Origin of the sequence: Hymenobacter yonginensis (assembly GCF_027625995.1) — a bacterium.
Taxonomy (GTDB): domain Bacteria; phylum Bacteroidota; class Bacteroidia; order Cytophagales; family Hymenobacteraceae; genus Hymenobacter; species Hymenobacter yonginensis.
On sequence record NZ_CP115397.1, the window covers coordinates 55,665 to 113,335 of the forward strand.

The 57,671-nt window shown below is 57.0% G+C and carries 39 protein-coding genes and 2 pseudogenes (2 of these 41 cut by a window edge); 16 read left to right on the forward strand and 25 right to left on the reverse strand.

Features of this window, described 5'->3' with window-relative positions; genetic code table 11:
- From O9Z63_RS20310 to O9Z63_RS20325, 4 genes and pseudogenes are all read left to right on the forward strand, one after another.
- Positions 1-273 carry the 3' end of a TolC family protein gene (locus tag O9Z63_RS20310; RefSeq protein WP_270129522.1) on the forward strand. Its footprint begins 1,092 nt before the window's first position, so 273 of the gene's 1,365 nt are visible here — the last part of the coding sequence; the start codon falls outside the window, past its left edge; its stop codon occupies positions 271-273.
- A 21-nt stretch (positions 274-294) separates the two neighbouring features.
- Complete coding sequence (locus O9Z63_RS20315) at positions 295-1,539, forward strand: efflux RND transporter periplasmic adaptor subunit (protein WP_270129524.1); 1,245 nt, start codon at positions 295-297, stop codon at positions 1,537-1,539.
- 3 nt (positions 1,540-1,542) lie between these two features.
- Positions 1,543-4,632 carry an efflux RND transporter permease subunit gene (locus tag O9Z63_RS20320; protein ID WP_270129526.1) on the forward strand — a complete coding sequence of 1,030 codons (3,090 nt, stop codon included), beginning with the start codon at positions 1,543-1,545 and terminating at the stop codon, positions 4,630-4,632.
- 34 nt (positions 4,633-4,666) lie between these two features.
- Positions 4,667-7,686: pseudogene (locus O9Z63_RS20325) on the forward strand (Tn3 family transposase).
- A 121-nt stretch (positions 7,687-7,807) separates the two neighbouring features.
- Here O9Z63_RS20325 and O9Z63_RS20330 read toward each other — a convergent pair.
- The 3 genes from O9Z63_RS20330 to O9Z63_RS20340 all read right to left on the reverse strand — a co-directional run bounded on the left by O9Z63_RS20330 (position 7,808) and on the right by O9Z63_RS20340 (position 10,344).
- On the reverse strand, positions 7,808-8,890 hold the full coding sequence (locus tag O9Z63_RS20330) for a serine hydrolase domain-containing protein (protein ID WP_333490347.1): 1,083 nt from the start codon (positions 8,888-8,890) through the stop codon (positions 7,808-7,810).
- The gene (locus O9Z63_RS20335; RefSeq protein WP_270129530.1) at positions 8,880-9,383 is read right to left on the reverse strand and encodes a nuclear transport factor 2 family protein; all 504 of its coding nucleotides are present in this window, start codon (positions 9,381-9,383) and stop codon (positions 8,880-8,882) included. The genes O9Z63_RS20330 and O9Z63_RS20335 overlap by 11 nt, the downstream gene beginning before the upstream one ends.
- 130 nt (positions 9,384-9,513) lie before the next feature.
- Complete coding sequence (locus O9Z63_RS20340) at positions 9,514-10,344, reverse strand: helix-turn-helix domain-containing protein (RefSeq protein ID WP_270129532.1); 831 nt, start codon at positions 10,342-10,344, stop codon at positions 9,514-9,516.
- A gap of 456 nt (positions 10,345-10,800) precedes the next feature.
- On the opposite strand from O9Z63_RS20340, the gene O9Z63_RS20345 reads away from it, so the two are divergent.
- Positions 10,801-10,938: a hypothetical protein gene (locus tag O9Z63_RS20345; protein ID WP_156109429.1), complete on the forward strand. Its 138-nt coding sequence runs from the start codon at positions 10,801-10,803 to the stop codon at positions 10,936-10,938.
- 427 nt (positions 10,939-11,365) lie between these two features.
- On the opposite strand, the gene O9Z63_RS20350 is transcribed toward O9Z63_RS20345, so the two are convergent.
- The 3 genes and pseudogenes from O9Z63_RS20350 to O9Z63_RS20365 form a co-directional block, all read right to left on the reverse strand.
- The gene (locus tag O9Z63_RS20350) at positions 11,366-12,583 is read right to left on the reverse strand and encodes a replication initiation protein (RefSeq protein ID WP_270129534.1); all 1,218 of its coding nucleotides are present in this window, start codon (positions 12,581-12,583) and stop codon (positions 11,366-11,368) included.
- A gap of 502 nt (positions 12,584-13,085) precedes the next feature.
- Positions 13,086-14,085, reverse strand: a pseudogene (locus O9Z63_RS21250) (IS701 family transposase).
- A gap of 117 nt (positions 14,086-14,202) precedes the next feature.
- The gene (locus tag O9Z63_RS20365) at positions 14,203-14,373 is read right to left on the reverse strand and encodes a hypothetical protein (protein WP_270129539.1); all 171 of its coding nucleotides are present in this window, start codon (positions 14,371-14,373) and stop codon (positions 14,203-14,205) included.
- Between the two features lie 1,670 nt (positions 14,374-16,043).
- Here O9Z63_RS20365 and O9Z63_RS20370 point away from each other — a divergent pair.
- Positions 16,044-16,508: a hypothetical protein gene (locus tag O9Z63_RS20370; protein WP_270129540.1), complete on the forward strand. Its 465-nt coding sequence runs from the start codon at positions 16,044-16,046 to the stop codon at positions 16,506-16,508.
- Between the two features lie 11 nt (positions 16,509-16,519).
- A complete protein-coding gene (locus O9Z63_RS20375; RefSeq protein WP_270129541.1) occupies positions 16,520-18,625 on the forward strand; it encodes a relaxase/mobilization nuclease domain-containing protein in 2,106 nt (701 codons plus the stop codon).
- Positions 18,626-19,001: 376 nt separating this feature from the next.
- On the opposite strand, the gene O9Z63_RS20380 is transcribed toward O9Z63_RS20375, so the two are convergent.
- Complete coding sequence (locus O9Z63_RS20380) at positions 19,002-19,511, reverse strand: hypothetical protein (RefSeq protein ID WP_270129543.1); 510 nt, start codon at positions 19,509-19,511, stop codon at positions 19,002-19,004.
- 46 nt (positions 19,512-19,557) lie between these two features.
- Entirely contained in the window at positions 19,558-20,163 is a 606-nt protein-coding gene (locus O9Z63_RS20385) for a hypothetical protein (protein WP_270129544.1), read from the reverse strand.
- A 390-nt stretch (positions 20,164-20,553) separates the two neighbouring features.
- Here O9Z63_RS20385 and O9Z63_RS20390 point away from each other — a divergent pair, with 390 nt between their 5' ends.
- On the forward strand, positions 20,554-20,943 hold the full coding sequence (locus tag O9Z63_RS20390) for a helix-turn-helix domain-containing protein (protein WP_270129546.1): 390 nt from the start codon (positions 20,554-20,556) through the stop codon (positions 20,941-20,943).
- Between the two features lie 217 nt (positions 20,944-21,160).
- Here O9Z63_RS20390 and O9Z63_RS20395 read toward each other — a convergent pair whose 3' ends face one another.
- Positions 21,161-21,316, reverse strand: a complete 156-nt coding sequence (locus O9Z63_RS20395) for a hypothetical protein (protein WP_270129548.1) — start codon at positions 21,314-21,316, stop codon at positions 21,161-21,163.
- Positions 21,317-21,976: 660 nt separating this feature from the next.
- Between O9Z63_RS20395 and O9Z63_RS20400 the strand changes: the two genes are divergently transcribed.
- The 4 genes from O9Z63_RS20400 to O9Z63_RS20415 all read left to right on the forward strand — a co-directional run bounded on the left by O9Z63_RS20400 (position 21,977) and on the right by O9Z63_RS20415 (position 23,940).
- Complete coding sequence (locus O9Z63_RS20400) at positions 21,977-22,414, forward strand: hypothetical protein (protein WP_270129549.1); 438 nt, start codon at positions 21,977-21,979, stop codon at positions 22,412-22,414.
- 34 nt (positions 22,415-22,448) lie between these two features.
- Positions 22,449-22,826, forward strand: coding sequence for a hypothetical protein (locus O9Z63_RS20405; protein ID WP_270129550.1), 378 nt, complete (start codon positions 22,449-22,451; stop codon positions 22,824-22,826).
- Complete coding sequence (locus O9Z63_RS20410; protein ID WP_270129551.1) at positions 22,819-23,031, forward strand: hypothetical protein; 213 nt, start codon at positions 22,819-22,821, stop codon at positions 23,029-23,031. Before O9Z63_RS20405 ends, O9Z63_RS20410 begins: the two co-directional genes overlap by 8 nt.
- A gap of 123 nt (positions 23,032-23,154) precedes the next feature.
- Positions 23,155-23,940, forward strand: coding sequence for an HNH endonuclease (locus tag O9Z63_RS20415; RefSeq protein WP_270129552.1), 786 nt, complete (start codon positions 23,155-23,157; stop codon positions 23,938-23,940).
- Positions 23,941-24,239: 299 nt separating this feature from the next.
- Here O9Z63_RS20415 and O9Z63_RS20420 read toward each other — a convergent pair whose 3' ends face one another.
- The 9 genes from O9Z63_RS20420 to O9Z63_RS20460 form a co-directional block, all read right to left on the reverse strand.
- The gene (locus O9Z63_RS20420) at positions 24,240-27,134 is read right to left on the reverse strand and encodes a UvrD-helicase domain-containing protein (protein WP_270129553.1); all 2,895 of its coding nucleotides are present in this window, start codon (positions 27,132-27,134) and stop codon (positions 24,240-24,242) included.
- A 638-nt stretch (positions 27,135-27,772) separates the two neighbouring features.
- A complete protein-coding gene (locus O9Z63_RS20425) occupies positions 27,773-29,224 on the reverse strand; it encodes a hypothetical protein (protein ID WP_270129554.1) in 1,452 nt (483 codons plus the stop codon).
- A complete protein-coding gene (locus O9Z63_RS20430) occupies positions 29,221-29,739 on the reverse strand; it encodes a restriction endonuclease (RefSeq protein WP_270129556.1) in 519 nt (172 codons plus the stop codon). The genes O9Z63_RS20425 and O9Z63_RS20430 overlap by 4 nt, the downstream gene beginning before the upstream one ends.
- Before the next feature lie 129 nt (positions 29,740-29,868).
- Positions 29,869-35,184, reverse strand: coding sequence for an FtsK/SpoIIIE domain-containing protein (locus O9Z63_RS20435; RefSeq protein WP_270129557.1), 5,316 nt, complete (start codon positions 35,182-35,184; stop codon positions 29,869-29,871).
- A gap of 12 nt (positions 35,185-35,196) precedes the next feature.
- The gene (locus tag O9Z63_RS20440) at positions 35,197-36,765 is read right to left on the reverse strand and encodes a hypothetical protein (protein WP_270129558.1); all 1,569 of its coding nucleotides are present in this window, start codon (positions 36,763-36,765) and stop codon (positions 35,197-35,199) included.
- A gap of 62 nt (positions 36,766-36,827) precedes the next feature.
- Positions 36,828-38,744, reverse strand: a complete 1,917-nt coding sequence (locus O9Z63_RS20445; RefSeq protein WP_270129559.1) for a hypothetical protein — start codon at positions 38,742-38,744, stop codon at positions 36,828-36,830.
- Between the two features lie 24 nt (positions 38,745-38,768).
- Positions 38,769-39,587, reverse strand: coding sequence for a phosphoadenosine phosphosulfate reductase family protein (locus O9Z63_RS20450; protein ID WP_270129560.1), 819 nt, complete (start codon positions 39,585-39,587; stop codon positions 38,769-38,771).
- Positions 39,588-39,646: 59 nt separating this feature from the next.
- The gene (locus tag O9Z63_RS20455) at positions 39,647-43,123 is read right to left on the reverse strand and encodes a hypothetical protein (protein WP_270129561.1); all 3,477 of its coding nucleotides are present in this window, start codon (positions 43,121-43,123) and stop codon (positions 39,647-39,649) included.
- Positions 43,116-44,102 carry a DUF4007 family protein gene (locus tag O9Z63_RS20460; RefSeq protein WP_270129562.1) on the reverse strand — a complete coding sequence of 329 codons (987 nt, stop codon included), beginning with the start codon at positions 44,100-44,102 and terminating at the stop codon, positions 43,116-43,118. The genes O9Z63_RS20455 and O9Z63_RS20460 overlap by 8 nt, the downstream gene beginning before the upstream one ends.
- A 136-nt stretch (positions 44,103-44,238) precedes the next feature.
- On the opposite strand from O9Z63_RS20460, the gene O9Z63_RS20465 reads away from it, so the two are divergent.
- Positions 44,239-45,393: a cysteine desulfurase family protein gene (locus O9Z63_RS20465; RefSeq protein ID WP_270129563.1), complete on the forward strand. Its 1,155-nt coding sequence runs from the start codon at positions 44,239-44,241 to the stop codon at positions 45,391-45,393.
- 26 nt (positions 45,394-45,419) lie between these two features.
- Here O9Z63_RS20465 and O9Z63_RS20470 read toward each other — a convergent pair whose 3' ends face one another.
- The 7 genes from O9Z63_RS20470 to O9Z63_RS20495 form a co-directional block, all read right to left on the reverse strand.
- Entirely contained in the window at positions 45,420-46,520 is a 1,101-nt protein-coding gene (locus O9Z63_RS20470) for an HNH endonuclease domain-containing protein (RefSeq protein ID WP_270129565.1), read from the reverse strand.
- A gap of 163 nt (positions 46,521-46,683) precedes the next feature.
- The gene (locus tag O9Z63_RS20475) at positions 46,684-47,013 is read right to left on the reverse strand and encodes a hypothetical protein (protein ID WP_270129567.1); all 330 of its coding nucleotides are present in this window, start codon (positions 47,011-47,013) and stop codon (positions 46,684-46,686) included.
- A gap of 498 nt (positions 47,014-47,511) precedes the next feature.
- Positions 47,512-48,690, reverse strand: a complete 1,179-nt coding sequence (locus O9Z63_RS20480) for an RES domain-containing protein (protein WP_270129569.1) — start codon at positions 48,688-48,690, stop codon at positions 47,512-47,514.
- A gap of 327 nt (positions 48,691-49,017) precedes the next feature.
- Positions 49,018-49,329 carry a restriction endonuclease gene (locus tag O9Z63_RS21215; RefSeq protein WP_408614002.1) on the reverse strand — a complete coding sequence of 104 codons (312 nt, stop codon included), beginning with the start codon at positions 49,327-49,329 and terminating at the stop codon, positions 49,018-49,020.
- A 209-nt stretch (positions 49,330-49,538) separates the two neighbouring features.
- A complete protein-coding gene (locus tag O9Z63_RS20485) occupies positions 49,539-51,839 on the reverse strand; it encodes a hypothetical protein (protein ID WP_270129570.1) in 2,301 nt (766 codons plus the stop codon).
- Between the two features lie 126 nt (positions 51,840-51,965).
- Positions 51,966-52,184 (reverse strand): hypothetical protein, encoded by a 219-nt coding sequence (locus tag O9Z63_RS20490; protein ID WP_270129572.1) that lies wholly within the window; start codon positions 52,182-52,184, stop codon positions 51,966-51,968.
- A 692-nt stretch (positions 52,185-52,876) separates the two neighbouring features.
- Positions 52,877-53,839: a site-specific integrase gene (locus tag O9Z63_RS20495; protein WP_270129574.1), complete on the reverse strand. Its 963-nt coding sequence runs from the start codon at positions 53,837-53,839 to the stop codon at positions 52,877-52,879.
- Between the two features lie 585 nt (positions 53,840-54,424).
- On the opposite strand from O9Z63_RS20495, the gene O9Z63_RS20500 reads away from it, so the two are divergent.
- The 3 genes from O9Z63_RS20500 to O9Z63_RS20510 all read left to right on the forward strand — a co-directional run.
- The gene (locus tag O9Z63_RS20500; RefSeq protein ID WP_270129575.1) at positions 54,425-55,066 is read left to right on the forward strand and encodes a (2Fe-2S)-binding protein; all 642 of its coding nucleotides are present in this window, start codon (positions 54,425-54,427) and stop codon (positions 55,064-55,066) included.
- Positions 55,067-55,170: 104 nt separating this feature from the next.
- Positions 55,171-56,154, forward strand: coding sequence for an FAD binding domain-containing protein (locus O9Z63_RS20505; protein WP_270129576.1), 984 nt, complete (start codon positions 55,171-55,173; stop codon positions 56,152-56,154).
- Positions 56,155-56,239: 85 nt separating this feature from the next.
- Positions 56,240-57,671: the 5' portion of a xanthine dehydrogenase family protein molybdopterin-binding subunit gene (locus O9Z63_RS20510; protein WP_270129578.1), read on the forward strand. The gene runs 911 nt beyond the window's last position; the window shows 1,432 of its 2,343 coding nt (coding positions 1-1,432); it begins with the start codon at positions 56,240-56,242; the stop codon falls past the right edge of the window.

Here is a 57,671-nt window from a genome sequence, read left to right on the forward strand (position 1 = left end):
CGCCAGACCGTGAACCTGGACGTGCGCGAGGCCTACGCCCAGTACGAGCAGGCCACCCAGAGCATGGCCCTGTGGGAACGAAGCTACCTGCCCAGCCTCACTGACGCGCTACGCCGCTCCACCAACGCCTTCATCAACGGCGACTTTCCCTACGTGCAGGTGGCCGAAACCACCCGCCAGCTGCTTGACGCCCGTCAGCGCGCCGCCGACGCCCGCGCCGACCAGCGCCGCGCCCTGGCCCGGCTGCGCTACGCCGTGGGTGGCCGCTTCTAACTTCTCCGACATCTTCCTGCCATGTACTTCCCCCCGTTCACATCCTCTCTGCTGGTAGCCGCCCGCTGCCTGGCGCTGACCAGCCTGCTCGGCGGCGCGGTGGCCTGCGGCAACGCCGAAAAGCCCAAGGCCGTCAGCCCCGCCGAGGTCGAAAACCCGGTCAAGGAGTCGGACCTGACCACCGTAGTGATTACTGCCGATGCGGAAAAGCGGCTGGGCATCAAAACCGTGGCCATCAAAACCGATAACGTGCGGGCCACGCGGGAAGTGGGCGGCGAGATTCAGGCCGTTCCGGGCCAGGCCGTCACCATCGTGGCCCCCGTGCAGGGCACGCTACGCGGCGGGGCCAGCCTCACGGCCGGGCAGCGCGTGCGCCAGGGCCAGACGCTGTACAGCCTGGTGCCGCTGCCGCCGGAGCGCGACCTGCTCACCCTTGACCAGGGCACCACCCAGGCCCGCACCCAGCTGCAGGTGGCCCAGGCCCGCCTGAACCGCGCCGAGGAACTACTGGCCGACCGCGCCGGTAGCGTCCGGGCCCGCGATGACGCCCGCGCCGACGTGGCGTTGGCCCAGCGCGCCCTGGCCGACGCCCGCGCCCGGCAGGGGGCCCTGAACGGCAATACCGGCGGCGGGCAAAGCCTACCCATCAAAGCACCGCTGAGCGGGGTGGTGCAGCGCGTGAGCGTCGCGCCCGGCTCGGTGGTGACGGCCAACACGGTGCTGGTGGAGCTGGCTGCCCTCAACAAAGTATGGGTGCGCGTGCCATTGTTCGTGGGTGATTTGCGTCGTCTGGGCAAGGAACAGTTCGTGACCGTACGGCCCCTGAACGGGGGCGCGGCCCGGCAAGCCCGGGCGGTGGAAGCCCCCTTGCTCAGCGCCTCCGCCGGTACCGGCACGCCCGGGGCGGGTGCAGCCGGTACGGGCACCGCCGACGTGTTCTACGAGCTGGACAACACCGACGAGGCCTTCCGCCCCGGCGAGCGGGTGGCCGTGGACGTGACGCTGGGTAGCGGCAACTCAGCCACGGGCGGCACTGCCACAACTGCCGCCCTGACCATCCCGGCCGCTGCGCTGCTCTACGACGCGTCGGGCGGGCAGTGGGTATACGTGCGCACGAACCCCCTGCAGTACACCCGGCAGCGGGTGGAAGTGCAGCGGGCAGTGGGAAACCAGGTGGTTGTTTCCCGGGGCGTGCAGGCCGGCGCGGAAGTCGTGACCGACGGCGCGGCGGAATTATTCGGAACTGAATTTGGCGGCAGCCACTAAGCCATGAAGTGGATAATAGAATCGGCGTTGCGGCTGCGGCTGGTAGTGGTCACCCTATTTGGGGTGTTGCTGGTGGCGGGCCTGCAGGTGGTGCGCAACACGCCCTTGGACGTATTTCCTGAGTTTGCTCCGCCCTACGTGGAAGTGCAGACCGAAGCGCCCGGCCTGAGCACGGCCGAGGTGGAGGCCCTGGTGAGCGTGCCACTAGAAAACGCCCTGAACGGCACGCCCGACGTGAAGAAAATCCGCTCCAAGTCGGTGCTGGGCCTCTCGTCGGTGGTGCTGTACTTTCCGCAGGGAATTGATATCAACAACGCACGGCAGGCGGTGCAGGAGCGGTTGGCGCGGGTAGCGCCTACGCTGCCCGGCGTGGCCCGGCCCCCGGTGATGCTCTCCCCGCTGTCTTCGACCAGCCGGGTGCTGAAGATTGGGGTATCGTCGGATAGCCTCACGCAGGTGAAGATGACGACCCTGGCCCGCTGGAGCATCCGCCCGCGGCTGATGGCGGTGCCCGGGGTGGCCAACGTGGCTATCTGGGGCCAGCGCGACCGGCAATTGCAGGTACTGGTAAACCCCGAGCAGCTGCGCACCCTGGGCCTGACCCTGGCCGAAGTGGAAAAGGCCGCGGCCGACGCCACCACGCTGGCCGGCGGCGGCTTCATCGACTCCCCCAACCAGCGTTTGGCCGTCTCGCAAAGCTCGGCTATTCAGTCGGCCGCCGACCTGGCCCAGATGCCCGTCACCTTCCGCAACGGGGTGAGTCTGAAGCTGGGCGAGGTGGCGCAGGTGGTCGAGGGCTTCCCCGCCCCCATTGGCGACGCCGTGATTAACGACGGACCGGGTCTGCTGCTCATCGTGGAAAAGCAGCCCGGCGCCAATACCCTGGACGTGACCCGCCAGGTGGAAGCGGCCCTGAACGCCATGCGGCCGGGCCTGAAAGGGCTGGAAATCGACTCCACCATCTTCCGGCCGGCGACCTTTATCGAGATGTCGCTCAGCAACCTGAACAAGTCGCTGCTGATTGGCTGCGTGCTGGTGGTGCTGGTGTTGCTGTTCTTCCTCTACGAGTGGCGCACGGCCCTGATCAGCGCTTTGGCGCTGCCCACGTCGCTGATTGCGGCGGCACTGGCCCTGCGCTACTCTGGCAAAACCATCGACACCATGGTGCTGGCCGGCCTCATCATTGCCCTGGGCGAAGTAGTGGACGATGCCATCATCGACGTAGAGAATATTATGCGCCGGCTGCGGCTGAACCACGATGCCGGTTCGCCGAAAACCGCCTTTGCCGTGGTGTACGAAGCTTCAATGGAGGTGCGCTCGGCCGTGATCTACGGCTCCGTTATCGTGGCGCTGGTCTTGCTGCCCATCTTTTTGCTACCGGGCCTGTCGGGGGCGTTTTTCCAGCCGCTGGCCTTCGCCTACGTGCTGGCTATTCTGGCTTCGCTGTTCGTGGCGCTGACTTTGACGCCGGCTTTGGCCCTGATTCTGCTGCCTAAGGCAGCGGAGAAAAAGTCCAAGGACGCGCCGGTGGTGACCTGGCTCAAGCGGCACTACGCCCGCGTGCTGCCCGGTTTGCTGGCCCGCCCCAAGCGCGTAGCCTGGTCCCTGACCGGCGTGGCGGTAGTGTCGATGCTGCTGGTACCGTTTTTCGGCCAGGAGTTTTTGCCCAACTTCAAGGAGTACGACTTTCTGATGCACTGGGTGGAGAAGCCCGGCACCTCGCTGCAGGCCATGTCGCGCATCACGGTGCGGGCCAGCAAGGAGCTGCGCGCCATTCCGGGCGTGCGCAACTTCGGGGCCCACATCGGCCGCGCCGAGGTGGCCGATGAGGTGGTCGGACCCAACTTCACCGAGCTGTGGATTTCCGTCGACCCCAAGGTGGACTATGAGCAGACCGTGGCCAAAATCCAGACCGTGGTGGACGGCTACCCCGGTCTCTACCGCGACCTGCTGACGTATTTGCGCGAGCGAATCAAGGAGGTGCTCACCGGCACCTCGGCTACCATCGTGGTGCGCATCTTCGGCCCCGACCTCGACCAGCTCTACACCAAGGCCAAGGAAGTCGGCGGCAAACTCGAAGGCATCGACGGCGTGGTCGACCTGAAAGTGCAGCAGCAGACGCTGGTGCCCCAGATTCAGGTGAAAATCAAGCCCGAAGCCGCCGCCCGCTTCGGCCTGAGCCCCGGTACCGTGCTGCAGGCCATTAGCACGCTGGTAAAGGGCCGCAAGGTGGGCGAAATCTACCAGGAGCAGAAGATTTTCGACGTGGCCGTGTGGGGCCAGCCCGCCGTGCGCTCCGACTTTGGGGCCGTGCGCGACCTGCTCATTGGCCTGCCCGGCGGCGGGGCCGTGCCCCTGCGCGAGGTGGCCGACGTTCAAATCGTGCCCACGCCCAACGAAATCACCCGTGAAGCTTCCTCCCGCCGCATCGACGTGACGTTGAACGTGCGCGGCCGGGACCTGGGCTCCGTGGCCCGCGACGTGCAGGCGCAGGTGGATGGCGTGGCCTTCGAGGCCGGCTACCACCCCGAAATCCTGGGCGAGTACGCCGAGCGGCAGGCCTCCCAAAACCGCATGGCGCTGCTGGTGTGCCTCTCGCTCATCGGTATCTTCCTGGTGCTCTACACCGACTTCGGCACCATACGGCTGGCTACGCTAGGCATTCTGAGTTTGTTCTTCGCCGTGTCGGGCTGTCTGCTGGCGGCGTTCCTGACAGGCGGCGTGCTGTCATTGGGTTCCATCGTGGGCTTCATCACTGTGCTCGGGGTGGCGGCCCGCAACAGCATCATGCTCGTGAGCCACTACCAGCACCTGGAGCGGGAGGAAGGCATGCCCTTTAGCAAGGAGCTTATCATTCGCGGCTCGCTGGAACGGGTGTCTCCCATCATCATGACGGCCCTCACGTCGGTGCTGGCCCTGCTGCCCATCATTCTGGCCGGCAACGAGCCGGGCTCGGAAATCGAGCACCCCATGTCGGTAGTGATTCTGGGCGGCGTCATCACCTCCACCGTACTCAACCTGCTGGGCATGCCGGCGCTGTACTGGGCCTTCGGGCGGAAGGCAGGTAGCCCGTCCGACTCCGCGAACCAGTAGAAAAGCGTGGGCTGAGACCCTGGACGTTCCCCCGATGCCGGTAGAATTTCTTAGCAACGACCAAGCCGCCCGGTACGGGCGCTATCATGCCGACCCGAGCCCGGAGCAACTCAGCCGTTTCTTCTACTTGAGCGGCCCGGACCTGCAGTGGTTATCGGGGCGTCGGCGCCCTTACAACAAGCTGGGATGTGCCGTGCAGCTCTGCACGCTCCGTTTTCTGGGCACCTTTCTGCCTGACCCCACGCAGGTGCCGGCCAGTGTGGTCCACACGCTGGCTCAGCAACTCGGTTTGCCGGTGGAGTCGTTGGACGGCTACCATACCCGCCCTAATACGTGGTATGACCACCAAGCTAGCCTGGTGGCGTACTCAGGGTACATGTCCTTTGATGACCGGCAAGCGTTTCGACTCACGCGCTGGCTCTACGCGCAGGTAACCACTAGCACGGTGCGCCCGAGCATTCTGTTTGATTTGACCACGGCGCATCTGGTTAATCTGCGCGTGTTATTGCCAGGCGTTTCGCTCCTGACGCGCCTCATTGCGCGGGTGCGCGAACGGAGTGGCCAGCACATCTACCGCCACCTGCGGGCCCGCCTCAGTCCCGCGCAGCAACTTGCCTTGGAAGCGTTGCTGCTGGTGCCCGCGGGGGAGCGGCTAACGCCCTTGGAAGTGTTGCGCACACCGCCCACCCGCGTGTCGGCTCCTGCCCTGGTGGTCGCCCTGCGGCGGGTGGAGCAGATTCGGGCCGTCGGCGTGGGGGATGTGTCCGTGCAGAATGTAGCCGAAGCCCGGCTGGTCCGTATGGCCCGGCATGCCCAACTGGCGTGGGCTCAAACGCTGTTGCGCATGAGCGAGGAACGTCGCCTGGCCACGCTGCTGGTGTTCGTGCAGGCCTTGGAACGCACGGCCACCGACGACGTGCTGGATTTGTTCGATGGGCTGATGACGTCGCTGGCCCTGCGCGGAGAAACCAAGCGTCGTCGTGAGCGGCTTCGCTCGCTCAAAGACCTGGACCATGCCGCCCTGCTGCTCCAGCAAGCTGTCTGCATCCTGCTCGACGAGGCGGTACCCGCCGAAGCAATACGGCCCCGCGCCCTGGCCGTCCTGGGCGAGGCCCGATTACGGGCGGCGGCAGACGCCGTGCAGGCGCTGGCCAGCCCGCAGGAGGACCCTATGGCGCAAGCGCTGAGCGGCAGCTATGCCACGGTGCGCCGCTTCTTGCCCGCCTTGCTCGGCAGCGTCAAGTTCGAAGGTACTCCATCAGCCAAACCCCTACTGGACGCCTGGCACTTCCTGCAAGCGCAGGAAACGAGCGGCCGGGGCCGGCCCAAATGGACTGCCGCCCCCCGCGCGGTGGTGCCCAAGGGGTGGGCGGGGCGGGTATTTCCTGCCAAAGGCGAGGTAAACCCACCCGCGTATACCATATGCGTGCTCGACCGGCTGCATCAAGCTTTGCGCCGCCGGGAGGTATTTGTAGTACGTAGTGAACGGTACGGCGACCCACGGGCCGAACTGCTACGGGGCGAACAGTGGGAGGTAGCGCGCGATTCCGTGGCGCGGGCCCTAGAAAGGTCTACTGACCCAACCGTCGAAGTGGGTCGACTCCAGCAGCAACTGCGGGACGCCTACCGCGAGGTGAGTGAAAATCTAGCGCAGAATACGGCCCTGGAGTTGCGGCAGGAGAACGGACAGCCATACGTGGTGGTCAGTCCCCTGGCGGCGCAGCAGGAGTCTGCGCGCTTACAGCACCTGCGGGAGCACCTGGCCAGCCAGTTGCCCCAAGTCGAACTGGCCGCGCTGCTCCTGGAAGTGGAGGCCTTTACCGGTTTTGCCAGCGCCTTCAGCCATGTGGCCGATGGGCAGACGGCCGCCACCGACCTGCCCCTGAGTATCTGCGCCGTTCTGCTGGCCCAGGCCTGCAACATCGGCCTGAAAACGGTGGCGCGGGCCGACGTACCGGCTCTGACGTTGCCGCGCTTGTCGTGGGTACAGCAAAATTACATGCGGGTCGAAACGCTCACCGCCGCGAATGCCCGGCTCGTGGACGCACAAGCGGGGCTGCCGCTGGCCCAGGCCTGGGGCGGTGGGGAAGTGGCCTCGGCCGACGGGATGCGCTTCGTCGTGCCCGCCCACCCTGCACGCCGTCTGTAACCGCAAATACTACGGCTCGCAGCGTGGCGTGACCTACTACAACTTCACGGGCGACCAGTTCACCGGCTTTCACGGCATCGTCATTCCCGGTACGCTGCGCGACTCCCTCTTCATCCTGGCCGGGCTGCTGGAACAGCAAACCAGCCTGGACCCACGCGAAATTATGGCCGACACCCACGGCTACAGCGACGTGGTTTTCGGCCTGTTCGCGTTGCTGGGCTACCGCTTCAGTCTCCGGCTGGCCGACTTGGCCGACCAGCGTTTCTGGCGGCTGCAGAAAGACGACGATTACGGGCCGCTGAACGCGTTGAGCCGCCACGTCATCAATGCCCGTCTCCTTATCGAGCACTGGGACGATATGCTACGGCTGGCCGGCTCACTTAAAGTGGGCAAGGTCAAGGCCCCGGCCGTGATGCGCACCCTGCAACGGGCCGGAGCCTTATCGGGCCTGGGCCGGGCCGTGGCCGAATTAGGGAGGGTGGAGAAAACGCGCTACCTGCTGGCCTACGTCCACGATGAGGCCTACCGGCGGCGCATCCTGGTGCAACTCAACCGGGGTGAAGGGCGGCATGCGCTGGCCCGCGCCGTCTTTCACGGCAAGAAAGGCGAGTTGCGCCAGCGCTACCGCGAGGGTATTGGAGGACCAGTTAGGAGCCCTGGGTTTGGTGGTGAATGCGCTGGTGCTATGGAACACGCGTTATTTACAGCAAGCGCTGGTGCAACACCAAGAAACGGGTGGGGAAGTACTGGAGGAGGACATTACCCGGCTTTCGCCGTTGTTGTATGAGCACGTCAACATGCTGGGACGCTACGATTTTACGTTGTCCGAAAGCCTTGCTGCGGGGCAATTGTGGCCGTTGCGGGACCCGGCCGGTTGGGAAGAACAACTTGCGCAAATTCCTTAGCGTTGGTTTCCGTTCTTACTCTTGTGCTACCCCTAAAGAGCGGGGATGAGGTATAGGCAGTACGAGGTTCCTCCCGGAGGCTGGTCAACCACGGCACCTGTGCTTGGGTCTGGCTACCCACTTAGGATTCCAGCTCCGGCAGGTTCAGGGTAGCCCGCAGCACCTTGATGATGAGTTCAGCGCCCCGGTCGGCGTTGGTGAACAGCACAAGGCCGCGGCGGGTCCGCGGATGCAGTACAATCAGGGTGAACAGCCCCTCGTCCCGACCAGAGTGCAACAGCAGATACCCCTGATCAGGCTGGCTGGTGATGGTGCGGACTTCCCACCCTAAGCCCATGGCCTGGTTAGGCTGCCCGGTAGGAGTGAGGGGGGCCACCATCGCCTGCCACACGCTGTCCGGTTTGCTGGTCTGCCGGATAACCCACGCGCCGAATCGAGAGTAGTCCTGCACCGTGGTAACCAGGCCATCAGCGGCGTTGGGGGCCGCGGGCTTGGGGGTGCGCAGCACCGCCCCGCGCGCGTCGTGCCCGACGGCCAGGCGGGTGGAGTCCAGCAGCCGGTCATCGGCCCAGCTGTAGCGGGTATCCCGCAGCCGCAGCGGCCGCAGCAACACGGAGTCGGAGAGCTGCTGCAAAGAGCAGCCGAATTTGCGCTCCAGGGCGCGGCGAAGGTATTCGAAGCCCTCTCCGGAATAGCCGTAAGCCGAGCCGGGCGCGTGCAGGAAGGCCAGTTTGCCTCCGGGCAGCTGGTAGCGCCAGTTTGGCAAGCCGGACCGGTGGCTGAGTACTAGGCGCGTGGTAAGTTGGGACAGGCGTGGGTCGGCGGCCAGATCCGGGTCGGTCCAGTAGTGCACCAGCGGCTCATCCAGGTTCCACTGGCCCTGCCGCACCAGCTGCAGCACCGTCAGCGACACAACGGGCTTGGTCAGCGACGCCACGGGAAATAGCGTCTCGCGTGGCGCCGGCTTACCGGGGGCCAGTTCGCCGTACACGCGCACGGTTCGCACCCGGCCCCGCTTGATAAGCCCGATTCCCACCGTGGGTACGTGGCTACCCTGCATCCACCGGTGCAGGCTGTCTGGTGAGGGCAGCCGAAAGCTGCGGGCAGATTGTGCCGCTACGGGCTGCGCACTCAGCAGGCACCCACCACAGGTGAGCAGCAGTGCTGCAAGGACTTTACTTCGTAGGGGGGATTTAGTGACCATAGCTAACCACGCGGGTGATTTTCCAGCCCGTGGGCTGCTGCTGCCAAACCATCATAAACCGAAACACGCCGCAGTCTGGCTGGCCGTTTTCCTGGTGGCAGAAACGGTGTGCCCCCACCTGAATAGCCCCGTAGCCTTTGATAGGGTACACCTCCAGGCTACCTGCCACCAGCTCCCGGCGGATGTCGGGCGTACGTGCAAACATACCGGCGAAGCCCTGCCGGGTCTGGGCAAAGTTGCTCAGGCCTCCCAGGTCGTGGTAAAATTCCACATCGGGCGAGAAAAACGACATCAGCCGGTCCGCGTCGTGGGCGTTGAAGGCGGCAAACGCCTGGGCATCGAGCCGGGCAATCTGGGTCCGCAGGCTATCCGCCAGAGCTGGTTTGGTCACGGCGGCCGGAGCAGAATTGGTCGGCCGGGCCGGGCGGGTGGTCTGGCCGGTGACCCAGAGGCTGGCGCAGGTCAGCAGACCCGTCAGTAGAAATCGGTGCATGCAGGAAGTGTGTGTGTATTGAGGGTGGCTTTCACTCCTGCCGGGTGGGCCCGGTAGCCGGCCGCCGGCAAAGGAGTTGATGCAAACCTACCGCCGCGCCTGGCCACGGGGCTTGTAAAAAAGCGAATCCTCAATAGCCGGTGCCCGTGAGCGGCAGCAGGTAGGCTTCCACATTGAACCGGCCGGGCGAAAGCTGTACCATGCGGCGAAATGCGTGGATGAAATGCGCCTGATCGTAGAAGCCGTGGGCCAGGGCCACCTGCGCCAGCGGCAGGGGCGGACCGGGTGCCTGCAGGGTATCCACCACGCCCCGCACCCGCAGCACCGTCGTAAACTCCTTAGGTGTCAGCCCCAGTCCCTGCCGGAAGTGTTTTTCCAGGGTGCGGGGTGAGCACTGCAGCTCCTGGGCCAGCTCGGCTATTGCCAGGCAGCCCTGCACCTGCTGCAGGCGTTGACAGGCCCGCTGCAGCAGCGGAGCCGGCTCCGTTGGCCGGACCAAAGTGGGCAATACCGAGCTGATATGCTCCACCACGGCCGCTTCTCCAGCCGGACCCGATGCCAGCTGGTAGGACGGCATTAGCAACGGGGACAGCTCCGGCAGAAACTCAGCCAACGGGATGATTCCATCCGCCGAATCCGCCAGCGACTGCTCCGTCAGGCTGGCCAGCGCCCAGGGATGCACCTGCACCATGGTCACGAGGGTACGCGGCTGAATAACCACGTCGACGCTGGCGCGGGCCTGTGCGCAGAAGTACGTGGTGGTCGGCATGGCCAGCTCCCCCCGCCGGTTGCGGATAAGCAGTCCCTGCCCGGTCACGTACGCTAGGTTAAAGCAGCTGTTGGGCAGCACGTTCTTGTTGTGAACCGGCTGATCGTTCCGGGCATTATCCAGCACCCAGAACTTTCGAACCCAAGTGCTCAGTGAAGGCCCAGTGTACTGCTCGCGGTAAGCAAATGGCATAGCAAACGGAGGGTGATGTAGAAGACCGCGCCACGGGTAGGTTGTGGTAGATGGCTCCCAATAATAATGCATCCCGCCAGAAGGCTGGTGTGGCCTGTCCAGCGTGGGCATAGCAAGGTAGCGGCGAACCGACCGTGCACTGTGGAACTCGGTGCTCTGAATTCTGTGCATGAACGCGGCAAGACCAGCCAGCGCATGTGGGTCTACACCAAACGGTTTACGAGTGGTTTCGACGCTGATCGGCTGACGGTACGTTTGAGTGGGTGTTAGCCGCTTTGCGTCTAGGCCACGACAAGGTGCGAGGCTTGGACACATGACTGGTGACCTCGTCCAGGTAGCGCGCATTTAACGCATTTTGCAGCGCTACTTTTCAGACTCAGCGCATTTTTTGAGAGCAGTGTAGAACCCAATTTGCCGGTGAAGGGTATATTTGGGCAGTCCATAACTTTCTCTTTTATGTCGAAGAAGACCACCAAAACCGAAAACACTCCCGCCGCTGCTCAGCAGCCGCTAACCGCTCTTGAGATCATCCACCGCCGCGTAAAGAAGGCGCAAGAGCGTCGCCGCAACAAGCTCAAGCACGTGAACCCCTAGTCTCGGGTCAAGCGTATAGTGAAAAGCCCTTGCTACTTACAAGTAGCAAGGGCTTTTTAGTAATCAACCTTTCTCTGAACACCTCTTCTACGCTGCTGACCAATCTATTTAGTCACTTTACTCAGGCGATAGGTTGATAGAGTTTTGAGCACCCTGCCGTTACCGGCTTATACTCAGAGATCAGGCCAGTAATCAGCGCCGGCGATGCGTCAGTTCGCCGCATATTGTACAGAAGAGTAGTTTAATTTTCTTTTCACTGGGATGCGATTTTACCTCCTGATGATGATGTGTGTGATGTGTGTTGTTTGTGGCCTCCTCCCATAAAAGCGGACCGGGCCAGCAATTGGGGGGAGGTCAACTACAGTAAGCTTAGGATAACTTTCTTTCCTCGTACTGTTAGGTAGACTGTTTTATATGCCTGTAATAACTAGCCCTTTTTCTCTGTTTCATGCCGATATAATGCTGGAAAGGCAGTTTTAAGCATATTCAACGCGGTGGCGCCAATGTTTTCGTAGTGCTTGCTTTTGGTTTCGTGCTCCACTAACAAAGGGTGCGTCACCTTTAACAATTTCTGCTGGTCTTTCTCGTCAGGCAACACCTGGAGCACCTTGACTATCTGGGCCTCGGTGAGCTGCAGTTTGCGCAGGCGGGTGGCCACGCGCTCCTGCTGGGGAGAGGCCGGGTCCGGTTTTGTCTTGGCCGGCAGTATCGCCCCGCCGAGTTGCAACTTAAGCTGCTTGGGCTGCAGCTTGCCGCCACCCGTGTAGTTGATGTGAAACTGTACCGAGTTAACGCTCCGGCCTACCTTGTTCTCTGTTATGGAGATGTCGAAATTGAGGTTGTTCAACTCCTGCAGCGAAGGCTTGAGCACGTTCTTGCGGTACTCAGAGTATTGCGGGTACGCTACGTCTCCAGTGGTTAGGCGCCGTAGCTCTTCCACAGCCACCGTGTGCGGGCTCTTGAACTTCCACATTTGCATCAGCCAGTAATAGCGGTGCGTGTTGACGCTACGGATGCTGAGCAGGTCAGCCACCTGACCTAGTGTGAAATTGTCGACTAGATTCGTTAGGTACGGCATCACGTCGGCCGAGAAGTAGCCGGATACCGTGCCCGCGCCGCTATCCAGCTTCAGTGAGTGGGCTAGCGGTACCTTGTGGTAGTCATTCTGCTTATTGGGCATGGGTAAGTCGATGCGGATGGCATCTAAGCCATCGAGCGCAGCGTGCAACAGCTTGTAGCCGCGCCCCCCGATGGGCTGCTCACCCACCAAGTCGGCCAGCGGCACCACGATCCGGGAGGTGCCGGGGTCGTCGCGGCGTAGACCTCGAAGCATGAGCACGAACAGACGGGCCTCCAATAGCGTCATGGCCCAGGGGCTGTCGATAAGTACGTTACTCTGCGCGATGGTATGGGTTTGGCGACGCTCCGCAGAATCCGTGAGATAGGAGGGAAGTACCTCTGAAAGTATCTCACTCTGCTCCGGGCTCAGCACCGTTTCTGCCTTGGCCTTTGTCACTGCCTCGTAGGCCTCCAACTGGGAGTCGAAGTAGCCAAGGCTTTTGGTCACGCCGTTCTTACGGTATTGTCCTTTCCATTTTCCACGCCTTTTGTCGAAGGTCGTTCCAGGTAGATGATCGTCGGGCATAAGTCATGTATTTGGTAGCCGCTAAGCTAACTTATTTTTGAGATAGTAAATGAGATAATGTGTATAACTATCTCAGAGGTACTTTACTCCTATCTCAAGGGTACTACGTGCCTATCTCAGAGGTACTTCAGGCCTATCTCAAAGGTACTTTGTACCTATCTCAGAGGTACTTTACACCTGGTGGCACTTCATATAAATTTGATAATCAAGATGTTAAAGAGGTGCTAATAGTTAATGAACAATAAGAATAATAATTGAATAAGGATTCAGGTCTCTTTATTGAGTTTAAACTGAGTACGTAGTCGTTTGGTAAGCTGATTGCTGCCATTCTATGAGGCAATTTCGACTCGTATCAAATCGGGACTAAAAGAGCGGACGAGTAGCTTATAGGTGTCTTGCGGACGCGATAGGCGAGCCCCATATCCTAAAGCTCCGCAAGCTGGCTGACTGATGTATGTACACTTAATGAGTAATCTCTTAATTACATACTAAGTCAAACTTATCAGTAAGTTAGGAGTAACGTAGCTGCCGTTTGGAGCAGGTAAGTAGGGTGGACTAAATAGAAGGGAATGGGGCTGCGGATCGGTATTTTTTGGCCTCATACCAGCTACGGCCGGTTTGTTGGCGCGGCACTTCCAGCCATAGAAAGGCCCGTAGCGCACAGCTGATGTGGTTGCGTTGAGCGCGGGCGGCGCGCACTTGGGCTTTTTCCACGCCACAGCCTTGCTTCAGCCCCCGATAGTAGTGTTGGATGCCCTAGGCCAGGTCCGCCAGCGGCTTTCACTCGGCTCCGGCTCGCTGCTAGCTCAGTAGTGGGCGCCGTCTGGGGCCGCAAACCGGAACACGCGAATCAAGCCATAGCCTTTGAGACAGACGCGGGCTCCCTCGGCAGGAATGAGGCACGTGCTGAGGGGGCACAGTTGCTGCCCGTCCGGGTTGACTAGCCGGTGCTTGTGCAGGCGTGTGTGCCAGCACCAGCCGCAAGCGCGCACCTTCTTCAGATTCGATAAACCCGCGAACCAACTCTCGAATAAGACACAGCCTGGCTGGAGTCCACGCTGCTGAGTGGCCTGCACCAAAGGCTGAAAATGGTGGTTTTTCGTGAGTTGGTCGTTAGGCTTATCGTAGAGACGGTAGTCAAGTGGCACTGGGTGCTAGCCGTCGCTCCAGAGCACCGTGAGCAGGTTGATGCCCTGCACCAGGGCGTGGTGCTTGCCCGACCAGTGGCGCGTGACCAGCCTCATCTTGTGGGCGTAGGGCTTGTCCAGAGTCGCATCCTTAAGCACCAGCACACCGGTCTTGGGCGCAATCAGCCCCTGCGCTTCCTGCTAGAGCATGGCCGCGTCCGGCTCGAGGCGGTGCAGCAGGCGGGTAAACGAATCATGGGCCACCAGCCTGCCGGTTGCCGGCTGCACACGGGCGGCTTCTGTGCGGCTCACCGTGGTTGGGCTAGCCACTAGAAACTGGATGTAGTCCTCGGCGACAACGTTTGGCGCGTTCATACCTTAAAATACGAAAACCCCAACTGCGTAGCTTCTAAACTTATTCCGGGGCAAGACACAGCACATAGCCGGACGGGACACACACGTTTTGGGTGTTCTCGATTTCGGCCCAGGACGCTATTCCTCGGAACGGGACATACTCGGTATCAGCTCCATTTCGGAAAGTTCGGCCAGCATCTTGTTGGGAAATACTGTGCCGCGCTTAGTCTGGTAAAAGGCATGGTGGCGGGCAATGGCATCTCTGATAAAGTCGGTGGTGCTGGTTTCGTACTTGGTATCCTCTAACATAAAACTGACGGATCGAACCGCACGGTATTGCACGGTATTCAATGATTGCTGCGTAGAGGTTTTGGCTTTCTTTTTGGCCGGGTCGTTTTGCGTTTCGGTCGAATTTTCAGCAGTCGGGTCTTCGGAAGCCGGCGGTTGGGCTATGAGCGGGTTGGGGTGAAGGCGAAGTAAAAGAAGGGACCCAGGTCGCTGATGGAAGCTGGCCGAAACAGAGTAACGTTGTTCCGAACAACAAGTATTTACACACCCGCAGACCGAAAAAGAGTGGGCTTCTAAAAAAGCACGAAGCTGATTCGGAAGCCCACGGTAAACAACTTGGAAGACCGGATGAGGAGGCGTTGGTCGAAACAGGGACCAGGGTTTTAGTGGTGGCTCAGTAGGGCTGGAGGGGTATGGCAGGCGATGGAAATGAGAGACGGCTTTTCGGGGTTTTCGCAGAAATGGTAAAAACAGCCGCCCTAGAAAACCAACCATTTTAGATTTGAATACTGGGCCGGATGCGGGCAGAATTGGAGCGGGCCAGGGAGAATGAAGCGGGGGGCAGGCTCCATTATGGTTTGCTCGCGTATTCTTTTTTTTGCGGAAGGTTTGTGTTTGAGGAGCAGCTATTGTGGACCGGGGCAGGGACAGCTTTTGCTCGGAAGGTACCGGCTCCAGGCACTGAGAAAGAAAGCCCAGCTAGCATACTTCTCTTTTCTCCACAGCCTGGTTTCTCTACTTAGGGATGTAGACTTTTGCAGACCCAGCGGAGAATTGGATGGGCTGCTTCTGGGCTGTGACGCTGATGTAAGGCGGACGGAATGCTTAAGAATCCGGGCAGCTTGTGGAAGAAGCTTAGGGAGAATTTCGGCAGAGGAGGAATGAAGCAATAGGTCACTTTTTGCGACGGGATGAAGCGATGGATTCTGACAAGTAGGCTTGAACTTAAGTTAGCATTCTTTGAATGCAGGGTATCGTCAATGGAATCGGACAAGCCAACTTTTTCTGATTTTTCGCGAGCTGGCTGGGGTTGCTTTTTTGCTGAGCGGTGATGGGTACAGGGTGGGTACTTTCGATAGGAACTGGAAAAAGAAGATAGGCCGCAACAAGCAGATTGAAGTTTTAAGTAGATGGAGGTTTTGAGATTCAGTAGCGATATGGGCAGCTTGAGATTTTATAGCTACCGGAAATTTTTAACGCCACGATTCAGGGGGGGGGGGGCGAGCGTTGGGTGAAAGCGGGCAGCGTTGATTTGGCGGATGAGGACTTTAGGGAACTCGGGTAATGCTGGCCAATGGGGGGCTTTGGCAGATGAGGGCTTTAGGGAACTCGGATGATGCTGGCCGATTCTATAAAGTGCCAGTAGTCTGACAGAGATAAGATAGGCAGAGTATCGAGGATTTGATGCTTGAGAGAAGGACAGTTGTTGGGAAATCTTGGTAGGGTAGAATTCCAGAGTAGTGTAGGGGGGCTGAAAATAGCGCACAGAGGGAGCTAGGGTAAGGCAGTGATAGTAGTAGGAAGTAGAGCCTGGTTATCTTAGATTGGGGACGACATAGGGTTCCTAAAACGAAGCCCTAATTATAGCTTTTAGCCAGACGTGTTAACCCTGCGAAATAACCGTTTTTCAGACTCTGCTAACTGCTCAAATTCATCTCGTTTCCATTCCTGAGTAAATGCGTTAATGTCCCATGCAAATCATCAATGAAGAACACGATAGCGAACTGCAGGCCAGCGCATCTTCATCGGTCTCAGCCCGCAAAGCAGCGCGCAAAGCAGCGCGTACTGCGGAGGGCAAGGGGGATAAGCCTGACCGAGGAGGCCGATTAAAGGGTTGGGCGGGGGAGCCCCGCAAACCAGTTACGGTTCACCTGACGCCAGCTCGGTTTGACTGGCTTCAACAAGGTGCGGCAATTGTCGGGATGAAAACATCCGCTTTCGCTGCCCATTTGCTAGAAGTCCGGGCCAAAGGTTACCGGCCGCCAAAAGCGCGGCTCACCAACGAACAGGAAACCCAAATCCAGCGGGTTGCGGAGATGAGTAACGACTTGCGTCAGGTAAAGACAAAGCTGGAGGTGGCGGGCCTACTCAAAGCCGCAGAAGACATAGGGAGACTCGTTCGCCAGTTGCAGATCGTGCTTAATGATGTCAGCTAATTACGCTTCCGATGGTAAGTAAAACCAAGATGGGTAGCAGCTTTGCGGGAGCCGTCAAGTACCAGTTTACAGGCTACCAGGATGCCCCGACCGACAAGAAATGCGAAGTGCTTTTCACCCAAGGTATCCGCGACTCTAGTCAGGAGAATATGATAGCCGATTTCAAACGGGGGAGTTCTCGTAACCTGGACCTGGGCCTACCAGTCTGGCACACTAGCCTGGGCTTTAATCCGGCGGATGCGGAAAAATTAGACTCGACGAAAATGCTGGAAGTAGGCTTGGCGTGGGCGAAGGGAATGGGGCTGGACAAGACGCAACTGCTCATCGTGCGCCACCATGACCGCGAGGATAATCAGCACCTGCACCTCTTGGCGAGCCGCGTGAATTTTGACGGCAGAACGATTAAGGACGGCAACGTACGGATGCGTTCCAAGGAATTGAACGCTACCATCGAGAAACAATTCGGGTTAACCACTTCCGTCAAAAGTAGTCAACCTGAATTGCAACACCCGGAGCGCGTGAGCGGACCGGATCGGGAAAAAGCCGAAATCCGCCAAGCCCTCGGCTACGCGGAACGGGGTGCGGCCACCCTGTCGGAGTTGTGGACTGGGCTCAAGGAGCGTGATGCGGACGTCGAGGTACGCGAGCGTCGAGACGCAAAAGGGACCTTGGTGGGTGTCAGCTTTTCCAAGAACGGGCGTGTTTTCACCGGTTCGGAAATCGGGCGGGCCTGGAGCAGCAAGGCCATTGAAGAGAAATTGGAAATGAACCGCGAGGACCGGGCGGCTGCCGAGCAGCAAACGCGCGCGGCCAGCGCCGGAGCTAAGGTATCGGTGCCGGTCGCGCCACCAATTGCTCCTAAAGGGATGGGCCCGGTAGAGGAAGCGAAGCAAAATCCGGTCTCTGTGCCCGCATTCAGCCAGGCAAGTCCGACCCCCGCCGAGGCGCGGGGACTGGCACCAACTGAGGCTTCGGAATCGGCTGCGCCAACCACAACGGATGCCCTCGTGCCAGACGCTGGACTGCTGCGGGAACAGATTCCTACGGCTGAGAACGCAGGTAAAGCAAACGATCCGGCACGAGCAGATGAACATGGGCTGTCGTCACCTGCTGCCGCCCCACCCACCGAATTCGAGGCCGCCCCGGCTGCTCATGTACATTCTACATCGAGCTTTGAAGAGAAATTAGCCCGCTGGGAAGCCCAGCAACTGGCGGATGCCGAGGACGAACGACTGGCAGTACTGTACTACGACTGGCTGCAACTCCAGAAGCAAGTGCAGCAGCAGGTGGCGGCCGCGACGCACGAGGCGTTGTCCACTGGTGAGGGCTTCTCCACCCTGCTGGACCGGCAAGGGTTGGCGCTGCTCCCGGCCACCGACGACGCGCCCATCTGCGTGCAGCACCGGGCCAGCGGGGAGTCCTTCTCGGCTGAGGAAGTCCCCCTTCCCTCATCACTGCTGACCCCAGCTAGTCAAGCGTCAGTTCAGTATGGGGTAGTACAGATGGGCAATACAGATCTGCAAAAAGCGCCGGATCGACTGGCGAAGGTGCGCGAGCACCTGCTGGAGGTGGGGCTGACTGTCGGGTTTATCGAGCCGGCAACGGCTCACAAGCCTGCCCAACTGAACTGGGCCTTCAACCCGCTCCAGCCGGAAATAGATCTGACTTTGGTTATGGCAAAGCTTGACGCCGTGCAGGCTTCGCGCAACGCGTGGATACTGGAGGCTCCCCACGCGTGGCACCCAAGTCCCGGAAAAGCATACGGCCGCGCTGAGCCCCAGCTCTACTGGGATAACCGGGCAGGACAATTCAATGAGGCACGTCTGGAACTACATACAGTGGACCAACGCTCGGCCGGCCGGGTTGACCGAGTACGGCAGGCTATGAGCAAGCGGGGGGTGGGACTGGGTCCGGTGCAGACAGATGCGCAGGGTCGCCTGAGCTTTACGTTTCGCTACCATACCCTGGCGCCAAAAATCGATGACATCGATACGCTGCTAATCCAGGTGCGTAATTCCGGGTTCGACCTGCAAGAGAGCGAGCAGCAGCAACGGGCCCGCGCTCAAGGGATACCAGTCGTAGCTGCACGGGACGCGGGTATGGAGTATTCCCGATAGCAGCAGCATACTTGCTCGCCCCAAATAGTGGCGTGAGGTTGAGCAGCAATCGGGTGAAGTAGCTACTAGTTGGCTGGCGCTTCACTGGTTGGGAAACGCAGCACGGGCAGCGGCTGGAAGTCGCGCTCGTCCGGTGGTCATTTCCGCTCAGGCTGAACCGCCGCGTCCGGCCCATGAATAGGCATGTCCACGTCGCTGATTCAGGACGGGTCGAGAGTTTTCAGGACTTGGGCCGTCCTGTGTTCAGCGACTGCGTTTTAATAAATGCGTAGGCGCACGGTGGCCGCCTGGTCGGGCTGCGTAGCAGGGCGCAAGCGGCGGGAGCGGGTGATTGCCTGGGTCAGTAGGGAATAGATCAGCAGCCCCATTGGCCGGTTCAATCCCCAAAGTCAGCTGCTGCCTGCGGGTCATGGGCCACTGCTTGGGACCGGGTTTCCCGCCGTACGCGCTCAACGACGCTGTTGCCAATTGCCAGGCGGTCAATTAAAGAATCCAGATGCAAGGTATTCAGTGGTGCGCCGGCCTGCATTTCGGCCCGTAACTCAACGGCCACGAGGTGAAAGTAGTGCAGGACGCCGGCCAGGTAACGCACATCGGCGCAGTAAACGGGCGGGTCCAGTTCCGGCACGAGCGGCGAGTGGGCCAGCCGCTGGGTTAGGCGGGCCAAGTCAGCGTAGTCGAGCCAGAGGTCGTTGCCGTCTTCCCACAAATCGGGCTGAAACGCGTGGAAAGCCTGCGCGAAGTCGGTCACGGACAAGGTAGGGAAATGGTCGTGGAGGTGCTCGGCGACCCAGAGCACGGCCTGAGCATGTTGGCCGGGCGTAGCCCAGCGGTAGGGGATGGTGTGGCTTTCGGGGCACGCGTGAGTAATAGTGGTGGGTTGCATGACGACTTCAGGAGAAGGGTGAGGAATGGGGCTATTTACTAGCGCTCTATTGGGCGTTGTCGGCTTTAAGTTGCGCTTGTTGCTTGGCCGCCAGGGCGGCTTCCATTGTTTTGCTCAGCACGTCCAGGCGGCCTTCACGGCCGAAGCCAACGGCTTTTTCGGCGTACACGGCCCGGGCTTTGGCCCCCTCCCAGAAGAGTTGGTAGGCACCCTGCGCTTGGCCGGGGCCTAGCAGGTAAGTAGCTTCCGGCCGCAGTATGGTCGGATCGCCGATGGCCATGAAGGCATAGAACTTGCCGTCGAGAAAGGTATAGAGCTGGCTGGGTACCTGTGCCCGGTGCTTGCCAAACCAGCCTTTAGTCCCCTCGTAGGTGTAGGTCTGCGTCGGGCCGACTGGCACGCCCGGGGTGGGGGGCAGTAGTCGCAGGTCGGTAAAAGCACTCAGGGGCTCTCCAAAGGCGTGGCCAGCAATGCCGTTGAGCGAATCCACTTTGCCGCCGAATGGAAACGCGGGTGGTGGGGTATTGGAGGTTTGCGCGGCGTCGGCAGCGGGTGGGGCGGTCGAACTCGGGGACGAGCAGCCGGCGAGTAGCCACCCGCCAGCAAGCAGCAGCAGGGTGGCGGGCGTGAGGAAGGAATGAAGAGCGGGCATATACGAAACAAGAATTAAGAAGGGGGTAAAAGGGGCAAGGTCACTGACCCTAAGCAGGCGGCTTACGGGCTGTCAAGCCTGGGCCATGGGATAAGGGCGTAGGGAAAGGAGGATTATGAATGCCTTGGGCTATGCAGGAGCAGATCGGCGGAGAGAGGAAGCAATACAGTAGCAGGCGTAGCAAACCAGCAGCCCCCGCTGAAAAGGAGTTTGCCGGGTTTGGCAGTGCGATGGCAAGGCAAACAAGCGAATCACGGAGCAACGCGAGGCGAATGCAATATGCAGCATGTTAGCCGAATGATGTATGTTATAATAGCTTATTATTCACTAATAATGCAGTAAAATACAGATTTTCAGCTGGCTAGTTTTGTGTGCTTTACACGCACGGCTATGTATTTTGCTAAAAACTTGCGCTTTTTACGGCGTCGAGCCGAACTCTCCCAATCTGAGCTGGCCGACCAACTCGCCACCGACTACAACACGATTAGCCGCTATGAGAACGGCAAATCAACCCCCAAACTCGAAGCACTCACCAAACTGAGCCAGGTCTTTCACGTCAGCCTCGACGCGCTGCGCAACCAAGACCTGAGCCAGTCACCGGGGCCCGTGCTGGAGTCGGGCCGGGTGCAGCCCGGGGGCCGGCGGGAAGGAGAAGTCCCCGCCAAACCCGCTAAGTACCCGTTGCTAGTGTCGGTGGAGTTGGATGGCACCGCCACCAGCCTGGAACGCGCCGTCGCGCGGCTGACGGCGATTAACGAAGTCGTTGCTGGCACGACTTAACCAGAACGCTTGCCAACGGGGGCACGTGCTTCTGGTAATTCAGGTCCTGATTGTCTTCATGATAACCGGTCCGGCCAAGTAGCACTAGGGTTGTGGGGGAAAGTTGGTTCCCCCATGCTATTGCGGGCCGTTAAGCGTCTACCGTTGTTGAATTAGCATGGCTTGCTGAAGGCGAAGCCGATGAGCGCTCAAGGCTTTAGGAGTCGCTGGCTAAGTGCTAGCCAGAGTTAGACTGTTTCTCTTTAGCCCGCAGCGACTCGGATTCTTGCCAGTCCTGGCGCAGTTGGCGGGCTTCGGTTTTCAGGGCCTGACGACGGTCACGCAGGATCTCGCGGAGCGTGTTCGACGACCTGCGCCCCAGCAGGTCGCTCAACGGCCACGGGCAGTGTCTGGGTGGTGGTATAGCGTGATGCTGCGGGAGAGGGCATTGTCATTGGTGGCGTCCAGGCCCGTCAGCCGGTAGGCGCGCCCGAAATCACCGGTGTAGGCGTGCAGGGATGACGAAGCGGCCTAGGGCCATGCGCTGGCTGCCTTCCGGTTGGAGAAGGTGCGGGCGGGGAAGCCGCTGCTGCCCTGCCTGTGCATCACGCGGGTGCGCGGCAGGCACCGGCTCGTGCGCAGGTCGTATACCGCCAGCTGGGGCTCCTGGGCGGCGCGGCGCGGCGCGGCGCCTATCCACCAGCACTGCGTGCCGCGGGTTGAAGAATAGGTGGCCCTTGGTCATGGCCCTGGCCGCGGCCAGCCGACCAAGGCCCGGCGGAACGGTCGCGAAGTGCTGGAGGCAGTAACACCATGCGGGATAGACCTCGATGTAGCAGGTCAGCAGCAGCCCTAGCAGGGCCGCTGGCAGCAACCAGCGCTATGGTCACCGGAACGGGAAGGTAGGGGTGTTCATTGCGGGAAATAGCAAGCTGACCGGATCTGGATAGGATAACTGCTAGAAATGGCGGAGGCAATGACACAGGTTTTGGCCAGCGTTGTGCCTGCCGTTGCCGATATTGAACTCCGTTATCAGTTCTGTTCCCGTATCGTTATGACTTCCCTCGTGGCCCAATGGATTCTGCAGCCCGCCGGGCAGCCCCTTATCGAATGGCTGTGCGGCGACTGCGGTGACTTCCGCCTGTTCGAGGTGAACAATGTGGACACGCGCTACAGTGGGTTGGGCGTGCGCCTCATGACCTGCACGCATTGCGGGGCGCCTGATATGCTGTCCACGGTCGGGCTGGCCGAGCCGCCGTCCGGCTACGCGCTGTACCGGGTGGAGTGGCGGACGGCGCGCTACCGCCCGCCCGCCTCACCCGCCGAGCCAGCGTTCCTACGGCGTACTGACGCAGACTTGGTTCCGCAGGCCGTACACGTGGTGGCCGCCTCGCGGATCCAGGCCCACCGGCAGGCGACGGCGCGCCGGGTCGACGACCTGAGCGGGTTCGAGTGCCTGATCGACGGGGAACCGCACTTGCCCGAGGACTGAAGGCATCTTTTTCCTGAACTACTCTGTCCGTCCGATGCTGCCCGCCTTCCGCCCGCTTCTGCTCACCTTCCTGCTGGCGTTTCTGCCGCTGCTGGTGGGCGTCTCCGTCAACTCTGCTGCCCCGCACCCGCCCACGGCCGCCCGAGTGGTAACCCGCTGTACCCGCTACTGCCACGACCATGCCTGCCCGCACGCCACGCCGGCCAACAGCCCGGCCTACTATCGGCTGCGCCCGCTCTACGAACTAATTATCCGGGCGCTGGCAGCCGGTGGGAGCGGGGCCGCTTACGTGCTGGCCAACCTGCTCGTGTTCCTAGTGGGCATTCCGCTGCTGCTGCTACGCCTGACCTATGTCGTGCTGCGCGACGCCCGCGCCATCCGCCGCCTGAAAACCCTTTCAGTTCATGAGTAGCGCCGGCTTTACCCAGCTGCTGCTGGGCCTAGGCCGGCAGGCCTACTGGTACTGCGTCGATTTCATGGTGAACCTGGCCAATCTCACCGATACGAGCTATCCTGAAGCCAATACCTGGATTCTGCTACTTCTGATTCCGGGGCTGCTGGTTTCGCTGGCACTGGTGCGCGTCTGGCAGCGCCGCCGGCTGAGGACAGGGAAGTAGGCTACTATCGTTGACCATGGCCGGGGTGGTGCCACGGGTGCGTAAGCCGCCGCGCTGTGCCGAGCATACTTTTAAGGCGGTAATGGGGCTGGTAGGTAACGGGAAGCGTGTAGCTTCGCAGCTATGAAACAAGGGCAACGCCTATGGACGCGGGATGAGCTGCTGCTGGCAATCAACCTGTACTGCAAGCTGCCTTTCGGACAGCTGCACAAAGATAATCCCGCTATTATTCAACTGGCGGGACTGCTGGGGCGCACGCCCAGTTCAGTGGCCTTGAAGCTGGTGAACTTCGCCAGCCTGGACCCGAGCCTGGATCGGGCGGGCATGAGCAACGCCAGCCACTTGGACCGGCAGGTGTGGGCAGAGTTCTACGCCGACTGGGGTGGGCGGGCGCTGGAAAGCGAGCAGCGGCTGGCCGAAGCGCAGCACCTGACGCTGGAAGAAGTGGCGGCGGAGTACGAGCCGCTGCCGCCGGTACCGGTGGGCCGGGTGCGGGAGCAGCTGGTGCAGGTGCGGGTGAATCAGCAGTTTTTCCGGCGCACGGTGCTGGCGGCCTATGATAATACGTGCTGCGTAACGGGGCTGCGGCAGCCGGCGCTGCTGGTGGCGGGCCACATCCGGCCTTGGGCAGTGGACGAGGCCAACCGGCTAAATCCGCGAAACGGTCTGGCCTTGAATGCCCTGCACGACCGGGCTTTTGAGCTGGGGCTGTTCACGATTCGGCCCGAGGATTACGTGATTGAGGTGGCGCCGGCGGTGCGGGCGGGTAACCGGCCCGATGCCCAGGCGGCCGGCGGGCTGCTGGGGCAGTACCATGGGCAGCCGTTACGGCTGCCGGCGCGGCGGCGGTTTCTGCCTGATCCGGATTTTTTGGACTGGCACCGGGCAAAGTGGCGCAAAGTGGCATGATGGGTAAGGAAAGGAGAAAACAGGCAGCCTTTGCCGCAACAGGTTGAGCGTGAGTTGTATAGAGATGATTTATAGCAAAATATCTATTTAGTTGGAGGAAATAATGTTTAGCTGAATTATAACGACCGGATCATCTTCCATGATCTGCAGCTTAGTCCCGCAACCGTTCACGCGGTTGGTTCCGTAGCCTGACTCCCACATTACGCGGCCTGGTCACGCCGGCTCAGTTACCGGCTCCCTTACTTCAAGTTGAAGCAGCCAGTTCCTGCTCAAGCAAGCTATTGCGGCAGTGTTGCCACTTACGCGTGTTGGACAGGGTCGTGGGAGCGGATCCACTCCCGGTAATCGCAGCCGAAGGTATAATTGGTGCAGCCGTAGAAGGCCCACTGCTTGCCGTTGGTCGTGCCACTGCGTTTCACCATACCGGCTGTAATGCACACCGGACATTTTTTGGAGCTTAGCTGGGTGCTTTTGCCTTCCAGCTCCAGGATGAACTTGGACTTGGCGGCCGGGTCGGTGATGAGCACAACGTGCTCTTTGGCCCGGGTGAGGGCCACGTAGAATAGCCGGCGCTCCTCGCTGTTTTCAAACTGATCGGCTTCGCTCAGCAGCAGGCTCAGCACCGGGTCGTCGGACATTTCCGAGGGGAAGCCGAACCGGCCGGCGTTGCAGTTGAGCACCAGGACGATATCCGCTTCCAGGCCCTTGGACTTGTGGACGGTGAGGAAGGGGATGCGCAGGGTAACGGGCTGGCCCTGGCCGTCGTGGTAGGCGTAGTGGATGGTGTCGTCGGCGTCGATGTGGAAGGGGCCGCCGGCGTTGCGGAGGCGCCGCAGGTCGAAGGAGTAGCGACCCAGCACGAGGATTTCCTTGCGGGCGATATCCGGCGTGGTGGCAATGAGCTCGTTGAGCACCTGCTGGAGCACAGCGGTGTCGTTCTGCTCCTCTGACTGGCCGTAGACGATGCGGTAGGTGGTCTGCTTGCCGGCGCTGCCGCTTTTTAGGGCCTTGGACACCTGGCTGGGGTTGCGCATGATGAACTGCGACGATTCCGTGATGAGGGGCTCGTGGAAGCGGTAGGTCCGTTCAATCTTGGACTGGAGCGTGAACCCGAAATAGCGGCTGAAGTCTTTGAACAGGGAAAGGTCGCTGCCAGCAAAGCGGTAAATGGACTGCCAGTCGTCGCCCACGCAGAAAAGCCGGCAGTGCGGATTCTGGTCTTTGAGGGCGCGGATCAGCTGGTAGCGGCTCTGTGAAAGGTCCTGGAACTCGTCGATGATGATGTAATCGAAGCGGTGCTGGTAGGCGCCCGAGCGGACGTGGGAGGTGGCCAGGCTGATCAGGTCGCTGAAGTCAATCTCCCGGCGGGTGGCCAGCTCCTGCTGGTAGCGGGTGTACAGGGGCGCTACCAGGTCCAGAAACAGCAGGTTGCGCTGCTGGACCCGCGCCGGGGTGCCCTCGTTTTTCCGGCGCACGTCCTCTAGGGAGTCGTTGTTGGACTTCATCAGGGTGATGAAGGTTTGCAGCAGCGTCTGGAAGCTGGTCACCTCGTAGGTGGCGGCTTGGGAGATGATGGCCCAGATTTCGGCGGGCGTTTTGGGGCGCAGCACGATGCCGTGTCGGGTCAGATTGGCAGTCAGATTATCGAAGAGTGAGTCCTCTTGCATCTCGTAGCTGAAGGTTTCTACCAGCGCCGTGCCGTACTGCCGGCTGGTTTGCCGGGCCCATTCGATTTTGCGCCAATAGATGGCGCGGGCTTCCTCCAGTGACTGGCCGGGCTTGGCGAAGAAGGCCGGCACGTTGCCGTCCCGGTCAACGCCGAAATGCTCGAGATACACCCGGACGTCGCCCTGGGTGATGGTGAAATCGGGCTTCCACTGGGCGTGGTCCGGAGAGGCAGTATCGTACTCGTAGGGGTACTCATACTGGTACTCCACGCCGTGGAAAAGCAGGAAGTTGGCAATGCGGCACTCCTCCACGCTTTTCACGATTTCCTGCCGGTAGGTCTTCTTGCCCTGGCGGCTGCCTTCCAGGCGCTTGTACGAGCGGAAGTTGTTGTCCTTGAGGAACTGGATGTACTCGCCCTGGTTCTGAAACTCGGCGGCGGGCTTGGCCGGCTTGAGGTGGTGGACGAAATACGTGGTGACTTTCTCGGCGTAGGCCGGATCGAGCATGAGCTGCTGGAAGGCCGCCAGGATAAACCGGCCGAACTGGCTTTCGTCGTAGAGGGAAGGCTGCTTACCCTGCACGGCGCCGATGATGTCTTTGCCGAACTTGTGGAAGGTGCGCGGCTGCAGCCCCTCGATGCTGATACGGGCGGAAAGGGTGGCGGCTGACTTATTGGTGAAGGAGATGAGCAGGATGTTGTCCGGGCTGGTGCCGTACCGGTCCATTACGTACTGGACCTTGCCGATGATTGTGGTGGTTTTGCCGGAGCCCGCGCCGGCCACGACCAGGGAGTTATCCTCGTCGCTGACGATGGCCGTGCGCTGCTGCACGTCGAGGCTGCGGCCCTCCACCTGGCTGAAGAGGTGGTCGTACTTCACCATTTCCTGGGGGATGAAGGCGGCGTTGTGGGCCAGTCGCAGGTCGTTGCCCTGCTGGTGGTAGCTAAGGAAGTCGTGGACGGCAGCTTTCTCCAGCGCGGTCAGGTTGCTGCGCTGGTACCCGGCCTGACTGATCGTGGTGTACAGGTGGTAGTACCGGGTCTGCCAGGTGGTGAGCTGATAGTTGCTGAAATAGCCGGCTGTAGGGGCCGTGTGGACTTTGAACGCTTGGGCCGCGGGCTCCATTTCCACCAGCCACATCCGCAGCTGGGTGGTGAGCTCGTTACGCGTACTCGCGGCCGCGTGCCGCCGGTAGCCCAGAAACCCAACCAGCAACACCAGCATGCCCCCTATGGCATAGCCCAGTAAGGGGGGCTGCTCGGCGGTAGCATGGACGCTGTCGCAGCTTGCCAGGCGGCAGGCCCGACGGCCCAGCTTGCGCGCGGCGGCAGCTGTGGTTTCGGTTAACGAAGTGGAGCAGTTGTTGAGCCCGGTGCAGTCGCTGTTCAGATGGAATACCTTGCTGCGGTTACCATCGCAGAGGTAGACGGTGGTTGTCTTGGTGAGGGTAGTGCCGGTGGCCTGAACCAGAGCCGGTGGCACGGGAGTGCTCAGGAGCAGCGCCACTCCCAGGATAATAGAACGCATGTAAGCGGGTAGTGAAACAGGTAGGCGGACGGCAGCCGGGGGCTGGTCCAGGATAAAGGTTGTCAGACATGCATGCCCATCCCTCTTACATGAGGGACTGACATAGGGGATTTGCTAAACTGACTAATGTTGAGTTAGCTCAAAGATGGAGGATGAGTAGCAACTCATCCACGTTACGCTCCCGCGGGTATCCGCAAATGCGGCGTAAATCTACTGCGCTATCCCGTGGCTATTGCTAAACAAGACTGGGAGGTTGTTTAAAAACACTGGCCTTGGTTACAGTCAATAATGCATTCCGACTTGATGAAAGGTAGTGCACGGTGTAACGATGTGTTCGGAAGGCAGTGTGGGGTTTTTGTTAGCAGGTCAGGCACGCTAACTACCACCATGGAGCAATGCACCCTGGCAAGATGTGTAGGGTCAGCATCCTGGCTTGTGGCTGGTGAAATAGCACGTGATTGATAAGAGGGCTTTAATAGTCAATCCTGGACTCAACTTAGTACCGATAATACTTACTTATCGGTACTAAGAAAGAAGAAAAACTCCGCAAGATGACTGATTATAAAATGTATCACAAAGATTTATATATATGAAGTGAGCTAAAGGATTGTTGCAAAAATTGTAATGCTAATAGTTGATCATTTGTATATTATTCCAAGTATATTTTCTACTACTAAGACAAAGCAGTCATATTCTTTATTGTTGTGTTTCCAACTGCATACCGTAGACCATTTTTGCCCTGCATTAGGGCACCTAAGCGGGATTCCATATTTTAAAGGGCAGTCAAGGCGCTTATTTAGTAGAAGCTGTTTTATGATCGCATGGGCGGTTAATGTATCGAGCTTAAAGAAGAATTCTCCCAACGGCTTTTTGTCAGCTATAGAATAAAAAGTTGCGTCTTTATATATTAAGTCAAGGAGATCCCAAATAGAATCACTTCTTATTATTTTGCTAAAGAAATGATAGGGATCATCACGTCTTGCTTTCAAAAGAGCAACATGCATTCTAAATGCATACCCCATAAGAGTTTCATCTGATGTGGTCTTGTATATATTTTCTGCACGTTCATGTGCCATAAAAGCCATTTGCTCAGGTGGCGGGATTTTCATTTTATCACAGATGTTGCTGTAGAACTGTTTAACATCATTGAAAGATTCAAAGCTACAATCTAGGGCTTCATTGCAAGCATTAAAGAAAATCATTCCAGGATATTCATCTGCTATGCCATCTGTGTTATTATTCACTAGTGTATTGATATTAAAAAGTATAAAAGGATCATACATTAATGCTATATCTATGCAGATCATTAAGGGTATTATAGAATTAAATTTTAGCATTCCTATTTTAGCGGCATATGCTATAAGGCTCGTGTATTCGGCTTCTTCAGGTACAATACCTAAGATAAATAAAAGATCAACTTCTTGATTAAAAGCGTTTCCGATATTGTTTGCTTCTGCTAGCACAGCAAAAGCCTCCATTAGTATCGCTGCCGTTACGATTACATCTACGACCCTTCCTTTTTCGTAATATAGTAAGTGTGGTAAATATTTTGAGGTAATATTATTATTTAAATAAAGTGATATTCTATTTATATTATCTTCTGAAATAACTGTATTGTGAAATGGATTCCACAGCTCCAGCCATAAGATTGGAAGCTCATTATGAGTAATACTATGCGTTGTTTTTTTATGTATTGACAACTGGTCAATACATTCTAGGTAGAAGAGATAACGACTTAAATCTTCGTAATTAGATGTCTCTGATGCAAAATTGTTATTTATGACAGGGATTGATGTGCGTTTGCTTTTAGAAAGTCGATTTAAAGTAATTATAGTACTGCGAATACATCGTAAACCGAATGATGTTGATAGGTATTGCATTAAGTGCGCGTATTCATGTATAAAAGACATTGACTTTCCTAACATCTCAATAGACTCATGGGTATAAGGTTGGGCTATTGGATACCGCTGTAAAGCGTCTTCAAATTCATCGAATTCGCCATCCAGGCCAATGGCATAACTAAATGGATGAAATACACCTCGTCTTTTTGAGCTAAGTCTTATGACTTCGAGGGCTTCAGTCTTATTCATAGTAAAAGTAAGTTGTTGACTACACTATCTGCAGTTTGAATAATGCACTTATCATCAGAAATCAAAAAACCATACTCGATTATATTTTCATCGAAAAACATTCCATCAAAAAAAGTGTGTACGCTTTCCTCGCTATTACCGCTCCTTGCCAATACTACATCTAACGATTTATTCCTGCATACGACTAATGATATACCTTCACAGCTTGCTATCTTAAAAGACCCTTTTTGAAAATTATTTGAAGAAACCATAATCCCCTTATTAGCTCCTATATCCCCAATTCTATATGCGAATGCCATGACCCTATCAAGAGATACAGCCGAAGTATATTCCTTGCACTCTCCAAGTAATAGAAAGTTGGTGCCTGCTATTTGTCCTTCAAATGAAAAATCAATTTGATGTGTATGGCCCGATTTTTTGCCTAAATATTTTTTATTGTGGAAAGAATTAAATGATGGTAGTTGAGAAGAAAATAAATCATTTGCAATTTTTTCAAAATCTATGTGGCTTGACATATATGTGTATTATTGTTTTTATATTTTTTTTGGTAAAAAACATGTTATACTTGTGAGCAGCTTAGTGTGCGATTTTGATCAAAATTGACGAAAAGCAGACTATATCTCATAAGTAATTGCCAGTTCAAATCATTCAATATTATTTGTTATAGTGACAATCTGGTCAATTACTTGCTCTTCAATGAACGGTACTTGGCCAAATATCAAATCGGATTCTCCTTCCAGTTTGGCCAACAAATGCCCCTTACCCAAGAGGCGTTCAGCACCTTTTTGACTTAAAGCAATTTCGGAAGTCCCCTCGGAGTCAACTTTTAGAATAAGCCGGTTCCCCAGGTTTGTGCGTAATTGCATGGGCATTACATTCGCATCGGGACGTTGCGCGGCAAAGACCAGATAGATGCCTGCCGCCCGCGCTTTTACGCCCAGGCGAGATACTACGCTGGTTACTTGCTGCTTGTATTCATCCACCTGCATCCAGTCGGCGAACTCATCGTGAATGAGCCAGATGACTGGCAAGCGCTTTCCTTCTTCTACCTTTTTGTTATAGGCGGTGATGTTCGCTGCGCGAGCCTCCCGGAACAGTTTGTAGCGGGCTTCCATTTCGTCAACCAGCGCCAGCAGCTCTTCCAACGCTTGTTCCTGCTCAACGATGATGCTGCCTCCCTTGATGTGAGGTAGTGGCTCCAAGGCAAAATAGTCCACCCCCAGCTTTGGGTCGATGATGATCATCTGCGCTTGCTCGGGCGTGTTGGTGGCCGCAATACACAGGATGATGTTCTGCACCAGCACGGATTTGCCGCTGCCAGTGGTACCGGCAATTAGCGTGTGCGGGGCGTTGCGCTGAGGCGAAAGGGTTAGAATTTCACCGTTGTCTTCGCGAATGGCAATGGCAAGCGTTTGGTTGCCATGAGTAGAGCCCGGGTGCCACCGACTCCAAATATCTTCCAGTCGAACCACTTGACGCTGGGGCCGCTCAATGGCAAGCGAAATGGCCCCGGACTCCGGGCGTACGGATACGACGCTCAAGCCGTAGGTTGTTTTGAACTCTACCTGCCGCTTTACCACTTGGTCAACCGTAAGATTGGCGTTGCCCTGGAAAGTAAGTAGCGCGGCATTCGGCGTGAGTTTGCTTTGCTGCAGCTTCGCATGCAGGTTAAAACCCTGCAAGGCGGCTTTCGTGCGCAGTGCGGTTGCGTTCAGCCATTCCAAGTCAGCCAGGGCTTCGGGCTGCACTTGGTCAGATTGGGGGAGCAGCTGTTCAATAGCTGGGTAAGCCCAGCGCGGATTCATAGTCGGTAAAACAACTACATCAGTGGGTGTACTGACAACCGTCGGTGGCACGGCGGGCGGAACAGGAGCTTGAGGAGGGGAGGACGGGCCGTTCCCCGGTAACGATGCTTCACTACCACCCGCGGCTGCAGTAACCGTTACGGAGGTAGCACCGGCTGCGGGCTGCACAAACGTTTGGCTGGCCCAAATGCTGGCATCCCCGTTGGCCGCGCGCACGGGCATGGGATCCTGTTCCGTGCGGTAACAATGGACCAGCTCTCGCACTTGGTCAAGTGAGAAGATTTCCTGGTAGGCGTTTTCCGCTTCGGTAATCTGGCTGAAGTCAGCATCGCTCGGCTCATTCTCCGGGCCAGAGATGAAGACGTGCGAATACCCCCGGACGCTGATGTGGCACTTACCTTGGCGAATAGCCAAGCGCCAGTCCGCAAGGTTGATGCCTGCGCCGGCCGGAAACTGCACCCCGTCCAGTATCAGATCGGATAAGCGGGCCAGCCATAATGCTCGGTCCAACCGCTCCGGGGCACCAAACAATGCCTCATTGATGCGTTTGAGGGTGTCCCGTAGCTGGTTGCGTGAAGTGCGCGCCCCGGCAATCAGGCCGCCACGGTCGATAAACTTGGCTTCACCGACGATAATGGTCAAGCGCAGCTCCCCATTTTCACCCCGGCTGGGGCTTAGCATCAGGATGTCGGCGAGCTGCTCTTCGCGCTGACCCAACCATTCGGCGTAGTCGTCGAGGAAGTACCAGCCGAAGTGGCCTTTTTCGCCGCCCAAGTAGGTATGCATTTCCTGCCGGATCAAAAAGCAGCTGAGTACCACGCCCATCAGTTCGCTGGCGCTGCGTCCGCGGCGGGCGGCCCGCAGCACGATGTCACCGGAAATCTTGTTGGCTTCGGCAATGAAGCGCTCAGTCAAGCTCTGTTGGGCCGGCTTATCCAGGCCTAAATCCAGGCTGGCGATGCGTCGTTGCACCATGGATTGTAACAACCCTAGGGAGGCCGTCGATGACACGATCAGGCTGCGTCCCTGGGTAGACGACTGCTTATAGCGGATAACGCGCACCTTGCGGTCGACCAACTGGCGGCGGTCCAGCAACTCATCGTAATTAACGACCCAATGCCCCAGGTTATGCGTTTCCTCGAAGATGTGGCTCATCTTCTGGTCCTGGAAATCCAGTTGGCGCGCGGGCAGCAAACGCCGAGTGGCATCCTGATCCCAGTTGCCTTTCACGAACGTAGTGATAGCCGTTAGATAGGCCCAGCCTTCCCGGGTTTGCGCCGGGCAGCATAAGTACACCACGGACTTCATGTCCCCGGTGGGGGCCGGTCGGCGACGCGACCAGTGCGCGGGCACTAGCTCCATTAGGGGGACTACGTGCGCATTTTCCTTGTACCAGTCGACCGTGGCGTGGCGAGCAATGACGTCCTGCAGGAATACGATGTCGTTGGGCGGCCCCTCGTGCTCGTTTGGGGCGGGCGCTTGGTCGGCTGAGATGCCAATGCGCAGGCGCGCCATGAAGTCCCGGGTGGCTTCGCTGGTGCTGTACGCGTCCGGGTCGGAGTCGGAGGCCTCCACAATGCGCTCGTAGAGGGGATGCAGCTTCTTGGGGTCGTGGTGACGCAATACGATTTGACACCGCACGTCTTCCTCTTCCTCGTGCATGGCGCCGATCCGATCCACCACTGCCTGAGGTAAGCGCGCGGAATCGCAATCATAGAGCACCACCGATAAGTTGGCGCTCTCGTGCGGTTGCAGGGCCAGGTAGCGAGCTACCAGCTCGGCTACCCGCTTCGACGACTCGGTAGGGTTGTCACTGGTCTCGGTATCCGTGGCCACGGGCGATTCGTGCAGGGTGTAGTCGCCGCAGGTATCGCTCAGGGCCAATAACTCGGGCTTGCTATCGTACCGCCCCAGCACTACCTCCGGGTAAAACGGATGGGCCAGTTCCTCGCGCAGATCTTTGAAGAATAACCGCCCGGCATCGCCAAACCGAACTTCTTCTTCCGTCAGATAGGCTTTGAGTAGGTCCCGTACCCGGCGGGCTTTCACGTATAGGGAAACCATCCGCAAGGGGTGCCAGGGCGTGATGATTTCGGTGGGGGCATCGCCCAATACGGAAACCGAACCGATGCGCAGCAGGGGTTGCAGCAGCAGTGTGCGGTTACGGTCGCCGACGGCTTTCTCACACACTGCCAGCAGCAATTCGGCGTACCGTTCTGCTTGTTCGCGCAGGGCTTCGGCTGCCAGCCCTTGCTGGATGAACCCTTCAATGGCTCCCGTGTAAGCCGTTTTAAAGCTGCGCCACAGCTCTTTAAGCTCTTTTTCGACCGCTGATGATACCAGCTCTTCAGCCAGGGCCAGCTTCAGGTTGGTTTCCCAACGGGTGGCAAGGTTGTTGGCGGCTTTGTAAGTGCCCACGAAGGACCCCCGGTTTTGCCCAAAGGCGGGCACCAGGGTACGCACGTCGTTGATGTTGACCGATTGAAAGCGGCCTTTGGCGCTAACGGCTTCTCGCCACGCGGTGCATAGGACCAGGGGGTGCTCCCGCAGACGCCCCCAGTCCGCGGCAAACTCCCGCGTGACTTTGATGGGATTGAAAGTCCAGATTAGTTGCGTGGCGGATGCCGTGGAACCGCTGGCCTGACCTTGGGTCACCGAGTCCATTTGCAGCTCCAGCGTAAACTTGAGTTGCAAGGCCGCTTTCGCCTCCGAGCGGTTGCGTGAATACTTGGGGGATTTGCGCCATTCCTCCAGCAGGGCTGGGAAGTTCAGCAGCTCGCCAACTTCCCATTCCACTTGGCTGCCCAGCAGCTCCCGCAGGCCGTTGTAGCGGGTAGCAAAGTATAGGCCGGCCTCGGTATTCAGCTTCTTAAGATCGCCCTTGCTTTTGGCATCCAGCCGAATTTTCAACCGGCGGTTGGTGCTGTAGTCTTCCACAGTAAGACGCTCCAAGCACAGCGCCAGCCCCGTTAGGAAATCCTCGTTTTCGTGGGGCCTTCCGAAGGCGAACTTGTCCCACCCGGCTTTCAAATGCCGGCTTTCACCAATTTGATGCCGGTGCAGGTCGTAAAAAAGCCGGTCTTCGTCGGTGGCCGTGGAAGGATTGCGCTCCGCGAGCCCTTTCAGGTACTCCCGCTCGTCGTTGGAGAGCAGGTCGTCGTCTTTGTCGTCGAAGAAATTCTGCGTGAGCTTGCCTAAGTTGAGTTTCTCGCGGCGCAGGCCATCAAAGAGGGGCCTTACCTGCTCCCATTCAATTTCAGCCAACGCCTTAGCCGCTTCATTCCACTGGCTATCGGCCGCGATGAAAGCCTCAATCACGGGGTAATGCGCCTCGGGCATGCCTTCGCGGACTTTTGCAAAGGCGGCGCGTAGGTTCGCCGAGGTGAGCAGGGTCTGGGCCGGGGTCTGTTTCCGGAGATAGGGAGCACGTTTCTTGTGCGCGTCCAGAAAGAAGAGCTTCCACCGGGAAACGTGCCGGTGGAATTTTTCGGGCAGCCCGATAAACATGCTGGTGTCGCGCGGCATGGCCAGCGCGGGCAAAGCCGCGCCCAGGGCCGCGAGCAACGGAGCCCCCTCTTCCACTTCGCGTCGTGTGCGCAGTACGTACTCGGCCACGTGAGGTAGGGAACGAATGCTGAGCTCCATGAGAGCCCGTAGCACCCGGCCCCACACGTCGATTTGCTCGTCGGCCAGCTCCAGGCCGGTGGCCGCTACTTGTACCCACAGTTCCGCTTGCGCCAACAGGACGGCTGAGCCGATGGGCTCAATCAGATTTAGGGACTGCGCTTCGTCATCCCCGGTATTGGCCAGTAGCAGCGCGGGCCGCTCACAATCCGCATTGCGGAGATAGGTGGCCCGCTGCGTGGTGAGAATGTGCTCGGGTAAGTTGTATTCGGATATGTAAGGCAGCAATTGCGCCTGTGGAAGCTGGATTTCCACCAGGTCCACCAGCGGCCCGTGGTCCAAAATGGCCCGGGCAATGGCGGCCATCTGCTCCCCCTTTAGCTGATCCAGAATAAAACGCGCGGTGCCCGTTTCTCCTTCACTGCCCTGAATGCGTTGGGACAGGTAGAGGGTCGCCACCTGGCCGATGAGGGTAGCAGTCGTAAAGGTGGTTGCTTCCGACGGACCGGCGCTGAGCGTACTCGTTTCCATAATACGTACTAATTAAGCGTGGCCCTGGGATACGTGGCCATTGGGATTAATCACGTAGGCGCAACCGTCCGACAAGCGGCGCAACAGGCCCAAACTATTTAAGCGCGATTCTAAGCGGGCAGCGTTCGCGGCGAAGGGTTTTGGATCGTATTCCTCTTCGGCAATTACCAACGCCGCTTCCCGCTCACTGAAGACGAGGCCGTAGCGCGAGTAGAGCACTTGGAAGAATTCCTTAAGCTCCATGCGATGCGGCACGTTGGCGAAAATCAAGGTCTTGAGTAGGCCGTCGGTCGGGGCGTAGCGGTATTTATTAGTGCCACGCCGGGATACCAAGCCAATCAGGCGCCCCAGGGTGCGGTGAACTTCTCCGGCGTGCTGCTGATGGCGAACCTGCGCCTTTTCCCGCAAGTAATCCAGCAGTTCATCCGGGTCGTGGCTACGGTCGTAATCGGCCGCATCGTCCCACCAAATCTCTTTTTGAAGCACCTGCTGACAAGCGTCAAATATATCCGCCGGCGTATGCAGTTGCAAGGCTTGCTGCCAAGCCTCCGATTGCTGAATGCGGGTGATGTAGGCCTGGACCGCGTCGCCGGACAGCCCGTTGTTTTCCTGGAAATTGATGATGGAAACTTCTCGAACAAGCGTCTTTTTTGGCGCTACCACCTCACACAGGAACGTGAGGCGTTCGGCTTTGCCGGTCCACTCGGCGGCTACGTGTAACTGGTACAACAGCACGTGAAAAGCCCCCAGCGTAACCAAGTGGTTGAGCACATCAAAGTTGGGTAACCCCAGTTGGAAAAGGTTAAGCCAGTCCTCCCCCAGCGCATTAAAGCATGGATGCTGCTTATAAGGCAAATAGCTGTGTTTGCGCTCTTCATCGCCTTTTTCCGGCTCCCGCTCCAGCACCGTCAGCAGCTGATTCCACTCGTTGTCACCCTTGAGGAAGTCGTGCAGGTAAGGTCGTAGGGAGTCCGCGGCGTCGCTGCGGCACAGCATCAGATAAAGCAACTCCCCGGTTCGGGTGAAGTTGTTAAAGTCCCGGTCCCCTTTGAGGTCCTGGTCCTCGTAGATGGCGTTGGCCCCAAAGGGAAAGAGAAAACGGGACGTCCACCGCTTGTTGCTCTCGCTTTCCACCGAGGCATCCCGCAACATGCCCACTAGAAAGGCAAAGTCACTGAAGCGTTCGAAGCGGCCTTTCAAATAAGAAAAGTCGGTATCGGTCACGTGCATGGCATTTTCTTTCATCCACTCTAGCCACTTGTTCCACGTAGTGTTGGAATCCAGCTTCTCGTCTTCTAGGCTTTTAATCAGCTCGTTGTTCCAGAGAATGTTGCGCAGCCGCATGCGCCGGCGTGGCTGGTATACCAACGCGGGGTAGGAGGCCGGTTCCTGCAGCAAGCTGCCCTCCCGGAAAAAATACTCCGCGACCGTTAGGCATTCCAGGAACATGAGCCAGGGCGTTTGGGGGTACACCCGGTGCCCCCAGATCTGTTCGTCCAGCCAGAACAGCATGCGGGTGTAGTGCCCTTTGGGCGGTCGGGCAACCAGCAAGTCGGAATCGGAGAGGAGAGGTAGGGGCATAGGCAGTAATGATAGAGGGGCATAGTGCCCCGAACAGGGAGGCTCGAGGGCTGATAAAAAGGTTAGGTAGTGGCCGGCAGGTTCAGCTGAATGGTGCGGTGCTCCGGGTTGCCGTTCTCGTCCAGCCGCAGTCGCTGGAAGCTAAGTATGAACTCGTCCCCTTCCACTGCTTCCGCTTTGCGGCGCTTTTTGAGGGCCGTAAGCAGGCGACTTTTGAACGATAGAACGTCCTCGTAGCATTCCTTTGAAAAGCTGCTGGGCAGGGCCCCCTCAGCCACGCGGGAGAGGAACTCGTAGCGCACCAAATTCAAGGGAAACACTTCGCTGATTTGCTCGCTGAGCGTCACCTGCAGCGCGGGCTTATTTCCCTGCCAGACAATTTCCACCCGTTCGCCCTTGCTGGGGACTACGGAGATGGAATCCTCGTAAATCCGGGACACCTTGGCGCCAGTGGACTGCAGGCTCGTGCCCAGGCATAGCTTGCGGTCATCGTTGATGAGCATGCCCACAATCACCCGGTTCAGGCCCCGGACCAACCGGCTGACGATGTGCCGGTCCACCCGCCCTTTGAGGCTGGGGTGAACGGTGCGCACTACTTTCTCCAAGTATTCGCCCGCGAAGCGGAAGACCGTCAGGTCCCACAGGTGCAGGTCAGTGGCCTCGTTGGCGGGTATTTTAAAGAATAGGGCGCGGCGCTGCACCACCAGCATCTCCAAAAAACGACTGTTAATCAGGTCTTCATCGGCGGATTCAACGTAGTCGCTTTGGGCCTTGCGGTAACTGGCGTCTGCCCCGTAGAAGGTGTCGCTGCCCAAGTATTGATCGTAGTAGGGTTGGAGTGCCTCATCGGCTTCCCCAAAGATCAGAATGGAGTCGATGCGGTTGGTCGTTTCATGCCCCAGCCGGAAGCGGTCCAGGTAGTTGAAGACGCCGATGCTTTCCCGGCGGCTTTCGCGCAGGTTGCCGCCAATCAAGTTGTTGTAGATGCTGGCTTTGGCCACGGAGCCCTCCGCAACGATGCGAGTCACATCCGCCGGCACCATCAGATGGTCTTTGCACGTGTTCCCCGAATAACCCAGCACGGCGTTCACCAGCAACGCTAGAATCTCCCGGATGGGAATGTGCAGGTCATTGTAATCACAGAGTTCCAGCAAGTCCCGCAGGCGCTGCTGCAGCAGCGGAGTTTGCAGCAACTCGTAGTTTCGCCGAATGGGTGATTTCGGTCCAAACGCCACGGATTCACCGTTCTCCCCCTCAAAGCACAGCTTCCAGCCCGGGTGATTCAAGAATGCATCTACGGCACAGTCAAAGAGCTGCGCAGAGGAACCGCGCGACAAGTTGAAAAACCGGAGGCCCACGCCGGGCTGCTCCTCCTGATCTTCCACCAGGAGCTGCTCAAACAAAGCACGGGCCCTGTTGACGGCGGGTGAATCCGGTAACCGGCGCCAAGTTTCAATCAACTGGCCGTCGTTGGCGGCGATGAGGAAGTAGTCGGACGTCTGAGCGGAGAACAGGCCATCGGAAAACTGCTCCAGCAAGTTGCGAGCGTCGGGCTCCCACTCCGCCCCTTGGGGCGGAACCCAGGCGCTCAAATCTCGAATCACGTGCAGGGTGGTGCCCGAGGGGAGCGTCAGGTTGATATAGGGATTGTTGGAGGCCCACACGCCTGCTTCGCCTTGTAGGTGTTCCCAGATCTTACTGCACAGGTGCGTTTTACCGTCGCCGGCCGTACCGGTTAAAATCACGGAGACCAGCAACTCCCCGGTTAGGCAAGCGAGTACCTCGGCGAAGCGGGGGTGGGGAAAGGAGATGGGAGTGACACCCGCCCGCTTGGCAGCGCGGCCGGTATGCTCTTCAAAAGCAGAGTCGTTGGCCGGGATAGGGCCGTATTTGCGCACGAAGCGAACCCAATTGGTCGCTGCATCCTTAAGTCGACCTGCGGTCGGCAGGCTGGTTATTCCCGTATCCGGATGGGCCACGTCGATAGAAAATAGGATGAAAAACTATAATTGGCAAATTAAGCAGCCGTTCCGCTCTTCGTAGTCATCAACGCCCCCCAGAATATGTAGCAGGCTGCGGTTGGTGGCTTTATTGCGGGCCCGCTCCTGTGCGGCGGCATGATCCCGAACGATCTGCGCCATCCGCTCTGGCTTTTCCAGCTCTTCCAGGGGCTCATCTCCGCACCAGTAGAATACCGTGGTGGCGTTCTTGCCCGGCTTCTCGTACGCTTTCGCTTCCTCGAACAAGTCAGGGTGGGCTTCTTTGAGGCGGACCCACTCAATTTTCTGCTGGTAAAAGCAAAAGAAGCAGCCGGAGCGGGTGCGCCCCCAATTGGTATAAGGCGGCATGCCCAGGCCGGACTCTTCCAGGATGCGTTCGATGTCAGCCTTAACCAGCCCGTCCTCGATGAAAGGATACAAGGGCTTAATGTTGGGCTTGTGGCTGATATAGCCTTCCCGTTTTTCATCGGCGCGCAGGCCCACGTAGTTGTAGCAGTTGTCCTTGCCGATAAAGCGCTCGAAGGGCTTGAGCTTCATCATGCGGGTGCACCAGCGGCGGTGATTCGAGGGGAGCATACCCCCGTAGATTTTCAGCAGCTGATCAAACCCGATGAAATCACCGTTTTCCACGGTGCTCTTGTGGATGGGCTTGCCCAGCAACGCCTCCAGCCGGCCGAGGTACTCGTACGTTTCGGGCAATTCCTTGCCCGTGTCGTGAAAGACGTACTCCATTTCGGGCACGCGGTCCCGCATGTAAATGGCCAACGCCGCGCTGTCTTTGCCGCCGGATAAACTTAAAATATGTCGAAAAGGGAGTTCCACGGCAATTCTGGTACTATGAGATGACCAATGTAAATGTTTAAACGCTGCAAAAACAGGGCTTAGAAAATTTCCTGTCCGGTTTCCGTAGCCGTTGACTCCGTGGCGGAGAGCAACTGCCACAGTGCCCGCGACGCGGCGGCCATGCCCACGAGCCCTTTATCGCGCAGTAGCCCGGCGATGACGTCTTGCAGCTCGTTGGCATCCTTGACTTCCTCCGGCGTGAGGTGGATGACTTTTTTGCGTTCCTGACCCGTGGGTTGGGTGAGGGCAATGCGGACCGACTCCCCCTCAACCGTGCCTTTGAACTTGCTGCGGTTGTAGACAATGGCCTCTACGCGGGCGAATTGTGCGGCCAGGTGATGAATCTCCTGCTCGTACTTGTGCACGTCGGCGTCCTTCCACTTGGCCGGTGGCATGGCGCATACCAAGTTGCCCAGCGATTCCAGCCACATCGTTTCGGATAGGTTGGTGTCGGCCAGACGAAGGCAGAAACTCTTCAACCGGGGCTCGGTGACGAAACCTGCCACCGAAGCAGCCCGGGGGGCCAGCGCCTGCCGGACCTGCTCGAACGTGCCGTGCAATAAAAACTCTTCCTGCAGGCGCTCTTTAATCCAGTGCAGCAAGGCCGGGTGGGCCCCCCGCAGCTCATCGATGGCCGTTTTTAAAGCCAGGGCAAACTGTTCAACCGTCTGGTCTTGCTCCCCGGATTCTTCCAGAATGGGGGGCAGGTCACAGGCTTCGGGCAGGGCATGAAACAACAGCGTAGCGGGGTCGCGAGCCGTCATCAATAGTGCTCGTACGGCCTTGGTTTGCGGGGCCAGACGCGAAGTCTTCAGTGTATATGCTGGCAGGCCGGCCACGAAGGTCAGCAGCGGCTTGACCACGTCCAGCAGGTCGACGCGCACGGGCTGCTTGCCTGAAAGCTTCAGGTGCTGGATTAAGCTTTGGAACAATCCCGTCCGCACCCCGCTGATGGGATAGAACTGAATGTCAAACGTCTCGGGGGCTTTGGTAAGCCGGAAGAAGTTCGAGCCCGTGATGCGGGGAATGAAGGTATCGTCCTCGTAGAAGGCGAGCTCCTGCTCGTTGATCACGCTGAAAATAGCCAGCAACAGGGGGATCATGCCCTCCCGCACGCCATAAGGTGCTTGCTGCAGGGCGGCGTAGACCTCCGTCGCCGGTACCCGAGCGTCGCTGGACGCGCGCAGAACTTCCCCAATGCGTTGGAAGGCGGGGAGTATACGTAGGTGGTCATGCTCCGCTGCAGGTAACTGCAAGGACCACGATTGATGCTCTGGATTGAAAACGTGGAGCTGGGCTTCCTTAAGTACGGACAAGTACATGGACATTTCCGGCGGCGTTCTCGTCGCATCCATGCCCAAATAGGGTTCCGAAGAAGTTTCGAACAGGTGTTCGCACAACCGCCCCCGCGCCGCCGCGGCCGCCGAGGAGGGCGACTTGCGGTTCACGAGTTCGTTGTGGATCAGTGGCGCGGAATGGAAGACTTCATCCAACACCGTAGTCAGCAGCGTCATGACCTCCGGGCCCGACTTGACGGTGGGCAGCAAAGCCCCCTGGCGGAACCAACGCAGGCCACTTTCGTCCGTCGCGTTGGTCATGCCCACGTAGCGCTGCAAGTGCTCGGCCAGGCGTTGCTGAGCCAGCGCCAATTGGGTAGCGGTTTCGTCCCGCGCGGGCCCGTCGTGCTGCAGCTCCGGCACGTTACGCTGAATCCACTCCCAGCGCAGTACTTCGGCCAGGACGGGCGCCAGGCCCTGCAGGGGCTGGGGCACGGCAATGAGCACCTGGGCCAGGGAGTGGGTGAGTTCCGTCTGCACTAGGGCCAAAGCGCGGGCTTCCTCTTCCGGCGTCTCGCAGAGCGGCACCAGGATGCGACCGTCAGCCGTCAGTGGCGCGCGCATATGGTCCGCGAGCGTATCGACGGCAACGTATACCACCTCAAAGAAGCGCAGCGTGCCGGTGCGGATGTAGTGGCGGCGTGCCACGAGGGGACGCACCTCTAACCGGTCACGCACCAAACCGGCCACCTTTTGCAAGGATCCAATCTCCCGGGTGGCTTCGCTATACACCGTATCCAGGTTAACGCTGGTGTGGGGCCAGAGGCTGTAGCCGCCTGCGGCTCCGCGGTAGTACAGCAGGTGTTGGGCTTTGAGGCGTTGAATGGCCGCCTTCACGTCTTCGCTGCCCCGCAGCGCGAGTTCCAGCGCTTCGTTGGTAGCCAGCAAATCCTCGGCATTCAGCACGTTGAGCAGGCCAATCGTTTTGAGCAGGCCAAGCTCTAGAGGTTCCTCGCCCCGGTAGGAGGAAACAATACCATCGATGGCCTTCCAGTGGTTGCGAAAGCTCTGCAGGCTCAAGCGCTGGTTAAAGGCTTGCCGGGCGTAATCGTAGAGGTCGGCAATGCGAAAGAAGTCGCGCCCTTCGGTACGCTCCACAAAGTCCAGCAGGCCAAAGGGCTCACTGCCGAGCAGAAATGAGAACAACGACCGCTCGTTCTGCCCGAAGGTGGCAAACAGGCGCACCAGCACGGGCAGCACCGTGGGGTGCAGCGGGTAGAGACGGGCGGCGATGTTCAACAACGACTTCTGGTGGGAAGCTGTGCCGTACCAGCGCAGGCGCAGCGCGTCCTGCATGTCCCGCTTGGCGTGCGCCGACGCCTGACGCGGGGCTTCCGTCAGGTCGGTGTTGAGCGCGCTGGAAATGAGCTCGGCTACTTGCTCCAGAGGATGATGCCAGCTGAGTTCCTCGTAGCGGCCCGCGATCTTTTCCCATTCCCGCTGCTGGGTCTGCGTTAAGTTCTCGGCGTAACCGCTGATGCCTTGGTGCATTAGCACCACGATCATCAGGGGCGCCGGTCCGCTGCGGGCCGCCAGCTCCGCCAGCCCTTGCAGCAGGTAAATATCCTGGCGCTCGGGGTGCAACGCTGCGAACTCCAAAAACTTGCCTACCTCATCGAGCACTAGCAGCAGGCCCTGAGCGAGCCCGCTTTCGAGCATTAGCGCGTGAACTGCTTGCACCCATTTAATGACCTGCGCGTCGGAAACGAGACCTTTTGCTACGGCAGCGTGGAGCTTGGCCACCAGCTTCGTTGGCGGTTCCGGCAATGCTAGCAGCAACTCGTGTAGACCGCGTACGATGGCTAGACCTAGCGGCTCCCGGGAGCCCGTCACCAGGACCGGCCATAAGGGCAGGGACGCGGCGTCCACACTTTGCAGGGCAGGCGCTATGGCCGCTTGTAAAGCCGCAGGTAACTGCTGACGTCGGTGGGAAAGTATATTGGCTAGTAGCAGGGCAAATGAGGATTTGCCTGACCCGTAATCCCCCGTGATGCGCCAGGCGCGTAGCCCGGAGGTAGGGGTTAAGCCCGCCGTAAGGCGCGCCGTACTCTGCTTGGCGTGTTGGGTTACGACGTAATCCTGCAGCGCGACCGGGTCGTGCCAGTCGCGTTCAATGTGGGTGGAGCGCAGAAAACGCCCCTGAATATTTAAAAGCTGCGCTTGTTCGACTTCATGCATGGTCAACCACCTCTTCCGACTGTGCGGCAATGTTAATTGGGGCAGGACGCTGGTAGACGCTGGCTAGCAAACGCGTTTCTACCTCCTCGCTCCACTCGAATGATTTAAGTACTCGGGGCAACGCTGCCGAAATACGGTATTCTAATAAGCCCTGCGAATCCGATCGTAAGTTCTCCAACCGGTCCTCCAGATCCTTTTCGGTCAATTTGAAGACTTGCCCAACGCTACCTGGTGCTCTGGTTACCTCCCGAAAGGTTAATGACTGCTCATGGGGCCGGTTCCGGCGCCAAAAGTCATGCAGGCAATACGCAAGTAGCGGACCGGTGATTTCGGGCTTGTGGTCCCAGCGGAAGGTGAACACGGCCTCCCGTCGGCGGCCATCGGTCGACTCTGCCATTCGTTCTCCGGCGGGTACCAGCAAATTGAGCTCGGTTAGGGGGCAGTCCAGATTGTCTTCCAGCACTTCCCCTTTGCGTCCTCGGGCCGGGATGTAGGTGTGCAGAAAAATGTCCAGGTGCTGGCTGAGGGTTGCTTCGGAGAGGGGCCGGTCTTGCTTGGCGGCCTCCAGTTTAAAATTGCGCAGCAGCTCACTGCGGGACAGCTCGGGTTCCGACCACTGGTTGAACAGGAAATACCAAGCAAACATGGGTTCCTCCACGTGCGCGCAGAATTTCCAGTGAATCAGCCACAGGGTGCGCACGTCTTCCAAGTAGGGGTCGTAGCCGGTTTGCGGGTGGAAAAGCGCGTGCCCAAAGGCGGTAATTTGGTAGCCGGGCTCGGTGGGGTGCGGCTCCGCAATGCCCGCTAGCTGCACCCAAAAGCGGATGGCACGCACCATGTTCTTGCCCACCCCCAAGCGCACCATGGCTTCGTTTTCCTCGCTGAAAAGCGCCGGATTGCTGGCTAGATGAAGGTAGGCCTTGGGTAACCAAGTATAGCGGCACGGAAAACTTTCGTGCCCAGAAAATCGAAAACGCATAGCGTGCGGTAAGGTAGAAAAGGACGAGAGAGCAGGCCAAGCTGAAAAAAAGCCAGCAAAGCTTTACGGCGGCCCATCCCATCTTCAAAAGTAAGCGAATCAATCACGAGTTTTGCAGACTATTTACCCCGCTGCAATGATTTACCTAGACAACCACGCCACAACTGCTTGTGACCCACGAGTAGTAGAAGCCATGCTGCCTTATTGGCTTACGGCCTATGGTAACCCCGCCAGCCCGCATGAGCTGGGGCGGCAGGCGGCCCGGGCCATGGAGCACAGCCGGCAGCAGGTCGCCGGCTTGCTGGGCGCGCAGGCAGCCGAGATTGTGTTTACTTCCGGGGCTACGGAAGCCAACAACCTGGCCTTGTTGGGGGCGGCCCGGCAGCATGAGCGCGCTGGGGGGCACCGCCGGCGCCTCGTGACCACCGCCATCGAGCACAAGTCGGTATTAGAGCCGTGCGAGTGGCTGGCTGCCCAGGGCTGGGAGGTGGTGGTACTGCCCGTGGACGCACAGGGAACGGTGCAGTGGGCTGCAGCCGAAGAGCTCATCACCGACGAGACCTTGCTTGTGTCCGTCCAGGCAGCCAACTCCGAAATCGGCACGCTGCAGGACGTGGCCCGGCTGGCAGCCCTGGCCCACGCCCACGGGGCGTTACTGCACTGCGATGCGGCGCAAGCAGTAGGCAAGGTTGTGGTAGACGTGCAGGCCTGGGAGGTTGATTTGCTTTCCCTGAGCGCCCACAAACTCTACGGGCCCAAAGGCGTCGGGGCACTGTATGTGCGGGGCGGTAGCCAGCAGGAGCCGCTGGTGCCCTTGATGCGGGGCGGTAGCCAAGAATTTGGGTTACGCCCCGGGACGGTTCCAGTACCGCTGGTCGTGGGGCTGGGATGGGCCGCTCAGCTGTGCGCCGAGGAGCTGCTGACGGAAAGTCAACGCCTGGCTGGCTTGCGCGACCAATTGGAGCAGGAGCTGCTGCGCAGCCTGCCGCAGGTGCAGGTTAACGGCAACACCGACCGGCGCCTACCCCACAACAGCAGCCTGACGTTCGTGGGCGTGGAAGCTGAAGCTCTAATGGCCAATTTGTCGGAGCTGATGCTCAGTACCGGGGCAGCGTGCGAGGCGGGAAGCCCGGAGCCGTCGCGGGTGCTCTCGGCCATTGGCCTGTCCTACGAGGATGCTTTTTGCACGGTCCGCCTGGGTTTGGGCCGGTTCACGACCGAAGAGCAGGTAAGGGAGGCGACAGAAAGCATCCGGGAGGCCGTAACCTTGCTGGAGGCCTTGCTGCGTTGATGCGTGGAAGGGCCGCCGTTGCGCGGCTATGTAATACCGCGGTACACGAAGGGATAAGAAAACCCTAGGTTTTGCGCAATCTGAAGCTGCGGTGCTAGTTGCCCGTGTAAATAATCGCGGAAGCTGGAATAGGACAGCTCACGTAACGCCGCGATATCCCGGGCGAACAACAAGTGGTAGTCTTCCAGCAGCGCATAGTGCTCCTGATCAGCGTGGAACTGAAACGCGCTGTATTGCAGGGCGGCGAAGGGCTCGAAATACTGCGGAAAGGACGGTAACCAATCGTTCTTGGTTGAGTTAACCGTTTTGGGGGTTGGAATGATATTCCACAGCTGATCGTGCGCCACGAACGACCAGGGAAGAAAATGGTCTAGGCTTAGGCTCTTAAGGATGATGGGTTGTCCGGAATAGATGCACGTGAGTGCTGGGTGGGCCGTTAGATAGTGCTTCCAAAAGTGGCTAGCGGTCTTTAAATCTCGCTGGCTGGGCTTGTCTAGTTTTTCGGTTAAGCCGGTAACGTTGGGATTGTTCTTCTGCAGGAATCGAACCAAATGCCATTGGATAAAGCCCCGCAGAATAGCTTGGTGTTGCTGCAGGTATTCGATCCACTCTTCGTGCAGCACCAAGTCTTTGCCATCAAACCGGTAAGGGGCCCGATTGCCAGCGTTTGCAAGGGCGATAATGAGCGCGTTTACCTTCGGGTCATGCAGGGCCCGCGTTTCTTCGGCGAACATGGGCCGAATAAAGCGGTAGGGTACCCAGTTGGTGAGCTTGCGGACCCACGCTTGCAGCAGCTGCTGCTCAGCCGTGGGCATGGCCCGAAGCTGGGTAAACAAGGGGGGCGCCGTTGGGCTGTTATCGACGACTACGTGCTGCGTAATAAAAGCAGCGATTGGTTTAAAGGTGTCTCGGCGGCCGAAAGAGAGCTTAAAGTAATCCAGAGGGTACCACACGCTGCCCAGCATGCGCAGCGCCAAGTCGTGCATGGCTACGCGCGCGGTGCCCGTGTCTCGTAAGTGGTCCAGAATGGCGAGAAACCAGTAAAATTTGTAGGCGTTGGTCGTATCCGCAAACACAGCGGACAAGGCTGCGATGTTGAGACGAGAGCCAGAAGGCAGCTGTGTCACCTGATTTGCTTAATGAGTAGTAAGGCAGCGGATTATGAATTTATTCAAAGCCCTGTCTGGCTAGGCCCTGATGCGCTGATGCTGTGTTGTTCGTGAACGTATGTTCGCACGCTATTACGTGCTTGTTAGAACGTTGCACGAAAAGCCGTATGCTGGCTCAACTCTACTGGTTAGCGAGATCAAGTATCATCAGCATGTTGCTGAATGGGTCCCGAAGAGTGGCTGTTTTTCCCTCCTCGTAGCCATGATTAATGCCTAACACATCCCCTGGGTCCGTCATCAACCTGGCGAGCCGTTGGCGCGCCTGCTCCATGAATGGCAACCGCAAGCCAAAGGGGCTTATATTCCCCGAAGGGCTGAGAACGAAGGACTCGCCGTCAAGCTGGTAGCGCAATCCATAGGGCTTTTCAGTAGGTGAAAAGTCGAATAGGGAGGTATACCAACGGTTCGCCATAGCTATGTTATCGGCAAGAACGTGCTGAACTGGTTCCATAGGAGAATGCCTAAAAGGTGTATCAGTACCCTATCATTAAGTACTATTTCATAACCGGTAGCGACAGAAGCAACAGGATAAAGATATGATCGTCAGGGATGAGAAAATCATAACCGGTGCCAATAAGCGCGCTCGTTCGGATAATTCGGTGAAGGGCCATAAGAAGTTTGCGAAAGAGGAGCCAGCGGAGGCAGCTCAGATGCTAGATTGCATCATTAAAATACCTATCGGACCCTGATGACTCGTGGCATGAATGGGTGCTACGTGTATACCGATGCAGATGCAGAAACAGAAACAGAAACATATTTCCGGAAGCAGCTTGCTACCTGAAATCCCAATTAAGGGCTCAAGTACTTTCTCTCATACCATATGAGCCTCCGGTCGCAGAGTATACCTGCGGCCGGAGGCTCTTGATTGAACAGACTCAACTGGACTGGTAGGTTCGGCTTACTGCAAAGCTACTGTTTAGGGTTCTTCTCTCTACCGCAATGTGATTTCCTAGGGCATCACTAAGCGGTCGAGATGACGGTACTTAAGTAGTAATTCAAGATAGCCGAATGCCGAGTTGAAGTAAGACCTCCGAACTCCCTCAACTAGTTCAAGGTCCTTACTACTGTTAAATGCTTCCGCAACATCTGCGGGGCTTGACGTTTTCAGGTCGGAATAAGACATGAGCCTTTCCAGCTCAAGAGAGGTCGGGGCTGTAAGCGAAAACAGCTTCACTAGCTCACGGCAGTAACCGCTGCTTCTGGACTTTTTAACGGGAAAAACATAGTTGTAAGCGGATATCCCATCAATCTTACTGTAGTCCACTCTGGTAGAGGGGAATTTGATTCCTGCTACGCCTTTCGCAGCCGTTACATACTGGAGTAGCAACTGGGGAAGAATATACTCAGGCTTAAACGTGTCGCCGTCTGTCCTGGTCTTTATAGAGCAGGCAATACAAAGCGGGAAAACAGTCAGGTAACGCACAAGGAAGAAAAGGTGCTTACCACGAGTGGCACCGTCTCTAGGTGCCTCTATATCTGCTAGAAAGTCTTGTATCCGCTCAATCTTGACCACTTTCGCTGTATCCATGTTTTGGAAGCGGCTGAAGTACAAATTGTCTATTCTACTCTGTCTGGTCTCTTCCCAACACACATATACCGAATCACCCAGATAAAGCGCTGGTAAACCGGGAATGCTGTATCGACTGGTAGATACCCGGCCACGATTCTCAAAGGGATTGTGAAAAAGGTCTTCTCTAGTGAAGTGCTGTTCGCCAGGGTGGCGAGTGCGGGAGCGGTAGAAGGTGACTCCTTCAGGTAGGCTCTTAGCTGTTAATAGATAAATGGCTTGAATATCGTCTAAGACATTTTTGAAAGTCTCAGCAGCCTGTATTACTCGGCCATTGTAATAGTGTTCTATCGTTTGAATTAAGCCATTAGAGAGCGTGCAAATGGTTTTATGAAGGGGAGTATGCAGTATAGGTACGTTCATTTCAGACCCTTCGCCAAACGGCATTCCGTCTTCGGTCTCAATCAAGGGTCTGAGGACCTGGTTATAGTACGCGTTGTACTTGTTGAGTTGCTCTGCTAGATAGTTAGGGTAGTCAGCGTCAGAAAGTGCCTGGGCGCGGGGGATCTCAAATTCACTGAAGTCTAAAGCAGCTCTGACTTGATCGTAACGTTCAGCCAAGGAAGGAGAAGTTTTGGCATATAAAACCTGGGATTTGATAATTAGCTTAATAGTACAGAAGGCTATCAGCTGAATAAGGGAAGTTGTTGAGACTTACTAATTGGGTGTTTTTTATGAAAGCTGTCAAGCCTGATACTTAAGAACTTATTCTTGACGCTTTGCAATATTTCCGAGGCACTTGAATTTATAAGTAGATTCTTCAACGGTGTAGCCGGGATAAGCGGGCTAATCATCTCAAGTCAAGCAACATCGATTATCAATTAGTTTAACGGTGTAACCCAAGCGAGAGGCAATTTCCTTCATCTTTTAAGAGGTTTTGAAAGCGTATTAGATTTCTTTACAATACATAGCGTTCTTGTCTCCCATAAGAAGCAGTTTACCAATAATACTTTGCAGCGTACTAAAATCTTCAGGTACGGTCGGGCCCTCGCTTCGTTTGACCTGGATGAGCCAGTGTGTGTTCCCGCTATTGATGAACAATACATCAATGCCTCGGTCGCTAGGTCCGCCCATATGCTTCACCTCACAGTGAGTATAGCTTGCACTGATAATGTCAGCAACTAAGTGTTCGAGCCTATTAGAAGTTATACTATTCAAGTGGTGAGGGTAGCGAATGATGTATTTGGCGGGAGTGGGCATAATACAATAGCTTATTGAATTCACTCTGTTTCACGCTCGTGACAAATAGCTTACCATTGGCCCAAATTATATCGGAACTTCATGATTCAGTGGACCTGTGTAAAGTTGATCCTGATATTAGATACCTGCATACACAGAAAGCCCCAAGATTTGGGCACAAGTGGGTAGCTCGGGAAGCAGGAAAGCTTCCCTGTCAATTGAGGTCATAACTAGTTAGCAATATCCTTGTTAACGCTTTTCATGCTTTCTATATCGTTAACATTATTCTCAATTCCTTGCTCCCTGTACTCGGAGGCAATGTTTACTTGAACCACCTCTCTCTCATCTCCCCAATATATTACACTCGAAAATACAATAGCTAGTTGCACTTTCAAATCATTAGTATCAGGAGCATCTTCTAAATTCCATCTATTTTTAATGTGCGAGTTTTCATTTTTATTTATATCCAATACAGAAGAATACACTTGAAGATCTTTGTCAATTAACACAAGGTTTAATTCTGTTATCGTACTCTCATCAATATTTTTGTGTTCGATTACAGGTAGGTCAGATTCAGCAACAATAAACAAAGCATCCTGTACATCATACTCAGTAGATGGTATATATCTGGTCATATCCCTAAAGTGGCTATTATCAAGAATTTGTTTAACTTCATGCCTGACTTCTACGCCAACAATAACAATGTCTTTGGCGCCATTAATTATCCTATCTATTCCCAAAAGAAAATTATCTTTATTCAGAAGATAACGCTTGGTTTTAGAAACAGAAAACGATTTTGGAATCAATCTTTCGATATTTTGTGATGCAATTTGCCCAGCAAAGAATGTGTCAAAATTTAAACTAGGTATATCATCTTCTACAAAGGAAGATTTTGACATAAGAACTATTCCGCCACTAATAGGAATTTTTACTTTATTTTTTTCTTGGTTTATATCTTTTGAAGTAAACACAGAATTGTACTTTGAAAAAGATTTTCTTATGATATTAGCTGAATTTATATAAAACGACGCTATTTTTTCATCAGACAATTCTGTGCTAATTTTTTTATCAGCTATATTTTTATTAATAGCCGATTTAAGGCGATCCACAAATAATAAAAATTCGATTGATTTTTCTTGGGCTATATTATATAATTCAAGTTCATTCAACAGAACATCATTACTTATTATTTTGCGTAGAATATTTTCAAAATAAGAAACTGTATCAAGCCAATTATTTAATTCAACTACTTCATTCGGAAGAACAGGTAAAGCTGTAAAATTTTGGAAGGTGTAATATTGCCGCAAAGTATACTGACGCATAAACAAAACGACAAGATATTTGCATATCCAATGGTTTACTTGACTTCTGCTTCCAAGATTATCCAGCTCAGGAAACGAGTATTTTATATCTATAGGTAATTTTGTATTCTTAAAGTCATTACGAAAATGCTCAAACCAGTTAAAAATTTCTGTCATTGATTGAGGAAGTAAAACATATTGCGGGGGTTGTGATTGAGAGTATTCAAAAATATATTTTAACACGTCATACCTATTCCTATATAACATTAAGCCACCAAGAGCATAGTGTAATTCAAGGAATGAATTGCGCTCTTGCTGCCTTACTGCAATTGCTGCCTCATTGGCAATACTGCCTTTTTCATAATCAGCATGAATCATTTTCAAGTTATATGTGAAATACTGATTTGAATTAGACCAAAACATTTTCACAAATCGAGGATTATCACAAAATATATATATATTTCTCCACAACCAGTTGTATGTATCATCAGATATATTTATTTCTTCAAAATCTTCCCCAAGTAGCCAGACCCCGCTTACAGCCCTATGTTCTATTGCTTTAAGCTTCTTATTATCAGTATTTACAATTTCCACATTCAGCTTATTAACTAAGAAATACAGATCAATAGGATATACTAAAGGCTTATTTTTATCATGATTTTTACGAATTTTAGCAAAAACTTTATAATAAAAATCTAATAATGTTTCCTGCAAATGCTCATCTTGTTTCTCAATAGCATAAAAAGTTAATTCGTTAATAGCTTTTAAATGATACTGACTAGCTTCAGGACTACCCTTCAATAGTTCATATTTTTTAATAATATGGGTTAGCAACGACGTGGACTTTCCATTGAAAAGGACAACTTTGTCTAGCCAAATAAAGAATGAAACTGTAAACAGAAGTGATAATGCTAAGACTAAAAATTTTGCTGAATCATTTACAAACCAGTTATCCCAGCCAAATAATGGGGGGATTTTAAATATCATAAATATTAATGATGATATTGTAAAATACATAATAAATTTAAAAAATGAAATTCTATAATTATTTTTGTTTATAGTAATAGACAACGACTTTTGAGGAAATTCGCTATCAAATAGCACTGGAATATATTGAGAGTTATATTTATCTCCTATATTGGAAATTTTATCAACTATAATTGGATAAGCAATGCCTAATATTGCAATATCAATTGCTACACATATTTCAATTATGTATTCTGGAGTCATCAGAGTAAATTTTTTAAGATTTTTTTCAGAAGTTGACCTTGCCAAGGCAACTTAAGTGTGCAATATAACAGCGGGTAGCAATCCTTATCGGTTCACTACCCGTCGCTATGTTCAAGCCTTAAGCTTCTACGGCTGCCTGACGACCCCTACCGGTGCCTGCTGGCTTGAGAAGTCGAAGTGCTGGGTTATTTCCTTGGTGTGCCAGGAGGCGTAGTCATAGTACATATTAGTTTTGCTCATCGGGCCCATGTTCTCGGCTTTCTGCGACTTGGTGCCAATGGCCGAGAGGCTGTGCATGAAAGAGAGCTGGGCGCCGGGGAAGGCTGGGGCCGTGTTGTAGGGCATGGCTGAGAAGCTGGGTGTGAACAGGCGTAGGTAGACGTCTTCTTGGTCTCAGACTATCGTGAGGGGCTGGCCGGTGGTCTGCAGGGTGAGCCAATAGAAGTTAGAGTAGTAGCCCTTGAACTCGGGGTACTCGAAGCCGCGGGTGCCTCCTATTTCGCCGGTGCTGGTGTTGCAGGATTTGGTCTACACACCCAGGTTGGTGCCCTTCAGGCGGTCTGTCCAGAAGCGGTAGGGGCCCTCGCCGTGCCACCAGGCGCCGCGCACCTCATCCTCGGTGTAGTTGAAGCTCAGGCCGGCCAGGCGAAGTCGTAGTCTTCAGGAAATACTTGGCGGTCATTTTCACTCAGCCTGAGGGAAACACCGTCCACTGCAGTGACAGTTAGTGGCTCTTCTTGGCAAACTTGGCTTTGACAAAGACGTGCTGGCCGTCTTGGCGCTGGCTCAGGTCCTCGAAGGCGGTTTCATCCTCGGCCAGCACGCGGCCGTTGGTGAGCAGGATGACGCCCTTAACGTTGCTTATTTGTTAGCATGATCAGGCCTAATTAAGTCATACTCTAAGTAGGTATTATGGTGTGACCATAATTACATGTGCTAATCAATGAGTGTCTTAGCCATACAGGTTCCTACGGAAACTTTTAACTATTTATAGAATAGAATAGAATAGAATAGAATAGAATAGAATGAATACTCTACTATAATCCCAATTTTTGGGCCGCATTGTGTTGTCGCACATCATCTAATCGGGTATATCGACGGATCATTGTGGACGTCTTATGCTTGGTCTGGTTCATAATTTCACTATCATCAGCTCCAGCTAGTTTTGCAACCGTTACAAAGGACGCCCTGAGTGAGTGTGCGGAATATGTCGGACCGAGGTATTTCTGAACGATAATATTGATACTCTTGTCCGATAACCGAGCCTGGGTCAGCCGCTGGCCCATACGCATCCCAACGAAAACCGGCCCGGTTTCCCGCTTCAACGCTCGTAGCCAAGCCTGCAAAGAACGGATAGGGCAGACCTTGGCTTCCGGCGAATAGAAAATAGCCTTTTCCTCGTATTCACCTAGTTGGTTGGTTTTGCTCTTCGCCAGTGAAACAATCAGGCAATCCTCAGTGAAGCGCAAGTCCTGTACGTTCAAAGCCGACAGCTCTGAACGGCGGAAGGCTCCAGTAAATCCCAACAATAAAATAGCCCGATCCCGTAGTCCTGTCACCATTTGGGTATCGATAGCGCGCACCAAACGCTTGAGTTGAACAAGCGAAAAGGCCGGTGCTTGCTTTTGCCGCACGCCGTGCACGCGGCGGATACCGTCGAGCAGCACCTGAAACTGCTTGTTGTCCGTGGGGCAATCCAGCCCGCGCAACACGTGTGCTTTGCTGATGGCCGAAAGATGGCGGTGAATAGTCGCGACCTTTTTGCGCGCGTCGGCCAAGTAGGTCACGTAGCCGGCGAGCGTATCCACTGTCGCCGGCACCGGCTCGACTTGGTTGGCCTGGCACCAGTGGGTGAAGTGCCGCAGGTCCGAGGCGTAAGCCCGGGCCGTGTTGGGTGCACCTTGCAAACCAGCCTCGACGTACCGCGCCGTCTGCTCCGATAGGCTCGCAAGCGAGTCGGTAGTCTTGGGCGTGGTCATCAGCCGAGCGTCGGTTTTCATGTAGCCTATATATAAAGGAGTAGCCGGGCGAAAAATGGCTCGAAAAGCAAATATACGTACAGATTCCGATAATTAAAAGTTATCGGAACCTATAGGTTCGGCGATAGGGAACATCAAGTAAACCTTATCAGTCCTTATAATTTTAATTCAGCGCTATGCGGCACTCCTACATATGGCTACTCGCCTCATAAAAATGATTTTCAATTTGCAAATCGAAAATCAATGTAGTGATGATGCGGCAGCGCAACGGAATGCGGCCCTAGGGTGTAGCAGTCCTGCCGAAGGCTATTTTACTGGAAGGTGCTGCCTAGCAAAGTAAGGAATTGGCGCAGGCCTTATTTCTGAGTCCAACCGAAATTCCCTTTAGTTTAAAGCGGCGCCAGTATGTCCAGCTGCTGGATAACTCGAGCCGGCATGTGGCCCGGCGGACTTTTCTGGAGTATTTATAATAAGGCTTCGTACAACCTGCTTCGCAACCGTCAAAACTACATTTGAGTAGATGCAGTTGGCACCCGGCAGACGCCTTGGCGGCCCCGACGCGGCGTGCGGCGGCGCGGGCTCATTTTCCCACCTTTACTTCATCCCATGCAGTCTGATTTATTCCCGGACGCCCAACCCGAGGCTACGCAGCCATCCGACGGTTCGCGCCGCACGTTCATGCAGCAGGCCGGGGGCATCCTGGGCTTTGCCCTGGCTTCGCCCATCGCCAGCCAGGCCGAAACTCTGGCCCAGAAGCTCGCCCCGGTCAACCCGGTGGTGTCGGGCGCCAGCCCCATGCAGCTGCGCATCAACGGCCAGGTGAAGAACCTGACCCTGGAGCCCCGCACCACCCTGCTCGACGCCCTGCGCGAGTACCTCGACCTGACCGGCACCAAGAAGGGCTGCGACCATGGCCAGTGCGGCGCCTGCACCGTGCACGTGGATGGCCAGCGCATCAACTCCTGTCTCACCTTGGCCGTGATGCAGCAGGGTAAGGAAATCACCACCATCGAAGGCCTGGCTAAGGGCGACGAGCTGCACCCGATGCAGGAGGCGTTCCTCAAGCACGACGGTTTCCAGTGCGGCTACTGCACCCCTGGCCAGATTATGAGCGGTGTTGCCTGCGTAAAAGAAGGCCACGCCACCACCGACGGCCAGGCCCGCGAGTGGATGAGCGGCAACATCTGCCGCTGCGGCGCCTACCCCAACATTCTGGCCGCCGTGCGCGAAGTAGCAGGTAGGGCTTAGGGACTTAGGTTTTAGGGCTTAGTATGCTCCGTCAGTGGGGGCTGCTTGGCCGTATTCCAAAATCAATCCTAAATCCTAAGCCCCTAATCCCTAAGACCTGACCCATGAACAACTTTAGCTACACCCAGGCCACTACGGCTAAGGAGGCCACCGGCCGCACCAAAGACCAGCCCCAGGCGGCCTACATTGCCGGCGGCACTACCCTGCTAGACCTGATGAAGGCCAACTTGCAGGAGCCCCCGCAGCTGGTTGACATCAATCAACTCCCATTTAAAGGAATTGAGCAGACCAAGGACGGGCTGCGCATCGGGGCCATGGAGCGCATGAACGCCGTGGGCGAGCATCCGCTGGTAAAGGCCCAGTTTCCGGCCATTTCCGAGTCGCTGCTGCTGGCGGCCTCGCCGCAGTTGCGCAACATGGCCAGCATCGGGGGCAACATTCTGCAGCGCACCCGCTGCGGCTACTTCCGCGACGCGGCGTTTCCGTGCAACAAGCGCGTGCCCGGCTCCGGCTGCCCCGCTCTGGAAGGCGACAACCACAACCTGGCTGTGCTGGGCACCTCCGACAGCTGCATTGCCACTGCCTACCCCGGCGACCTGAGCGTGGCCCTGGCCGCCTTCGATGCCGTGCTGACCCTGGAAAACGCCAAGGGTAAACAGCGCCAGGTGCCCGTAACGGATTTTTATCTGCTGCCCGGCAGCACGCCCCAGAAGGAAACTGTGCTGGAGCCCGGTGAGCTGCTAGTGGCCGTGACCATCCCGGCCGCCGCCCACGCCCGCCGCTCCACTTACCTGAAGGTGCGCGAGCGGAGCAGCTACGCTTACGCCCTGGCCTCGGCCGCCGTGGGCCTCGATGTGCAGGGCGGCACCATCCGCTCGGCCCGCGTGGCGCTGGGCGGCGTGGGCACCCGCCCCTGGCGCTCCCTGGAAGCCGAAAAGGCACTGGTAGGCCAGCCGGCCACCGAGGCCACCTTTAAGGCCGCCGCTGCCGCCGCGCTGCAGGGGGCCAAGCCCCGCAGCGAAAACGCCTTTAAAGTGGAGTTGGCCCAGAACACGCTGGTACGCGCCTTGGAAGCGGTTAGCGCCTAGCCGTTCGCCCTCGCCCCGCAAGCCACCCCGACAATTTCCCACCACAAAGCCCGTAGCCAACGGCTATAAGCGAACAGCCCGAATCATGGATACCGAATCCGCCTTCTTTGAAACTCCTCCCCAAACGGTCGCCGTCGGCCAGCCACTAAGCCGCGTGGATGGCAGGGCCAAGGTCACGGGCGCGGCCAAATACTCGGCCGAGTACAACCACCTGCCGGGTATGGTGCACGCCGTCATCAAAACCAGCGACGTGGCCAAGGGCCGCGTGGCCGGCTTCGACCTCAGCGCGGCTCAGCGCGAGCCGGGCGTGCTGGCCATCCTCACCCACCAGAACCTGCCCAAACCGGCCCTGACGGCCGAAACCCAGGAAGGCAAGGAGGCCATCGGCTATGCGGTGCAGATGACCTTCATGCCACTGCAGTCGGACCAGATATTCTACGCAGGCCAGCCGGTGGCCATTGTGGTGGCCGACACGCTGGAGCACGCCCAGCAGGCCGCCGCCAAGCTGCGCGTGAGCATAACCGCGGAAGCCCCCGTAGCCTCGTACCAGGATAAGAAAGCGCCGCGCTACAATCCCGGCGGCAAGCCCGATGCCGACGCTGAGGGCACCAAGCGCCGCGGCAAGGCCGCCGAGGCCTTCGCCGCCGCGCCGGCTCAGGTGACGGCCACCTACACCCACGCCACCAACCACCACAGCCCGATGGAGCCCAGCGCCACCATCGCCCACTGGGAAGCTGCCGACCGCCTCACCGTGTACGACGCGACGCAGGGCGTCTCGTGGCAGCAGCGCGCGTTGAGCGCTATTCTGGGCTTGCCCATGGAGCAGGTGCGCGTCATCACCAAGTACCTCGGCGGCGGCTTTGGCTGCAAAGGCCCCATCTGGCCCCACAGCGTGCTGACGGCCCTCACGGCTAAGGCCGTGGGCCGGCCGGTGAAGCTGGTGCTCACGCGTCCGCAGATGTTTACCAGCGTCGGCCACCGCGAAGACCAGGAGCAGACCCTGCGGCTGGGCGCCACCAAGCAAGGCAAGCTGCTGGCCCTGCTGCACGAGAAGACCTCGACCACCTCGCCCTGGGACGACTACGCTGAAACCAACAGCAAATTCATGGGCATGCTCTACCAGTGCCCCAATTTCGAAGCCACCACCAAGCTGGTGAAAGGCAACGTGATGACGCCCACCTGGATGCGCGCCCCCGGCGAAGCGCCCGGCTCGTTTGCCCTGGAAAGCTCGCTGGATGATTTGGCCTACCAGCTCGGCCTCGACCCCGTGCATATTCGGCTGGTCAACCACGCCGACAAGGACCCCGCCACCGGGCAGCCCTGGAGCAGCAAAAGCCTGAAGCAGTGCTATCAGCGCGGCGCCGAGCTCTTTGGCTGGAGCAAGCGTAACCCCAAAAACGGATTGACCCGCGACGGCAAATACCTCGTGGGCTGGGGCATGGCCACGGCCACCTACCCGGTGAACGACTCGCAGGGCAACGCCCGCGTGCGCCTCTTCGCCGACGGCCACGCCGTGG

Bases quoted from the DNA above. Each gene is read 5' to 3' on its own strand.
- O9Z63_RS20315 (WP_270129524.1), top strand. From the start codon at position 295: ATGTACTTCCCCCCGTTCACATCCTCTCTGCTGGTAGCCGCCCGCTGC.
- O9Z63_RS20320 (WP_270129526.1), top strand. From the start codon at position 1,543: ATGAAGTGGATAATAGAATCGGCGTTGCGGCTGCGGCTGGTAGTGGTC.
- O9Z63_RS20330 (WP_333490347.1), bottom strand. From the start codon at position 8,890: ATGGTCACTAAATCCCCCCTACGAAGTAAAGTCCTTGCAGCACTGCTG.
- O9Z63_RS20335 (WP_270129530.1), bottom strand. From the start codon at position 9,383: ATGCACCGATTTCTACTGACGGGTCTGCTGACCTGCGCCAGCCTCTGG.
- O9Z63_RS20340 (WP_270129532.1), bottom strand. From the start codon at position 10,344: ATGCCATTTGCTTACCGCGAGCAGTACACTGGGCCTTCACTGAGCACT.
- O9Z63_RS20345 (WP_156109429.1), top strand. From the start codon at position 10,801: ATGTCGAAGAAGACCACCAAAACCGAAAACACTCCCGCCGCTGCTCAG.
- O9Z63_RS20350 (WP_270129534.1), bottom strand. From the start codon at position 12,583: ATGCCCGACGATCATCTACCTGGAACGACCTTCGACAAAAGGCGTGGA.
- O9Z63_RS20365 (WP_270129539.1), bottom strand. From the start codon at position 14,373: ATGTTAGAGGATACCAAGTACGAAACCAGCACCACCGACTTTATCAGA.
- O9Z63_RS20370 (WP_270129540.1), top strand. From the start codon at position 16,044: ATGCAAATCATCAATGAAGAACACGATAGCGAACTGCAGGCCAGCGCA.
- O9Z63_RS20375 (WP_270129541.1), top strand. From the start codon at position 16,520: ATGGTAAGTAAAACCAAGATGGGTAGCAGCTTTGCGGGAGCCGTCAAG.
- O9Z63_RS20380 (WP_270129543.1), bottom strand. From the start codon at position 19,511: ATGCAACCCACCACTATTACTCACGCGTGCCCCGAAAGCCACACCATC.
- O9Z63_RS20385 (WP_270129544.1), bottom strand. From the start codon at position 20,163: ATGCCCGCTCTTCATTCCTTCCTCACGCCCGCCACCCTGCTGCTGCTT.
- O9Z63_RS20390 (WP_270129546.1), top strand. From the start codon at position 20,554: ATGTATTTTGCTAAAAACTTGCGCTTTTTACGGCGTCGAGCCGAACTC.
- O9Z63_RS20400 (WP_270129549.1), top strand. From the start codon at position 21,977: ATGACTTCCCTCGTGGCCCAATGGATTCTGCAGCCCGCCGGGCAGCCC.
- O9Z63_RS20405 (WP_270129550.1), top strand. From the start codon at position 22,449: ATGCTGCCCGCCTTCCGCCCGCTTCTGCTCACCTTCCTGCTGGCGTTT.
- O9Z63_RS20410 (WP_270129551.1), top strand. From the start codon at position 22,819: ATGAGTAGCGCCGGCTTTACCCAGCTGCTGCTGGGCCTAGGCCGGCAG.
- O9Z63_RS20415 (WP_270129552.1), top strand. From the start codon at position 23,155: ATGAAACAAGGGCAACGCCTATGGACGCGGGATGAGCTGCTGCTGGCA.
- O9Z63_RS20420 (WP_270129553.1), bottom strand. From the start codon at position 27,134: ATGCGTTCTATTATCCTGGGAGTGGCGCTGCTCCTGAGCACTCCCGTG.
- O9Z63_RS20425 (WP_270129554.1), bottom strand. From the start codon at position 29,224: ATGAATAAGACTGAAGCCCTCGAAGTCATAAGACTTAGCTCAAAAAGA.
- O9Z63_RS20430 (WP_270129556.1), bottom strand. From the start codon at position 29,739: ATGTCAAGCCACATAGATTTTGAAAAAATTGCAAATGATTTATTTTCT.
- O9Z63_RS20435 (WP_270129557.1), bottom strand. From the start codon at position 35,184: ATGGAAACGAGTACGCTCAGCGCCGGTCCGTCGGAAGCAACCACCTTT.
- O9Z63_RS20440 (WP_270129558.1), bottom strand. From the start codon at position 36,765: ATGCCCCTACCTCTCCTCTCCGATTCCGACTTGCTGGTTGCCCGACCG.
- O9Z63_RS20455 (WP_270129561.1), bottom strand. From the start codon at position 43,123: ATGCATGAAGTCGAACAAGCGCAGCTTTTAAATATTCAGGGGCGTTTT.
- O9Z63_RS20460 (WP_270129562.1), bottom strand. From the start codon at position 44,102: ATGCGTTTTCGATTTTCTGGGCACGAAAGTTTTCCGTGCCGCTATACT.
- O9Z63_RS20465 (WP_270129563.1), top strand. From the start codon at position 44,239: ATGATTTACCTAGACAACCACGCCACAACTGCTTGTGACCCACGAGTA.
- O9Z63_RS20475 (WP_270129567.1), bottom strand. From the start codon at position 47,013: ATGGAACCAGTTCAGCACGTTCTTGCCGATAACATAGCTATGGCGAAC.
- O9Z63_RS21215 (WP_408614002.1), bottom strand. From the start codon at position 49,329: ATGCCCACTCCCGCCAAATACATCATTCGCTACCCTCACCACTTGAAT.
- O9Z63_RS20485 (WP_270129570.1), bottom strand. From the start codon at position 51,839: ATGACTCCAGAATACATAATTGAAATATGTGTAGCAATTGATATTGCA.
- O9Z63_RS20490 (WP_270129572.1), bottom strand. From the start codon at position 52,184: ATGCCCTACAACACGGCCCCAGCCTTCCCCGGCGCCCAGCTCTCTTTC.
- O9Z63_RS20495 (WP_270129574.1), bottom strand. From the start codon at position 53,839: ATGAAAACCGACGCTCGGCTGATGACCACGCCCAAGACTACCGACTCG.
- O9Z63_RS20500 (WP_270129575.1), top strand. From the start codon at position 54,425: ATGCAGTCTGATTTATTCCCGGACGCCCAACCCGAGGCTACGCAGCCA.
- O9Z63_RS20505 (WP_270129576.1), top strand. From the start codon at position 55,171: ATGAACAACTTTAGCTACACCCAGGCCACTACGGCTAAGGAGGCCACC.